45 protein-coding genes (2 of these 45 only partly in view) are annotated in these 57,487 nt (G+C 67.3%); 16 read left to right on the forward strand and 29 right to left on the reverse strand.

The window, feature by feature from the left end:
* From NOV74_RS11690 to NOV74_RS11710, 5 genes are all read right to left on the reverse strand, one after another.
* Positions 1–21, reverse strand: partial view of an NAD(P)-dependent alcohol dehydrogenase gene (locus NOV74_RS11690; RefSeq protein WP_257312599.1) — the beginning only. 1,041 nt of this gene lie to the left of the window's left edge; only the first 21 of its 1,062 coding nucleotides appear in the window; the start codon lies at positions 19–21; its stop codon lies beyond the left edge, outside the window.
* Between the two features lie 263 nt (positions 22–284).
* Entirely contained in the window at positions 285–1,592 is a 1,308-nt protein-coding gene (dctA, locus tag NOV74_RS11695) for a C4-dicarboxylate transporter DctA (RefSeq protein ID WP_257312602.1), read from the reverse strand.
* Between the two features lie 382 nt (positions 1,593–1,974).
* A complete protein-coding gene (locus NOV74_RS11700) occupies positions 1,975–2,691 on the reverse strand; it encodes a response regulator (RefSeq protein WP_257312604.1) in 717 nt (238 codons plus the stop codon).
* A complete protein-coding gene (gene dcuS / locus NOV74_RS11705; protein ID WP_257312607.1) occupies positions 2,688–4,289 on the reverse strand; it encodes a DcuS/MalK family sensor histidine kinase in 1,602 nt (533 codons plus the stop codon). Before dcuS ends, NOV74_RS11700 begins: the two co-directional genes overlap by 4 nt.
* A 79-nt stretch (positions 4,290–4,368) precedes the next feature.
* Positions 4,369–5,652 (reverse strand): 4Fe-4S binding protein, encoded by a 1,284-nt coding sequence (locus NOV74_RS11710; RefSeq protein WP_257312609.1) that lies wholly within the window; start codon positions 5,650–5,652, stop codon positions 4,369–4,371.
* A gap of 165 nt (positions 5,653–5,817) precedes the next feature.
* Between NOV74_RS11710 and NOV74_RS11715 the strand changes: the two genes are divergently transcribed.
* The 3 genes from NOV74_RS11715 to NOV74_RS11725 all read left to right on the forward strand — a co-directional run bounded on the left by NOV74_RS11715 (position 5,818) and on the right by NOV74_RS11725 (position 12,843).
* A complete protein-coding gene (locus tag NOV74_RS11715) occupies positions 5,818–7,866 on the forward strand; it encodes a molybdopterin oxidoreductase family protein (RefSeq protein ID WP_257312611.1) in 2,049 nt (682 codons plus the stop codon).
* 242 nt (positions 7,867–8,108) lie between these two features.
* Complete coding sequence (gdhA, locus tag NOV74_RS11720; protein WP_257312614.1) at positions 8,109–9,458, forward strand: NADP-specific glutamate dehydrogenase; 1,350 nt, start codon at positions 8,109–8,111, stop codon at positions 9,456–9,458.
* 370 nt (positions 9,459–9,828) lie between these two features.
* Positions 9,829–12,843 (forward strand): PEP/pyruvate-binding domain-containing protein, encoded by a 3,015-nt coding sequence (locus NOV74_RS11725; protein WP_257312618.1) that lies wholly within the window; start codon positions 9,829–9,831, stop codon positions 12,841–12,843.
* Here the strand turns inward: NOV74_RS11725 and NOV74_RS15495 are convergent.
* Positions 12,794–13,072 carry a DUF1579 family protein gene (locus tag NOV74_RS15495; RefSeq protein ID WP_371748450.1) on the reverse strand — a complete coding sequence of 93 codons (279 nt, stop codon included), beginning with the start codon at positions 13,070–13,072 and terminating at the stop codon, positions 12,794–12,796. The two genes, NOV74_RS11725 and NOV74_RS15495, sit on opposite strands and share 50 nt — an antisense overlap.
* Positions 13,069–13,227, reverse strand: coding sequence for a hypothetical protein (locus NOV74_RS11730; protein ID WP_257312621.1), 159 nt, complete (start codon positions 13,225–13,227; stop codon positions 13,069–13,071). The genes NOV74_RS15495 and NOV74_RS11730 overlap by 4 nt, the downstream gene beginning before the upstream one ends.
* Positions 13,228–13,261: 34 nt before the next feature.
* On the opposite strand from NOV74_RS11730, the gene gmk reads away from it, so the two are divergent.
* The 4 genes from gmk (at position 13,262) to NOV74_RS11750 (ending at position 18,710) form a co-directional block, all read left to right on the forward strand.
* Complete coding sequence (gene gmk / locus NOV74_RS11735; protein ID WP_257312624.1) at positions 13,262–13,876, forward strand: guanylate kinase; 615 nt, start codon at positions 13,262–13,264, stop codon at positions 13,874–13,876.
* A gap of 65 nt (positions 13,877–13,941) precedes the next feature.
* Complete coding sequence (locus tag NOV74_RS11740; RefSeq protein WP_257312627.1) at positions 13,942–15,522, forward strand: S41 family peptidase; 1,581 nt, start codon at positions 13,942–13,944, stop codon at positions 15,520–15,522.
* 12 nt (positions 15,523–15,534) lie between these two features.
* The gene (locus tag NOV74_RS11745; RefSeq protein ID WP_257312629.1) at positions 15,535–16,692 is read left to right on the forward strand and encodes an acyl-CoA dehydrogenase family protein; all 1,158 of its coding nucleotides are present in this window, start codon (positions 15,535–15,537) and stop codon (positions 16,690–16,692) included.
* A gap of 14 nt (positions 16,693–16,706) precedes the next feature.
* A complete protein-coding gene (locus tag NOV74_RS11750) occupies positions 16,707–18,710 on the forward strand; it encodes a dipeptidyl-peptidase 5 (protein ID WP_257312631.1) in 2,004 nt (667 codons plus the stop codon).
* 87 nt (positions 18,711–18,797) lie between these two features.
* Here the strand turns inward: NOV74_RS11750 and folK are convergent, their stop codons facing one another.
* From folK to NOV74_RS11765, 3 genes are all read right to left on the reverse strand, one after another.
* Positions 18,798–19,277: a 2-amino-4-hydroxy-6-hydroxymethyldihydropteridine diphosphokinase gene (gene folK, locus NOV74_RS11755; protein WP_257312634.1), complete on the reverse strand. Its 480-nt coding sequence runs from the start codon at positions 19,275–19,277 to the stop codon at positions 18,798–18,800.
* Between the two features lie 4 nt (positions 19,278–19,281).
* On the reverse strand, positions 19,282–19,641 hold the full coding sequence (gene queF, locus NOV74_RS11760; RefSeq protein ID WP_371748451.1) for a preQ(1) synthase: 360 nt from the start codon (positions 19,639–19,641) through the stop codon (positions 19,282–19,284).
* Positions 19,642–19,748: 107 nt separating this feature from the next.
* Positions 19,749–21,254, reverse strand: coding sequence for a B12-binding domain-containing radical SAM protein (locus NOV74_RS11765; protein WP_257312639.1), 1,506 nt, complete (start codon positions 21,252–21,254; stop codon positions 19,749–19,751).
* A gap of 103 nt (positions 21,255–21,357) precedes the next feature.
* Here NOV74_RS11765 and NOV74_RS11770 point away from each other — a divergent pair, with 103 nt between their 5' ends.
* Positions 21,358–23,109, forward strand: a complete 1,752-nt coding sequence (locus tag NOV74_RS11770) for a carbamoyltransferase family protein (protein WP_257312641.1) — start codon at positions 21,358–21,360, stop codon at positions 23,107–23,109.
* A 7-nt stretch (positions 23,110–23,116) separates the two neighbouring features.
* On the opposite strand, the gene queC is transcribed toward NOV74_RS11770, so the two are convergent.
* Genes queC through NOV74_RS11800 form a run of 6 tightly spaced genes read right to left on the reverse strand, consistent with a single transcriptional unit; the run spans position 23,117 to position 30,937 of the window.
* Positions 23,117–23,815, reverse strand: coding sequence for a 7-cyano-7-deazaguanine synthase QueC (gene queC / locus NOV74_RS11775; protein ID WP_257312644.1), 699 nt, complete (start codon positions 23,813–23,815; stop codon positions 23,117–23,119).
* A complete protein-coding gene (locus tag NOV74_RS11780) occupies positions 23,808–24,527 on the reverse strand; it encodes a lysophospholipid acyltransferase family protein (protein WP_257312647.1) in 720 nt (239 codons plus the stop codon). Before NOV74_RS11780 ends, queC begins: the two co-directional genes overlap by 8 nt.
* Positions 24,527–25,363: an Hsp33 family molecular chaperone HslO gene (locus NOV74_RS11785; RefSeq protein WP_257312650.1), complete on the reverse strand. Its 837-nt coding sequence runs from the start codon at positions 25,361–25,363 to the stop codon at positions 24,527–24,529. The genes NOV74_RS11780 and NOV74_RS11785 overlap by 1 nt, the downstream gene beginning before the upstream one ends.
* A gap of 4 nt (positions 25,364–25,367) precedes the next feature.
* Positions 25,368–27,143 (reverse strand): M2 family metallopeptidase, encoded by a 1,776-nt coding sequence (locus tag NOV74_RS11790; RefSeq protein WP_257312651.1) that lies wholly within the window; start codon positions 27,141–27,143, stop codon positions 25,368–25,370.
* 48 nt (positions 27,144–27,191) lie between these two features.
* Positions 27,192–28,325, reverse strand: a complete 1,134-nt coding sequence (locus NOV74_RS11795) for a hybrid sensor histidine kinase/response regulator (protein WP_257312655.1) — start codon at positions 28,323–28,325, stop codon at positions 27,192–27,194.
* Positions 28,326–28,339: 14 nt separating this feature from the next.
* On the reverse strand, positions 28,340–30,937 hold the full coding sequence (locus NOV74_RS11800; protein ID WP_257312658.1) for an ATP-binding protein: 2,598 nt from the start codon (positions 30,935–30,937) through the stop codon (positions 28,340–28,342).
* Between the two features lie 187 nt (positions 30,938–31,124).
* On the opposite strand from NOV74_RS11800, the gene modA reads away from it, so the two are divergent.
* From modA to NOV74_RS11815, 3 genes are read left to right on the forward strand one after another with little or no spacing between them, the layout of a single operon-like run.
* The gene (gene modA, locus NOV74_RS11805; protein ID WP_257312661.1) at positions 31,125–31,922 is read left to right on the forward strand and encodes a molybdate ABC transporter substrate-binding protein; all 798 of its coding nucleotides are present in this window, start codon (positions 31,125–31,127) and stop codon (positions 31,920–31,922) included.
* 11 nt (positions 31,923–31,933) lie between these two features.
* Complete coding sequence (gene modB / locus NOV74_RS11810) at positions 31,934–32,608, forward strand: molybdate ABC transporter permease subunit (protein ID WP_371748452.1); 675 nt, start codon at positions 31,934–31,936, stop codon at positions 32,606–32,608.
* Positions 32,593–33,705, forward strand: coding sequence for an ABC transporter ATP-binding protein (locus NOV74_RS11815; RefSeq protein ID WP_257312667.1), 1,113 nt, complete (start codon positions 32,593–32,595; stop codon positions 33,703–33,705). The genes modB and NOV74_RS11815 overlap by 16 nt, the downstream gene beginning before the upstream one ends.
* Positions 33,706–33,779: 74 nt before the next feature.
* Here the strand turns inward: NOV74_RS11815 and gcvPB are convergent, their stop codons facing one another.
* From gcvPB to NOV74_RS11840, 5 genes are all read right to left on the reverse strand, one after another.
* Positions 33,780–35,309, reverse strand: a complete 1,530-nt coding sequence (gene gcvPB, locus NOV74_RS11820) for an aminomethyl-transferring glycine dehydrogenase subunit GcvPB (protein ID WP_257312669.1) — start codon at positions 35,307–35,309, stop codon at positions 33,780–33,782.
* Between the two features lie 11 nt (positions 35,310–35,320).
* Complete coding sequence (gene gcvPA / locus NOV74_RS11825) at positions 35,321–36,673, reverse strand: aminomethyl-transferring glycine dehydrogenase subunit GcvPA (protein WP_257312672.1); 1,353 nt, start codon at positions 36,671–36,673, stop codon at positions 35,321–35,323.
* Between the two features lie 185 nt (positions 36,674–36,858).
* Positions 36,859–39,621 (reverse strand): patatin-like phospholipase family protein, encoded by a 2,763-nt coding sequence (locus NOV74_RS11830; protein ID WP_257312675.1) that lies wholly within the window; start codon positions 39,619–39,621, stop codon positions 36,859–36,861.
* Positions 39,618–40,346 (reverse strand): ribonuclease PH, encoded by a 729-nt coding sequence (gene rph / locus NOV74_RS11835; protein WP_257312680.1) that lies wholly within the window; start codon positions 40,344–40,346, stop codon positions 39,618–39,620. The genes NOV74_RS11830 and rph overlap by 4 nt, the downstream gene beginning before the upstream one ends.
* The gene (locus tag NOV74_RS11840; RefSeq protein ID WP_257312683.1) at positions 40,346–40,777 is read right to left on the reverse strand and encodes an RpiB/LacA/LacB family sugar-phosphate isomerase; all 432 of its coding nucleotides are present in this window, start codon (positions 40,775–40,777) and stop codon (positions 40,346–40,348) included. Before NOV74_RS11840 ends, rph begins: the two co-directional genes overlap by 1 nt.
* 122 nt (positions 40,778–40,899) lie before the next feature.
* On the opposite strand from NOV74_RS11840, the gene NOV74_RS11845 reads away from it, so the two are divergent.
* The 3 genes from NOV74_RS11845 to NOV74_RS11855 are packed head-to-tail and all read left to right on the forward strand — an operon-like array spanning position 40,900 to position 45,391.
* Positions 40,900–44,025 carry a DEAD/DEAH box helicase gene (locus NOV74_RS11845; protein ID WP_257312686.1) on the forward strand — a complete coding sequence of 1,042 codons (3,126 nt, stop codon included), beginning with the start codon at positions 40,900–40,902 and terminating at the stop codon, positions 44,023–44,025.
* Entirely contained in the window at positions 44,022–44,996 is a 975-nt protein-coding gene (locus tag NOV74_RS11850; protein WP_257312689.1) for an SWIM zinc finger family protein, read from the forward strand. The genes NOV74_RS11845 and NOV74_RS11850 overlap by 4 nt, the downstream gene beginning before the upstream one ends.
* A 20-nt stretch (positions 44,997–45,016) precedes the next feature.
* Positions 45,017–45,391 (forward strand): RidA family protein, encoded by a 375-nt coding sequence (locus NOV74_RS11855; protein ID WP_257312692.1) that lies wholly within the window; start codon positions 45,017–45,019, stop codon positions 45,389–45,391.
* Between the two features lie 257 nt (positions 45,392–45,648).
* Here the strand turns inward: NOV74_RS11855 and NOV74_RS11860 are convergent, their stop codons facing one another.
* The 5 genes from NOV74_RS11860 to NOV74_RS11880 all read right to left on the reverse strand — a co-directional run bounded on the left by NOV74_RS11860 (position 45,649) and on the right by NOV74_RS11880 (position 49,771).
* The gene (locus tag NOV74_RS11860; protein ID WP_257312694.1) at positions 45,649–46,629 is read right to left on the reverse strand and encodes a PstS family phosphate ABC transporter substrate-binding protein; all 981 of its coding nucleotides are present in this window, start codon (positions 46,627–46,629) and stop codon (positions 45,649–45,651) included.
* A gap of 152 nt (positions 46,630–46,781) precedes the next feature.
* Positions 46,782–47,513 carry a LytR/AlgR family response regulator transcription factor gene (locus NOV74_RS11865; RefSeq protein ID WP_257312697.1) on the reverse strand — a complete coding sequence of 244 codons (732 nt, stop codon included), beginning with the start codon at positions 47,511–47,513 and terminating at the stop codon, positions 46,782–46,784.
* A complete protein-coding gene (locus NOV74_RS11870) occupies positions 47,510–48,640 on the reverse strand; it encodes a sensor histidine kinase (RefSeq protein WP_257312699.1) in 1,131 nt (376 codons plus the stop codon). Before NOV74_RS11870 ends, NOV74_RS11865 begins: the two co-directional genes overlap by 4 nt.
* Before the next feature lie 22 nt (positions 48,641–48,662).
* Complete coding sequence (locus tag NOV74_RS11875) at positions 48,663–49,163, reverse strand: Spy/CpxP family protein refolding chaperone (RefSeq protein WP_257312702.1); 501 nt, start codon at positions 49,161–49,163, stop codon at positions 48,663–48,665.
* Between the two features lie 134 nt (positions 49,164–49,297).
* On the reverse strand, positions 49,298–49,771 hold the full coding sequence (locus NOV74_RS11880) for a hypothetical protein (RefSeq protein WP_257312703.1): 474 nt from the start codon (positions 49,769–49,771) through the stop codon (positions 49,298–49,300).
* An 85-nt stretch (positions 49,772–49,856) separates the two neighbouring features.
* Here NOV74_RS11880 and NOV74_RS11885 point away from each other — a divergent pair, with 85 nt between their 5' ends.
* Positions 49,857–50,231, forward strand: coding sequence for an Hpt domain-containing protein (locus NOV74_RS11885; protein WP_257312706.1), 375 nt, complete (start codon positions 49,857–49,859; stop codon positions 50,229–50,231).
* A gap of 7 nt (positions 50,232–50,238) precedes the next feature.
* On the opposite strand, the gene NOV74_RS15365 is transcribed toward NOV74_RS11885, so the two are convergent.
* From NOV74_RS15365 to NOV74_RS11905, 3 genes are all read right to left on the reverse strand, one after another.
* Complete coding sequence (locus tag NOV74_RS15365; protein ID WP_306672467.1) at positions 50,239–51,099, reverse strand: transglycosylase SLT domain-containing protein; 861 nt, start codon at positions 51,097–51,099, stop codon at positions 50,239–50,241.
* Positions 51,100–51,166: 67 nt separating this feature from the next.
* On the reverse strand, positions 51,167–54,592 hold the full coding sequence (locus tag NOV74_RS11900) for a methylmalonyl-CoA mutase family protein (RefSeq protein ID WP_257312709.1): 3,426 nt from the start codon (positions 54,590–54,592) through the stop codon (positions 51,167–51,169).
* Positions 54,593–54,665: 73 nt separating this feature from the next.
* Entirely contained in the window at positions 54,666–56,183 is a 1,518-nt protein-coding gene (locus NOV74_RS11905) for a hypothetical protein (RefSeq protein ID WP_257312712.1), read from the reverse strand.
* A gap of 129 nt (positions 56,184–56,312) precedes the next feature.
* Between NOV74_RS11905 and NOV74_RS11910 the strand changes: the two genes are divergently transcribed.
* Positions 56,313–57,487 carry the 5' portion of a S1C family serine protease gene (locus NOV74_RS11910; protein WP_257312715.1) on the forward strand. It continues 28 nt past the right edge of the window, so 1,175 of the gene's 1,203 nt are visible here — the first part of the coding sequence; the start codon lies at positions 56,313–56,315; the stop codon falls past the right edge of the window.

Raw genomic sequence — 57,487 nt, forward strand, 5'->3', positions numbered from 1 at the left:
GCCAAGAACGTTCAGGGTCATTGTTTTCTCCAGAATCGGTGAAATTTGATTTCGGCCATATCTGCGAGTTCTTCCCACCCACAGGGTTCGAGACCAACGTGCCAACAGGAAGAAGTCTAGGGATCCGCGAGTCTTCGGGCTTGCCTAATGCTCCGAACTTCTAGCTCAAAGCTCCAGGTGGGCCCTGAGCACCCCGTCTCCACCACCCCTGATCACAGAAAAGCCCCCGCGTCGCGGGGGCTTTTCTGTGATGAAGAACGAATGCTTCTGTTCGTGCCCGGGCTTCACTCCATCTCGTTCGCCAGCACCGGCACCTCGACCACGGGAGTGACGTCTTTCGCCTTTCCCAGAACGGCGTGGAACGTATCCCAGTCCAGTTCCTTCTCCCAGCTGGCCATCACCACGGCGGCAATGCAATTGCCGATGTGGTTGGTGATGGCGCGGGCTTCGGACATGAACTTGTCGATGCCGAGGATGAGGGCCATGCCCGCCACGGGGATCGTGGGCACCACCGCCAGCGTGGCGGCCAGGGTGATGAAGCCGGACCCGGTGACGCCGGCGGCGCCCTTGCTGGTGATCATCGCCACCACCAGGATGCCGAGCTGCTGACCCAGGGTGAGCTCGATGCCCAGGGCCTGGGCGATGAAGAGCGAGGCCAGGGTCATGTAGATGTTGGTCCCATCCAGGTTGAAGGAGTAGCCGGTGGGGATCACCAGGCCGACCACGGACTTGGATAGGCCCAGCTTCTCCATCTTCTCCATGAGGGGAATCAGCGCGGATTCGGAGGAACTGGTGGCCATGACCAGCAGAAGCTCATCCTTGATGTAGCCCACCACCTTGAAGATGTTGAAGCCCGCCAACCGAGCGATGGTCCCCAACACGACGAAGACGAACACGGCGCAGGTCGCGTAAAAGAGGAAGATCAGTTGCGCCATGGGGATCAGTGACTTCAGGCCGAACTTGCCGATGGTGTAGGCAATGGCCGCACCGGCGCCCAGAGGGGCGAGGTAGAGGATCTGGCGCATGACGCCGAAGAACATCTTGCTGAGGTTCTCCAGGAAGCCGATGAGGGGCGCCTTGTGCTTCTCATTCAGGGCCGCCACGGCGAAGCCGAGCAGCACGGAAATGAGCAGCACCTGGAGGATGTCGCCATCCGTGAAGGCGCTGAACATGGTCTTGGGGATCATCTTCAGCAGGTGATCCGTGATGGTCAGATGCTGGGCCTGGGTGACGTAGTTGGCCACGAGCTTGGGGTCGAGCTTCGCGGGATCCGCGTGGAAGCTGCGCCCGGGCCCGAACACGTTGGCCATGACGAGGCCGACCACCAGGGCCAGGGTGCTGACGATCTCAAAGTAGAGGATGGCCTTCCCGCCCACGCGACCGGCCTTCTTGATGCTGCCGGAGCCCGCGATGCCCAGCACCACACTGCAAAGGATCACCGGTGGGATGAGCATCTTGATCAAGTTGATGAACCCGTCGGCCAGGGGTTGCATCTTCACCGCCACGCCGGGATAGAAGTGGCCCAGCAGCGCGCCGAGGACGATCATGAACGCGACCCAGTTGTACAGCTTTGATGCAGCTCGCTTGATCATGCGGTTGGTCCTTTCAGAAACTCCAGCCAGGAGAGGCTGGCGGCCCTGGAAGGGCCGGAGGTGAACGCGGTGGAAAAGATGCCGGTGTGGGAGGTGCGCGGCGGGGAAGGTCCCCGTTGCCGAGCGGGCGTCGTACTCACGCGACCTACCGGTGGTTTTCCTTATGCTGCGTCACCCGGCCAGAGGATGGTCGTTCTGGAAGTTGATTCCAGGATTTGAAACTTTTGTAAGCAGACCTGTCTCGCGGGCGCGACGCGGAGCCCCCGGGAGAATCGAAGCGAGCCCCAGCTCAGCTGGGTTGAGCGCGGGGGTCCGGGGGTGTGCGCGCAGCGTGCCCTTAGATCCCGGCCACGCATGCGTGGCAGGGAGAACCCCCGGAGAATCATAAATACCGCTTGGCCTCACGCAGATAGGCTTTCTGCAGCAGGAAGCGGTGGACTGGCCGTCCGCCCGTGCCGTACCCGGGCTCCATGCGAAGGACCTTGAGGGTGCTGAGGAACTCGAAGTATTTCCGGACCGAGACCCGCGAGATGCCCACCAACTGGCCGATCTCCTCGCTGGTGAACCACGGCGTCGTCTCCGGCCACGCCGAGATGGCCTGCAACACCTTGTCCAGCGTGTTCCGATCGAGGCCTTTGGGCAGCCCCTCCGCCCTCCGGCCTTCGGGGGTCCGGCGGGCCAGGCGCTTGTCGAGCTCAGCCTGGTCGAGCGTCTGGCCATCCCGGATCAGGCGGCGGGTCTCGCCGTAGCGATCCAAGGCCTGCTTGAGCCGCTCGAACTCGAAGGGCTTGATGAGGTAGTCCACCGCGCCCAGCTTCAGGGCCCGGTCGATGGTCGCCGCATCCCGGGCGGCGGTCACGAAGATGACGTCCACATCCAGGCCCTGTCGCCGGATCGATTCCATGAGCTCGATGCCGCTCTGGCCGGGCATGAAGATGTCCAGCAGCAGGAGGTCCACGGTGTGGCTTCGCAGCAGCTCCAAGGCCTCGGCGGTGCTGCGTGCGGAAGCCACCGTCTCGAAGCCTGGCACACGACTCAGATACATCCGGTTGAGCTCGGCCACCATGGGATCGTCTTCGACCAGCAGCACGCGGATCATGGCTCCTCCGCCGGAAACAGCGTGAACGCAGTCGTGAAGACGGCGCCCCCACCCTCCCGGTTCCTCGCGACCAGCCGCCCCCCCCGGGCCTCGATGGCCCGGGCGGCCTGCCAGAGCCCGAAACCGCGGTTCTCACCCTTCGTGGAGAAGCCCAGGGTGAAGGTCTGGGCCAGGACCTCCTCGGGCAGCCCTGGACCGCTGTCCGCGACCGACACATGCAGGAGCGCTCCCTCGGGCCGGAGGGACACGTGGATCTCGCGGCGGACGCCTTCACCGATGGCTTCGACGGCATTTTCCAGCAGGTTGCCGAGCACCGTGACGAGGTCGTGGGAGGCCGCGTCATCGGGACACGGGGGCAGCGAGGCGTCCTGGTCCAGTTCCATGAGGATGTTCTGTTCCCGCGCCGACGCGAACCGGGCAAGCAGGAACCCCGCGATGACCGGGTCCTTGATGCGCTGGACCACGAAGCCCACTTCGTCGTCCAGCCTGCCGACCACGCCGGTGATGTAGGTCTTGAGGCGCTCGTACTCCTCCAGCCGGACCAGCCCGAGGATCACGTGGAGCTTGTTCATGAACTCGTGGGCCTGGGCCCGGAGGGCGTTGGCATACAAGCGCACGCCCGTGAGCTGTTCGGCCAGCCGGTTCATCTCGGTGATGTCGCGGAAGGTGGCCAGCGCCCCGGTGATGCGGCCATCGACCAGCACGGGCACCCGGTTCGTGAGGATCTTCAGGCCCAGGATGTCGCCCTCCTGGTCATACTCCGCCTGGCCCGTCTCCATCACCGTCCCAAGCCTGGAGCTGGGCAGCACCTCCTCCACCGGATGACCCACCAGCTCGCCGTGGCTTCCCGCCAGCGCGAACAGGCGCAGGGCCTCCTCGTTGACGATGGTGACCACCAGCTCCCGATTCACCCCGATGATGCCCTCACGCACCGAATGCAGCATCGCGTTGCGCTGCTGGAGCACGGTGGAGATCTCCTGGGGCTCCATGCCCATCAGGATCCGCTTGATGCGGCCGGCCAGGTAGGCGGCCCCGAGAATCCCGGCCGCGAAGCCGATGACGCCCCCGAACACGATGCGTCTCTGCACACTCACGATGGCCCGGTCCACGCCCGATTGGAGCAGACCCACGGCCACAGCCCCCACCTGCCGATCCCCCTGCCACACGGGGGTGAAAGCGCGCAGGGACACGCCGAGTGTGCCCTTGGCCACCGAGAGGTAGGACTGGCCGCGGTAGACGTTCGCATCATCCCCACCCACGAATCGGGCCCCGATCAGGGCCGGATTGGGATGCGAAAGCCGGAGGCCGTTCATGTTCATCACCACGACATAATCCACGCCCGCCTCGACCCGGATCCGTTCGGCGAGGTCCTGGATCTGTTCAGGCGGCCGCTGACCCATCAGGCCCTCGCGCACCGTCTCAGCCTCGGCCACGAGCCGGGACAGCAGCATCACCTTATTGCTCAGGGCCTCGCGGGCCTGCTGTTCCATCTTCCAGTCGACCAGGACACCTGTCACCAGCAGGGCCAGACCCAGGATCAGGCTGACCAGGAGGGTGATCCTGGCCCTTAGGCGGAGAAGGGGGCGCATCCGGGACATGGTAAGGACCATCCTAGGGTGGAAGCCCCTGGGCCGGCGCCGGAACGTTCGCGGCGCAAGTGTCCCGGACCGGGCTCGCTCAGAATCCCGCCATCAGGCGGTCCAAGTAGCGTGACTTCACCTGCCTGGAGGCGAGGGCTTGCTTGAGGGGCGGGAGCTTGAGCACGGCACCGAGGATGGCGGCGGTGGCCCGGTGCCCGTAGCCCGACTGACCGTCCACCAGCAGCTCCGCCAGCTGGCCCCGCTCGATGGCCATCATCACCGTGCGATGAGCGGTGTTGGCAGGGGTGAGCACGCGCGCCCGGCGCGACTTCAACCGGAGCGCATTCTTCGTGCAGGCCCGGACACACACGCCGCAGCCCAGGCAGCGCTCTTCGTCCAACTGCGCACGCTTCGCCGCCGCATGGTGGGGGTCATGGGCCGAGACGAGACTGAGGGCCTCCACGGGACAGGCGTTGACGCACTTGCCGCACCCGTTGCAGCGGTCGAGGTCCAACTCCGGTAGGTAGTTGGTGGTGTGGACGGGCTTCATGAAGGAGAACCGCCGCGCGGCGATCATGGCCTCGCAGCAGCAGCCGCAGCAGTTGCAGATGAAGCTCACCTTCTCCCGGACGTTCTCCCCGAACTGCACGAGGCCCCGCTCCCGCGCCAGCTGCAGGAGGTCGAGGCATTCCGCGGCCTCCACTCGCCGCGCCACGTGGTGCCGCGTCAGGGAATCCGCGCAGGTGCCGAAGGTCATGCAGATGTCCATGGGCGCGTCGCAAGCTTTCCCCATATGGGCCATCTTGTGGCGGCAGTAGCAGGTGCCGATGCCGATGGCCTTGGCCGACCGCACCACCTCGCTGGCCCGTTCATGGTCCAGGACCACCAGGCTGTCCTCCCGGGGCAACGCCGTCTCGTCCACGAACACGCGGCCCAGCTGCGTTTGGCCGTTGGCGAACAGGGCCCGGACGAAGTCCTCCTCCACGTTGAGGTACTGGTGAAACAGCTCGGCCAGGGCCTTCTGGTCCACGTCCCCCCGCACCCGCATCATGGAGAACTCGAAGAAGCCCGCCATGGGTGGGGGCAGCACGTACCGCGTCTCCCCGTCGTGGACGAGGTCCAGCAGCATGGCCCGCTCGGCCAAGGCATCAAGCACGGCGCGGGCCTTGGCCTCCGGGAGCCTCCAGAGGGCGGCCGCGCGGCGGGCCGTGAAGGGGCGGATGGGCACCTGGGCCAGCAGGCCGGCCTCCTCCTCGCTCACCAGCAGGCGGAGGATCTGGAACAGGCGCTCCGAGGGCGGGGCACCCTGGGGGAAGCGGTTCAGACGGGCCACCAGGCGCTCGTAGGCGCCGTGTCCGGGGCGGAGGGTGGCATAGGCCATGGGGGCTTCCTGCCGCCAGGATAGTCCCGGGAGTCGGCCGGCCCAGAGAATAACATCCGAGGCGCCGCGGCGACCCGAGGGTGGAGGAGGCCCCCGGGACCTCCGGCCCCGGGACTGGGATTCTTCCCAAAAATGGTGACAATGGAGCCTTCCGACGGAGGGCCCATGCCGACCAGCCTCCACCGCTCTGTCTGCCCCTACGACTGCCCCGACACCTGCGGCCTCCTGGTGACGGTGGAGGACGGCCGCGCCGTGGCCGTGGCGGGCGATCCCGAGCACCCGCTCACCCGGGGTGCCCTCTGCCCCAAGATGAACCGCTACCAGGACACGGTGCACCATCCCGAGCGGCTGACGATGCCCCTGCGCCGCACTGGCGCCAAGGGCGAGGGCGTGTTCGCACCCATCTCCTGGGACGAGGCCATCGGGGAAATTGCCGAGCGCTGGCGGCGGATCATCGCCATCCACGGCGCCGAGGCCATCCTGCCCTACTCCTACGCGGGCACCATGGGCCTGGTCCAGCGCAACGCCGGGCACGCCTTCTTCCATCGCCTGGGGGCCTCGAAGCTGGACCGCACCATCTGCTCGCCCGCCAAGAACGAGGGCTGGGCCCTGGTGCTGGGCGGCACGCCCGCGCCGCATCCGGACGCCTGCGCCGCCAGCGACCTCATCCTGCTCTGGGGCATCAACGCCGCCGCCACCCAGGTCCACGGCCTCCACGCCGTGCGCGAGGCCAAGCGGAAGGGCGCGCAGGTCTGGCTCATCGACACCTACGCCCACGCCACCGCGCCCCTCTGCGACCGCGTGGTGCTCGTGCGCCCGGGCACGGACGGCGCCCTGGCCCTGGGCATCCTCCACCTGCTGGACCGGATGACCCTCTGCGACGAGGCCTTCCTCGCGGCCCACGTCCAGGGCGCGGCGGAGCTGCGGGCGCGCATCCTGCCGGACTACCCGCCCGAGCGGGTGGAGGCGATCACCGGCGTGCCCGCGGCCACGGTCCGGGAGCTGGCGGAGGCCTATGGTCGCGCCCGCGACCCGTTCCTGCGCCCGGGGAACGGGATCTCGCGCTACGGCAACGGGGCCATGACCCTGCGCACCCTGGCCTGCCTGCCCGCCTTCGTGGGGGCCTACGCCAAGCCCGGCGGCGGCGCCTTCGCGTCCACCAGCACCGGGGGCGCCTTCCCCATGCGCCTCATCGAGCGGGAGGACCTGCTGCCCGGCCCCGTGCGCACCCTCAACATGAACCGCCTGGGCTGGGCCCTGAACGAGCTTCAGGATCCGCCGGTGGCCTCGCTCTACGTCTACCACTCGAACCCCGCCGTGGTGGCGCCGGACCAGAACGCCGTGCTGCGGGGGCTCGGCCGGGAGGACCTCTTCACGGTGGTGCACGAGCGGTTCATGACGGACACGGCCCGCTTCGCCGACCTGGTGCTGCCCGCCACCTCCTCCCTGGAGCACAGCGACCTCTACCGGGCCTTCGGCTCCTACTGCGTGCAGCGGGCGCGGCCCGTCGTGGCGCCCGTGGGGGAGAGCCGCTCGAACCTCGAGGTGTTCCAGGTCCTTGCCCGGGCCATGGGCTTCACGGAAGCGGTGTTCTCGCAGTCCGCGGACAACCTCATCGACGCGCTCCTGGCCGAGCCCCACCCGTGGCGGGCGGGCCTGGACCAAGGCCGCCTGGCGGCGGGCTTCGCCGTGGAGTTGGACCCGGGCCGCGGCGCGGGCCTCCGCTTCCACACGCCCAGCGGCAAGGTGGAGGTCCTCAACCCCCGCGACCCGGAGCCCCTGCCCCGCTTCCTGCCGCCCCACAGCGACGGGGACCCGCACTCGCTCCAGCTCGTCACGGCGCCCGCCGTGCAGGGGCTCAACTCCACCTTCCACGAGCGAGAGGACCTGCGCCGGCGCATGGGAGCCATGGCCCTCCAGCTGAACCCCGCGGAAGCCGCGGCCCGGGGCCTGACGGACGGCGACCCGGTGACGGCCTTCAACGGCCTGGGCGAGGTCGCCTTCACGCTGAAGGTGACGGACAAGGTGCCCGCCGGGGTCGCGGTGGCCGAGGGCGTGTGGTGGCGCCGCTACGCGCCGGGCGACCGCACCGTGAACGCGCTGACCTCCCAGCGGCTCACGGACCGGGGCGGCGGCAGCACGTTCTACGACAACCGGGTGGAGGTGCGGGCCGGGTGGCCGGACGCCACCCCCGCGCCCAGGGACCATTCTTGACGCATCGTCAAGATAATGACTTGCGCGCCCATCAAATGGCCCCCTTTTAGTGCTTCCCATCACCTCTTGATACCTGCCCCTCGCCCGGCCCGGTTCCTGAGGCTAGAGTCATGTCGTCCTGTTTTCGGCCCTTGAACCACGCCGCGGCAGCCTCGGGACGGGCGCAGCGGCCACCACCTCCAAGACCCCATTCGACCGGAGCTCCGGCTTCGCCTTCACACCCCCTTCCTCCCGGAGGAACCATGAGCCAGTACGTCAATGAAGTCCTAGAGGGCCTCAAGAAGAAGGCCCCCTGGGAAAGCCTGTTCATCCAGGCCGCGACTGAGATCCTCCACTCCCTGGCACCCGTCCTCGAGAAGGAGCCCAAGTACAAGAAGAACGCCATCCTCGAGCGCATCGTGGAGCCCGAGCGCGCCATCGGTTTCCGCGTGCCCTGGGTGGACGACAAGGGCCAGATCCGCGTCAATCCGGGCTGGCGCGTGCAGTTCAGCAGCGCCATCGGGCCCTACAAGGGCGGCATCCGCTTCCATCCCAACGTCACCCTCGACACCCTGAAGTTCCTGGGCTTCGAGCAGATCTTCAAGAACAGCCTCACCGGCCTGCCCATGGGCGGCGGCAAGGGCGGCTCCAACTTCGATCCCAACGGCAAGTCCGACGCCGAAGTGATGCGCTTCTGCCAGTCCTTCATGATGGAGCTGTTCCGCCACATCGGCCCCGACACGGACGTGCCGGCCGGTGACATCGGCGTGGGCGGCCGCGAGGTCGGCTACATGTTCGGCATGTACAAGAAGCTCGCCAACGAGTTCACGGGCGTGCTCACGGGCAAGGGCCAGTACTGGGGCGGCAGCCTCGTGCGCCCCGAAGCCACGGGCTACGGCGTGGTCTACTTCGCCGAAGAGGCGCTGAAGACCAAGGGCGAGTCCATGCAAGGCAAGAAGGTGGCGGTCTCCGGCTTCGGCAACGTGGCCTGGGGCGCCGTTGCCAAGGCCACCCAGCTGGGCGCCAAGGTCGTCACCATCTCCGGCCCCGACGGCTACATCTACGACGCGGACGGCATCAGCGGCGAGAAGATCGAGTACATGACCGAGATGCTCCGCATCGACCGCATGTCCGTGGCCCCCTACGCCCAGAAGTTCAAGACCGCCCAGTTCCACGCGGGCAAGCGCCCCTGGGAACAGAAGGTGGACGTGGCCCTGCCCTGCGCCATCCAGAACGAGCTGAACCTCGACGAGGCCAAGAACCTGATGGCCAACGGCTGCATGGCCGTGATTGAGGGCGCCAACATGCCCAGCACCCTGGATGCCGTGGAGTTCTTCCAGGCCAACACCGGCAAGATCATCTTCTCCCCCGGCAAGGCCTCCAACGCCGGCGGCGTGGCCACCTCGGGCCTGGAGATGAGCCAGAACTCCATGCGCCTGGGCTGGACCGCCGAGGAAGTGGACGCCCGCCTGCACCAGATCATGATCAACATCCACAAGTCCTGCGCCGATGCCGCGGCCCGCTTCGGCACCCCAGGCAACTACGTGAACGGCGCGAACATCGCCGGCTTCCTCAAGGTGGCCGACTCCATGATCGATCAGGGTCTGGTGTAACTGCTTTCTGCTTTCCACCAAGGCACGAAAAGGGGGGCCGCCAGCGGCCCCCCTTTTTATGTCCAGGCCAGTAAACTGCGGGGGAGACGAGGCCCCTAAGAGCTCCTAATAAAATCCGACGATGCCGCGATGAAGCCAGGCGGGATGCACCGAAAGGAAGGACCCGCAGGGCGATGCGGGACATCGTTCAAGGGGCCTGACGCCGCGGGGCGCCCGCCTGGCTTCATCCCTCCGGGCGAGGGGTGGTGGGCTTCTCGATGCTTCGTCACGCTCGTCGCGCGTAGTGCCTGCTACGCTTCGACTCGCGTTCCTCGCCTCGCTCGCCCAGCACCCCTCGCGCGGCGGCGTGGGATTTTGTTAGGAGCCCTAGATGATCAGTCGCGACTTCAATGAAATCTTCCACAAGTACGCGACGGACAAGGAGATCTTCCACGAGCTCATGCCCCTGCGCACCCGGGAGATCCTCCTGGTGGCCCCAGCCTTCGACGCCTTCACGCTGGAGCAGGACGGCCTGCTGACCGAGATCCTCTTCGACGGCTACTACCAGCTCAACATGAGCAACCCGCCGCGGGTGACCAATGTGTCCACCACGGAAGAGGCCCTGGAGCGCTGCAGCAGCCGGCACTTCGACATCATCATCGTCATGAGCCGCCTGGGCCAGGGTGGGCACGTGGAGCTGTCGCGGGCCCTGCGGCAGGCCGCGCCGCGGATCCCCATCTACCTGCTGCTCAACGACAACGTGGAAGTGGGCGTCATGGACCGGCGGCGGCAGGAACTGCTGCGCCACTTCGACCAGATCTTCGTGTGGAATGGGAATCCCGAGATCTTCATGGCCATGGTGAAGTTCATGGAGGACCGCGCCAACGTCCTCAACGACACCAAGGTGGGCCTCACCCGCGTGATCCTCCTGGTGGAGGACAGCATCCGCTACTACTCGCGGTACCTGCCCATCCTCTACAGCGAGATCCTCAAGCAGACCACGCGCCTGGCCAAGGAACAGAACATGGACCGCATGACGCGCACCCTGGCCATGCGCGTCCGCCCCAAGGTGATCCTGGCCACCTCGTACGAGGAGGCCATGGCCTTCTGCGACCAGTTCCAGGACTACCTGCTCTGCGTCATCTCGGACCGCAAGTTCCCCAAGGACGGCGCCCTGGACCGGGAGGCCGGCATCAAGCTGATCCGGGCCCTGAAGGAGCGCATCCCCGACCTGCCGACCCTGCTCCAGTCCTCGGATCCCCTCAAGGAATCCTGGGCCACGGCCCTGGGGAGCGGCTTCCTCAACAAGAACTCGTACACGCTGGGGGCCGAACTATCCGCCTTCTTCTACGAGCGCCTGGGCTTCGGCGACTTCATCTTCCGCGACCCCCAGGGCGAAGAGATCGCGCGGGCCACCGATATGGAGGACCTGCGGGAGAAGCTGCGGACCGTGCCCGCCGAGTCCCTGGTCTACCACGCCATGCGCAACCACTTCTCCTCCTGGATCATGGCGCGCGGCGAGGTCCAGGTCGCCAAGGTCCTGGCGCGCTTCCGCATCTCGGACTACCGCGATCCAGAAGAGATGCGCACCTTCCTCATCAATGTGGGCGACTACGTGCAACGCATGAAGACGCTGGGCAAGGTGATCCCCCTCACGGAATTCACGCCCCGGGACGAGCCCAACATCCTCCGCCTGGCCCCGGGCTCCATGGGGGGCAAGGCGCGCGGCGTGGCCTTCACCCACTCACTGCTCTCCCGCCTGGACCTGGAGCACCTGGTCCCCGGCGCCAATATCCGCATCCCGCGCTCGGCCATCATCGGCACCGAGGAGTTCTCCGGCTTCATCCACCGGAACGGGCTGAGACAGATGGTCCAGAGCGACGCCGACGACGATGCCATCAAGCGGCGGTTCCTCATGGGCTCGCTGTCGCCGGAGCTGATGGCCAAGCTGCGGCTCTTCCTGACGAAGCACGCGAAGGTGCCCTTGGCGGTGCGCTCCTCGGGCCTGTTGGAGGACAGCCTTTCGCATCCCTTCGCGGGTCTCTACAGCACCTTCTTCCTGCCCAACAACGATCCTGATCCGGCCGTGCGCGAGGTCCAGCTCATGGAGGCCATCAAGCTGGTCTACGCCTCCGTGTATTCCAAGGCCTCCCGCGCCTACTTCCAGGCCATCGACTACAAGATCGAAGAGGAGCAGATGGCCATCCTCATCCAGGAAGTCTCCGGTCGCCGTTTCGGGAACCGCTTCTACCCGCACATCTCCGGCGTGGCGCAGTCCTTCAACTACTACCCCGTGGCCTATACGCTGCCGCAGGATGGCATCGCCAACATCGCCGTGGGGCTGGGCAAGTACGTGGTGGAGGGGGAAAAGGCCTACCGCTTCTCGCCCCCCTACCCCGAGATGGACATGCTCCCCCCCAAGGAGCAGCTGCGCACCACGCAAAAGCGCTTCTATGCCCTGGACATGAGCCGCACCTCGGTGGACCTCTACAGCGGCGAGGACGCCACGCTGCTCAACCTGGATATCCAGGATGCGGAAAAGGATGGCGCCCTGCAGCATTGCGCCTCCGTCTGGGACTGGAACGACGACCGCATCCAGGACGGCCTTGACCATGTGGGCCCGCGCATCGTGAACTTCCGCGACATCCTCAAGTACGACCAGTTCCCCCTGCCAAATATCCTCCAGCGCCTGCTGGAGCTGATCCGCGAGGCCATGGAGACGCCGGTGGAGCTGGAGTTCGCCGTGAACCTCGATCCCGACCCCGAGAACGGTAAGCCCACCTTCACCCTCCTCCAGATCAAGCACCAGCTCATGGAGGCCGGCGACGTCAACCTCTCGATCGAGGACCTGAACCCAGCCGAAGTCTTCCTCTTTTCCGAGCGGTGCGTGGGCAACGGGATTGTCGAAGGCCTGCGGGACATCGTCTGGGTGGATCCGGAAGGCTTCGACAAGTTCGAGACGCCCGCCCTGGCGGCCGAGCTCGAGAAGCTCAACGACCGCTTCCGCACCGAAGGGGGGAAGTATGCCCTGCTCGGGCCCGGCCGCTGGGGCAGCAACGACCGCCACCTGGGCATCCCCATCGTGTGGTCCATGATCTCCTGCGCCCAGGTGATCGTGGAGTACGCCATGGAGAACTTCCAGGCGGATGCCTCGCTGGGCTCCCACTTCTTCCACAACGTGACGTCCCTGAACATCGGCTACTTCACCGTGCCCTACCCACGCGGTTCCAGCATTCTCGACTGGGACTGGCTGCGCCGGCAGCCCGAGACCTGGCGTTCGGGCTGCCTGGTGCATACCCGCCTGGACGAACCCGTACACATCGTCATGGACGGGCGGCGAAGTGCCTCCGCCATCTTCAAGCGCGCGCCGGAGCCGGTGCCCGAAGAGCTCGAAGAATTCCAGTAACGGGTGCCGGTAAGTGCGCCTGCTTCGCTCGGGTGTATTCCATCTCCATCATCTTCACGAAGGCGCCGTCCTTGCCCTTCACACACATGATCGCGGTGCGGTGGTCGCCGTCGACTTGGGTGTGGACTTCTTTTAACGTGAGGGGTTTCTCCGCCTCGTCGTAGCCCTCGAAGAAGAGCGTCTGCTCACGGCAGTTCTTGGCGCAGGCCCCTTGGACACAGCCATTCAGGTGCCCGCCTGGTCCTGCATGGCCAGGTGACGGGCCGTGGGCTTGGGCAGCGGGTTGTCCTGGGCGGCCAGGGTCAGGACACAGCCGAGGGCGAGGTCAGGGCACGCATAGAACCTCCAGCGGCCCATGCTACGGCCCTGAAGAACCAGCATCATGGCGGTTCCGCTAAAGTGGGAAGAGGAGGGGCCCTTGATCCAGCATCCCGGCAACGTGTTCGTGGTCTCCGCGCCGTCGGGAGCGGGCAAGTCCACGCTAACCCAGCGGCTGGTGCGGACCGTGCCGGACCTGATCTTCTCCATCTCCTTCACCACCCGGAGCCCCCGCCCAGGCGAGGTGGACGGCCGCGACTACTTCTTCATCGACGACGCCCGGTTCGACGCGATGGTGCGCGGGGGCGGCTTCGTGGAGTGGGTGCAAATCTACGGCCATCGCTATGGCACCGGCCGGGACTGGCTGAGCGGTGTGCTGGCCACGGGTCAGGACGTGCTGCTCGACATCGAGACCACCGGCGCCCTCAACATGCGCCGGGCCATCCCCGATGCCCGCATGATCTTCATCCTGCCGCCCTCGGCCGCTTCCCTGGAGCAGCGCCTGCGCAGCCGGGGCAAGGACTCGGACGAGCAGATCCGCATCCGCATGCAGCACGCCCGCCACGAGATGGAGCTGTACCATGCGTACGACTACCTGGTGCTGAATGACGACCTCGAACTCGCCTACCGGCAATTCGAAAGCGTGATCTACGCCACCCGGGCCAGCCGGGAGCGCATGGCGCCCGAGGCCCGGAGAATCCTCGAGGGTTTCTAGAAGAACCACCATTCGCCCCCGGAACGGTGCGGGCGTATCCTGGAGACATTCTCCCCGGGAGCCTCATGGCCCGTTTCCTCAAGCGCAATTGGATGTGGATGGTGATGGCCGCCACGGTGGCCGTGGCAGGGCCCCTGCTGGCCCGATCCGGCGCGGAAGGCGCGCGCCAGCGGAGCCTGGAGACCCTGACCGAGGTCATGGATCTGGTGCAGAAGCAGAGCCCGGAGCCCCCCACCCCCCGCCAGATCACCCACGCCACCATCCAGGGCATGCTCCACACCCTGGATCCCCACTCGAACTACATGGACGAGAGCGAGTTCCGCCTGCTTCGCGAGGAACAGAAGGGCTCCTTCTATGGCATCGGGGCCATCATCCAGCAGCACGACCAGGGCATCGCCATCATCAGCCCCATGAAGGGCGGGCCCGCCGAGCGCATGGGCATCCGCTCCGGCGACATCATCAAGGAAATCGACGGCACGAGCACCGAAGGAATGACCTCCAACGCCGCCCTCCAGAAGCTCCGTGGCGAGAAGGGCGCCCTGGTGGAGCTCGCCATCCAGCGGTCCGGCATCGCGGGGTTGCTGCGTTTCTCCATTCCCAGGGCCGAAGTCCCCACCAACAGCGTCTATTACAGCTTCATGCTGGCCCCCACCACGGGCCTCATCCTCATCAAGGATTTCGGCGAGACCACCTCCGACGAGTTCGAGAAGGCCGTGGCCGCCCTCAAGAAGCAGGGCATGAAGCAGCTCATCCTCGACCTCCGCGGCAACGGCGGCGGGGTGCTCGACGCGGCCATTGGCATCTGCCGCCAGCTCCTGGGCCCTGACCAGCTCATCGTCAGCCAGAAGGGCCGGGACGGCCGGGACGAGAACCAGACGCGCACCAGCAAGGGCGCCCAGCTTGACCCCTTCCCCCTGGTGGTCCTCATCAACCGCGGGTCCGCCAGCGCCAGCGAGATCGTCACCGGCGCCGTGCAGGACCACGACCGCGGCCTCGTGGTAGGCCAGACCAGCTGGGGCAAGGGCCTTGTCCAGAGCGTGCTGCCCATCAACCGCTCCCGGGGCCTGGCGCTGACCACGGCCCGCTATTACACCCCCTCGGGCCGCAGCATCCAGCGCGACTACACCCACGGCCTGGACGACTACTACAACCCCGACGAGGAAAAGGATCCCAAGACTGAGGGTCCGGCCTTCAAGACCGACCTGGGGCGCACGGTCTACGGCGGAGGCGGCATCAACCCGGACTATCGGCTTCCCCTGATCCGGCTCAACGAGTTCATGATCAACCTCCGTTTCCGCCAGTCCGCCTTCTTCCGCTACGCCGTGCAGGAGAAAGAGCACTTCGGCATCCGCCCCGGCGAGTCCGCCGATGACGTGGTGATGGCGCGGTTCCGCGCCTGGGCCCTGGAGCAGAAGCTCCCCATCAGCGACAAGGAGTGGGCCGACAACCTGGAGGCCATGCGCGAGCAGCTCTCCATCGAAATGCAGAACGTCGCGTTCGGTGTGGAAGCCGGTTTCAAGCTCCAGTGCGTGAAGGATCCGGTGATTCTCAAGGCCCTGGAGGTGATGCCCGAGGCCGAGGCTCTGCTCCGCAAAAAGCAGCTCCTTACCCGTGCCACCCCCACCCCTGTCGCCACCCTTCGCTGAACTGAGGTCTCCATGGATGTCACGCTCCCCGAGCACGTCGAGGCCCTGCGCCAGGAAGTCCGCAAATTCGCGGAAAAGGAGATCCGGCCCCACGTCATGGCCTGGGATGAGGCCAAGACCTTCCCCATGAATGTGGTCAAGCAGCTGGGTGAGATGGGCATGATGGGCGTCATCTTCCCCGAGGAGTACGGCGGCGCCGGCATGGGCTACCAGGAATACGCCGTGGTGGTGGAGGAACTGTCCCGGGTGGACGGCTCCGTGGGCATCACCGTGGCCGCCCACAACAGCCTGTGCAGCAACCACATCTACACCATGGGTAGCGAGGCCCAGAAGCAGGCCTACCTGAAGCCGCTTGCCAGCGGCCAGGCCATCGGCGCCTGGGGGCTCACAGAACCGGGCTCGGGCAGCGATGCGGGTTCCCTGCGCACCTCCGCGAAGAAGGAGGGCTCCCACTACATCCTGAACGGCACCAAGACCTTCATCACGCACGGCACCGTGGGCGACATCTTCGTGGTGATGGCCCGCACCCGGCCCGCCGAGCCTGGCCGCAGCAGCGCCGACGGCATCAGTGCCTTCGTGCTGGAAAAAGGCATGAACGGCTTCCGGGCCGGCAAGCAGGAGAACAAGCTGGGCCTGCGGGCCAGCGACACCTCCGAGCTGATCATGGAGGACGTCAAGGTGCCCGAGGCCAACCTCCTGGGTGAGGACGGCGTGGGCTTCAAGCAGGCCATGAAGACCCTGGACGGCGGCCGCATCAGCATCGGGGCTCTGGGCCTCGGCATGGCCCAGGGCGCCTTCGAGGAAGCCCTCCGCTACAGCAAGATCCGCCACACCTTCGGGCACCCCCTGGCCGATCACCAGGGCATCCAGTTCAAGCTGGCGGACATGGGCACGGAGATCGAGGCCGCCCGCCTGCTCATCTACCGGGCCGCGGGCCTGAAGGACCAGGGTCTGCCTTACGCCAAGGCCGCCAGCATGGCCAAGCTCTACAGCTCCGAAGTGGCCTGCCGCGTGGCGGACCAGGCCGTGCAGATCCTCGGCGGCTACGGCTACATCAAGGACTATCCGGTGGAGAAGTACTACCGGGACGTGAAGCTCTGCACCATCGGTGAAGGCACCAGCGAGATCCAGCGCACCGTGATCGCCCGGTACCTGCTGTCCGAATACTGATTCCTGGAGTACCCATGCGCACCGCACTCCTCTTCACGGTTTCCGTGGCCCTGCTCGCTTCGCGCCCCATGCAGGTGGATGACCTGTTCAAGGTCAAGCGCGTCACGGACCCCCAGTTGTCTGCCGTCGGTGCCCTGGCCTACCAGGTGAGCGCCGTCGACTTCCAGGCCAACAAGTCCACCACCCACATCTGGTACGAGCCCACCGGCGGCGCGCCGAAGGCCCTGGATCTGGGCACAGGCAGCCAGAGCCGGCCCCGCTTCAGCCCCGATGGCAAGAAGCTGGCCTACCAGTTCGGCGGCCAGGTCTGGATCGTGGACCTGGGCACCAAGGAAAAGCATCAGCTCACCAGGCTGAGCGGCGGCGCCGAAGGCCAGGTGTGGAGCCCGGACGGCAAGTGGCTGGCCTTCCTCTCCACCACGGTGCCTTCAGGCAACGACGCGGAGAACGCGGCCTACCTGAAGCAGCAGGAGGAGAACAAGGTCAAGGCCCGGGTCATCACCCACCTGATGTACCGCCACTGGAATGAGTGGAAGGACGACCGGCAGGTGAGCCACCTCTTCGTGGTGCCCGCCGACGGCAGCGCCGCACCCCGGGATCTCACGGCGGGCCTCACGACGGACGTGCCCAACTTCGCGGATGTGGCGGCCGGCGACGGCTTCGCCTGGGCTCCCGACAGCAAGGCCTTGGCCTTCGAGACCCATCCCGAGCAGACCAAGGCCACCAGCACCAACGGCGAGGTCTACGAGGTGGCCCTCGCAGGTGGCCCCGCGAAGAAGCTCTCCGACAACCCGGCCATGGACACCACGCCCCGCTACTCGCCGGACGGCAAGTTCGTGGCCTGGCGCGCCCAGCGCCGCCCCGGCTTCGAGTCCGACAAGTTCGAGCTGTGGGTCATGGACCGCGCCACCGGCCAGATTGTGCGCACCACCCAGGCCTTTGACCAGAGCTTCGGCGACTTCCAGTGGCAGGGCCAGGACCTGGTGGGCGTCAGTGACCAGCAGGGCCACGCGGACCTCTTCCGCTGGGACGGCAAGGCCCTCCAGCGCCTCAGCACGGGCCTGCACGTTGAGGGATTCACGCTGGCCAAGGACCACGCCGTGCTGGTCTCCACCAGCCTCACCACGCCCCAGGATCTCTACACCCTGGATCTGAAGACCGGCAAGGTGGCCCGCGCCACGCACCACAACGAGGCCTTGGCCAAGGAGCTGGGTCTGAACCCCGGCGAGGATCTCTGGGTGGACACCCTGCCCGTGAACGGAAAGGCCACCAAGACCCACGCCTTCGTGGTGAAGCCCGTGGGCTTCGATCCCAAGAAGTCCTACCCCGTGGCTTTCGTCATCCACGGCGGGCCTCAGGGCGCCTGGGCCGACAGCTGGCACCCCCGGTGGAACGCGCAGGCCTGGGCCGGCCGCGGCTTCATCACCGTGCTGCCCAATCCCCGCGGGTCGACGGGTTTCGGCCAGGCCTACTGCGACGCCATCAGCGGCGACTGGAACGGCGCCGTCATGACCGACCTCATGAATACCCTGGACGCCGTCCTCAAGCAGTTCCCCAACGCCGACCCCAAGCGGGTGGTGGCGGCTGGCGGCAGCTACGGGGGCTACGCCACCAACTGGCTGGCCGGGCACGAGGCGGATCGCTTCGCCGCCTTCGTGACCCATGCCGGCATCTACAACACGGAGAGCATGCAACTGGGCAGCGAGGAGCTGTGGTTCCCCCGCTGGGAGTTCAAGGGCTGGCCCTGGGAGAACCCGGAGACCAAGGCCCGCTGGCAGGCCCAGAGCCCCAGCAGCGGCGCCGCCAACTTCAAGAAGCCCATGCTCGTCGTCCACGGCGAACAGGATTACCGCGTGCCCGTGGGCGAAGCCTTCCAGCTCTTCAACACCCTCCAGCTCCGCGGTGTCCCCAGCGAGCTGCTCTACTTCCCCGACGAGTTCCACTTCGTCCTCAAGCCCCAGAACAGCAAGCTCTGGTACGACACCGTGCTGGGCTGGTGCGAGAAGTGGACGAAGTAAAATCAGGACTGATGTTTAACCGCAGATGTCGCAGATTCACGCAGATGAAAAGCATTCTTTATCTGCGGCCATCTGCGACATCTGCGGTTAATGCTCTTTCTCTTTTGGAATGACCCCGCTGCAGGTTCCGGGGTCGGACAGGGCGCGCCAGGGCTCCAGCACGAAAGGCCGATTGAAGGCGCGGGGGTGGGGCAGTTCCAGGCTCAGTTCGGGGCTGAGCACACGCAGGTCTTCCGGTGCCTCCCAGGTCCAGCTTCCCGGCGGACCATCCGTGGTGATGAGATCCAAATCGAGCGTGCGGGGCGCGTTCCGGCCCGCGCTACGGTCGCGGCCGTTCGCCAGTTCCAGGCGCAGCAGGGCCTCCAGGAGGCGGCACGGATCCGCCTCCTCCGTCACCAGGATGGCCACCGTGTTGAGGTAGGCGGGCCCGCGGCCCGATTCGTCCGGTGTCTCCATCACCAGCGGCGAGGGCACCACCGCCCCCAGCGTCCGCAGCGCCGCCAGCCCCGCCGCCAGGTGCGCCCGGCGGTCACCGAGGTTCGAGCCGAGGGCGATGACGGCCTTCATGAAGTCACTGCTTCTTCCCGTGCTCCGCCACGACCAGCGTCCGGATGCCACCGCGGATGAGGAAGTCGCCCTCGATGCGCATCCACTGGGGCTTCGTCGCTTTCACCAGGTCGTCGAGGATCTGGTTGGTGACGGCTTCGTGGAAGGCGCCCTGGTCGCGGAAGCTCCAGAGGTAGAGCTTGAGGGACTTGGACTCCACGCACAGCTGGTCGGGCTGGTAGAGGATGCGCAGCTTGGCGAAGTCCGGCTGGCCCGTGAGCGGGCAGAGGCAGGTGAATTCTTCGGTCTCGAAGGTGATGGTGAAGGGCCGTCCCGGCCGGGGGCTGGTGAAGGTGTCGAGCTTCCCTGTGGGGCGGGTCACCACGTAGGTCGGCAGCTGGTCGGGGAGCGTGGGCTTCGTGGGCTTGGTGTGTTTCTTGGTGGCCATGGGTCATCCGGAGGAATAAGGACGTGCGGCCCTCCAGATTACCCTCACCGGCCCAGGGGCATGGGCTTCAGGCCCACGGGCTGTCGGGGGTGGCACGTGTAGGTGCCGGCTCCGGCGTCTCCCTTGGAGCCGAAGTAGCGCTTGGCGGCGAGGGTCTGGGGCAGGTGGCGGAGCAGGTGCCACAGGCTCCATCGGTGCTCCCACAGGCGTCGCCCGAAGCGGTGGCGATAGCCCTCGCTGCTGTAGAAGCGTTTGATGTGCCCGTTGTAGAGCTCTTCCATCTGGGCCCTCGAGGCAAACCCTGCGGGTCGGAAGACCGGGTTGACGCAGTTGAGCAGCCGCCAGTCCTCGATGAAATCGCCATCCGTGCCGGCGACACACTCGGCCCAGAGCGGCGCGCCGTGCAGGGGACTGAACTTGGTGAGGTTCATGTCATCCAGGTCCAGCGAGAGGATGAAATCGCTGGTGCGCTGGAAGGTCTCCGGCGTTTCCCCGGGCAGGCCGAAGATGAACAGCCCCTTGGCCCGCAGGCCGGCGGCGTGGACCTTCTCCACGGTGTCGCGCACCGATTCCAAGGTCACCCCCGCCTTGTGGCGCGCCATCATGCCCGGATCGGCGCTTTCCACGCCGAGGCTCACCATGATGCAGCCGGCCCGTTTCAGCAGCTGCAGCAGCTCCACCGAGGTGTGGCCCGTGCGGATGATGCAGTTGAAGTCCATGCCCAGGGGTTCGTCGAGGAGGCGCTGGCACAGCTCGGTGATGCGGCCCTGGTGGGCCGTGAAGAGGTCGTCGTAGAAGTTGATGTGGCGGACACCGAAACGGTCCCGCAGGTGCTTCATGTGGGCGTGGATGTAGGCCGGGCTGTGGAAGCGGTACTGGTGCTCAAACACCGTGCGGTCGCAGAAGGAGCAGGTGTAGGGGCAACCCCGCGAGGTGATCATCGTGGCCCCGTACCGCTTCACGTAGCTGAAGAGGGGCAGGTGATAGCCCCTGGGGAAGCCCGCCAGCTTCTCGTAGGCCGGGAAGGGCAGCTCGTCCAGATCGAGGATGCGGGGGCGTCGCGGGTTCGTGACGATGCGGTCCCTGTCGCGCCAGACCAGGTTCGGGATCTCGGCCGGGGGCTTCCCCTCCGCCAGGTCCAGCAGCGGCCCCTCGCCTTCCCCCAGGCAGAGGTAGTCGAGTTCGGGGAAGCTCTCCAGCAACGGCGCGCCCAGGCTTGATGCGTGGGCATTCCCCACCACGATGGGCAGATCGGGCCGCGCGGCCTTCAGCAGGGCCGCCAGGTCCACGGCATCCATGAACCCCGAAGTGGTGGCCGAGAAGCCCACCAGGTCCGGCCACGTGGCCAGGATCCGGACCACCTGGTCCTCCAGGCGGGTCGGGGCTTGAGGCCCGAGGCAGTCGTGCACCGCCGTGGGATGGCCGTGCTGCTCCAGCCAGGCCGCCAGCGACAGGATGCCCACGGGCGCGAGGCGGTTCGCCAGCACCGAGAAATCCGGCTGACCGGGGACAAAGTTGAATCCTGAGGGGTGGACGAGGGTGACGCGCATGGACGGCCTTATTCTGAGCGCCTTTCCGTGTCCAGGATCACGGTTGGGTAGCCTCGTCAAACGATACCATTGGCGTGGCGACAGTCCTTTCTCCTTGGTATCCATGCCTTTCCAACTCGGCCTCAGCGGCCTCCCAGGCTATGACCTCCACGCCTTCCGGCACATCCGGGAGAACGCCCGGCGGCACCCGGACGTGCCTTTGCCAGTCGGCGACATCGGCCACGACGCGGCGGCGGTGCTGGTCCATGAGGGCCAGGCGGTCTTCGCGGTGGAGGAGGAGCGCCTGAGCCGCTTCAAGCACACCATGGGTCTGCCTGCGCGCGCGGCCCAGGCCTGCGCCGAGGCCGCCGGCATCTCTGTCGCGCAGCTCCCCACAGCCCATTACCTCGATCTGAACGACGACCACCTTCGCCGGCATCTCCAGGCCACGGGCGGTGCCGATCCCCGGGTGGAACAGGCTATCCGGGCGGAGTACCAGCGGACCCGCGAGGCCGCCGGCGCGTTCCGGGAAACCTTCCCGAACCTAGTGACCGTGGATCACCATCTGGGCCACGCGGCCAGCGCCTACTACCTTTCCGGCTTCGAACGGAGCCTGGTGCTCGTCATGGACGGCAACGGCGAATCCGCCTCCTTCAGCCTCTATCTGGGCGAGGGTCCCAACCTCCGACTTCTTCTGTCCTTGCCCACCACCAGCTCGCTGGGCCTGCTCTACGCCTTCGGCACGCATTTCCTTGGGTTCGAGCCCATCGAGGACGAGTACAAGGTCATGGGCCTCGCCGCCTACGGCGAAGGCGACGACACCTACCTGCCCTTCTTCGAGGGCCAGCTCCAATGGGAGGGGAACGCGCGCTTCACCATCCCGGCCCTGCTCAAGGAGCCGGCCAGCCGCACCGTGCGCTGGAGCCGGCAGCTGGGCCCGGCGCGTCAGCCGGAAGATCCCATCGAGGCTCGGCACATGGCCCTGGCGGCAGGCCTGCAGAAGGCCCTGGAGCGAGCCGTGCTCCGGCTCATCGAGCCCGTCGAGGCCGCCCACCACACGCGCCACCTCTGCCTCGCCGGCGGTGTGGCCCTGAACTGCAGCCTGAACGGCGTGCTGGATCGCTGCGGGCTGTTCGACCGCATGTTCGTGCAGCCCGCCGCGGGCGACCCCGGCGCGGCCCTGGGCGCCGCCCTGGTGGCCGAGCGCCGACGCCGTGGTGCCGTGCCGCAGGGTCGGATGGCGACCCCCTACCTGGGGCCGGCCTTCACGGCGGACGAGATCGAGAGGGCCCTCCAAGCCCACGCCTCAGCCCTCGCCTGGGAGCGCCCGGAAGACCTTCTGGACCGCACCCTCGACCTGATCGGCACGGGGCAGGTGGTGGGCTGGTTCCAGGGCCGCATGGAATTCGGACCGCGGGCCCTGGGCAACCGCTCGATCCTCGCCGATCCCCGGCGCCCGGACATGAAGGACCGCGTCAACCGGGCCGTGAAGAAGCGCGAGGAGTTCCGCCCCTTCGCCCCCTCCGTCACCGCGGAAGGCGCGGATGCCTTCTTCCACCTGCGGAACCTGGATCAGTACGAGCACATGACCCTGGCCGTGAAGACCCGCCCCGGGCGTGCCCCGGAGATCCCCGCCGTGGTCCACGTGAACGGCACGTCCCGGGTGCAGGTGGTGCGGCGGGAGGCCAACCCCCGCTACTGGGACCTCCTCTCGCGCCAGGGTCGGCGCACCGGTGTGCCGATCCTGCTGAACACCTCGTTCAACGTGCGAGGCGAGCCCATCGTCTGCTCTCCGGAGGACGCCATCCGGTGCTTCCTGGGGACTGGGCTCGATGCCCTGGTTCTGGAAGACACGCTGGTGGTCAAGCGAGCCTAGCGGGCTCTCAGGGCCGCAGCCCCTCGGGGATGAACGCGTAGGGGATCGGATCGACGAGGCCCGCCTCCTGGAAGCCGCGGAGGCGCAGGTGGCAGGAGTCGCAGTGGCCGCAGGCTTCGGTTTCGCCCTGGTAGCAGGACCAGCTCAGGTGCAGGGGGGCGCCCAGGTCGCGGCCCTTCCGCACGATCTCGGCTTTGCGGAGGTGGATGAGGGGCGCGTGGAAGGCGAGGCGCGTCTCGGGCTTGGTGCCGAGGTTGGCGGTCTGCTCGAAGCTGCGCAGGAAGACCTCGCGGCAGTCGGGGTAGCCGCTGCTGTCCTCCTCCACGAAGCCGACGAAGATGGCGGTCGCGCCCAGCACCTCAGCCCAGCTCACGCAGGTGGCCAGCAGGTGCGCGTTGCGGAAGGGCACGTAGCTCACGGGTACGCCCGGGCGGTCCAGCTCACCCTCAGGCAGGGCGATGGAAGTGTCCGTGAGCGCCGAGCCGCCGATGGTCTTGAGGGTGTCGAAACCAATCACCAAGCGCCTGGAAGCGTGGACTTCGTAGAAGTCCGCGATATCGTGAAAGGCTTGCCTTTCGCGATCTTGAGTACGCTGGCCGTAGTCCGCATGCAACAGGGCCAGCTCGAAGCCTTGGGCCTTGGCGATGGCGGCGGTGACGCAGCTGTCCATGCCGCCGGAGAGGGAGACGACGGCGAGTTCAGACATGCTTGATCCCCTCCGCCCACGCTTCCAGTTCGTCCATCTCGCGCTGAAGCCTAGCGGCTTCAGCGCCATCCTCCGCCTTCGGTGGAACCTGGTACGGCTCACCGTAGCGAATGATGCAGGTGGCGAAGGGATAGGGGATCACCATGCGGTCCCAGGTCTTCAGTTCAAAGCTGTGGTCGTAGGCGAGGCTCACGGGAACGATCCAGGCGCCGGTCTTGCGGGCCAGGGCCACGGTGCCGGGCTTGAGCGCCATGAGGGGGCCGCGGGGGCCGTCGGGCGTGATGCCGAAGTCCCAACCGTGCTTCACGGCCTGGATCATGCGCACCAGGGCCCTGGCACCATCCTCACTGGCGGTGCCGCGCACGGCGTGGATGCCGAACCAGCGCCAGGTGGCGGCGCTGCGTTCGCCGTCCTTGCTGTCGCTGGAAAGGATGGCCACGCCGCGGGTCTCCCCTTCGGCGTTCCGGCGACGGAACGGATAGGCCAGGGGCATCATGAAGAGGCGGCGGTGCCAGAAGGCGAGGATGAAGCGCTGGTCACTTTCCACCAGGCTCTCCACGGCCTCGAAGCCTTCGCGGCGGACCCGCAAGGTGTAGGACCAGAGCTTGGTGAGGCCCGCCACCAGGAAAGGCACCACCCGGAAGTTCAGCCAGACGGACACAGGCGAGCCGAGCGGTCGCCCCCGCTCGGCGATGGCGATGCGAGCGCCCATCAGGCGCCGCCCGGCAGCAGGTCGTCGCGCGTGATGGGGTACATTGTTCCGCAGTAGTCGCAGCGGACCTCCACCGGACCGGGCTCGTGGAACAGATCCTCCTTCTGAGCTTCCGGAAACCGGCGCAGGGTTTCCAGCAGTGCTTCGCGCGTGCAGCGGCAGCGGTAGAAGATCTCCGTGGCCACCAGGTCATCGGCACCCTGACCCTGGGACACCCAGGTGGCCAGGAAGTCCGGTGTGCGTTCCCAGAAAGGCACCACCTCCAGGCCTTCGATGGCCTGGACAAGCCGAGCCAGGCGTTCCGGAGGGCAGTCCGGCAGGGGTTCCACCAGCAGGCCCCCGGCCTCGCCAGTGCCTGAATCGCACCACAGGGTGAGGCTGGCCTGGATCTGCTCCGACTGCTGGAGGTAATGCTCCACTTGGACCTGGATGCCACCTTCCACCAGGGGGAGATGACCCACATAGGGCTGGCCCGAGGCATTGGAACGCATCACCTGGAAGACCCCCGGGCCCAGGATCCAAGCCTCAGCCTGCTCGGGTCCCGGGTCCAGGACGCCCCGGATGGTGCCATCCGGCCAGCTGTCGGTCACCACGGCCTTGGCCCGGCCCGAGCCCTTCACCAGCAGCTGCAGGCGCTCGGCAAAGAGCGTGCGGCCTTGGAGCAGGGCCGTGGACGTGAGCAGCTCTGTGAGGCAGGCGCAGGCGGCCGGATCCAGATGCGGATGGGCCCGCCGCACGCCGTCCCACAGGGGGCTGGCGTCCACCGAGGACAGCCGGATGTGGCGGTCCTTGGTGAGGGACTTGACCACCCGGGCCTGGGGCACAGTCTCCGTCATCGATTCAATCCCAGCCGATCTGGCGGCCCTTGTTCTGCTCCTGCAGCCAGGCCATCAGAGGCTTGAAGTAGTCCATCATGGCGCGGGTGGAGAGGTCCTCGCCCGTGGCCTCCTTCAGCACCTTCCGCCAGTCCTCGGTGGCGCCCTTCTCGAGGATCTTCTTCAGGAAGGCACCCACCTCCTTGTTACCGGCGTAGTTGCAGCTGCGGGGATCCTGGTGGAGGATCTTCCGCGCGATGTGGTCGTGCATCTGGAACTTGAAGACCGTGGCCCAGCCGTAGCTGTAGTAGTAGGCAGGGTTGTCGTTGATGTGGGTCTTGGTGGCGGCGTCGCAGAACTGCTCGCCGCGCGGGCTGGGCGGCTCCACACCCTGCTCGTCGCGCACGAGCTTCCACCAGCGGGCGTTCATCTGGTCGGCGGGCATGTTCTTGCCGTAGAACTCCGCCTCCCACTCGGGCATGGTGCCGCAGGACCAGTACATGAAGGGGATGGCCACCTCCAGCGCGTCGTTGAGCAGCACCTGCATCTGGTCGACCTTGTAGTCCGCCGGCAGCACGCCCGCGGTCTTCAGGTACGGGATCTGCCGGGTGGCCATGGCGATGAGCTCGCCCACGCCCTCGTGGAAGCTGGGGTTGGCGCCGTCCCGCAGGAGGGGCGGCACGTCGGGCCGGGTGTAGCTCAGGAAGTAGTAGCCGTGGCCCAGCTCGTGGTGCACCGTCTCGAACCACTCGGCGTTGGGCTCCACGCTCATCAGGGAGCGGATGTCGTGGTCCAGGTCCAGATGCCAGCAGGAGGCGTGGGCGTTCTTCTTGCGGGGATCGCCGGCCTTCACGGGGTAGAGGTCGGACTTGGCCCAGAAGCTGGCGGGCAGCGGCTCGAAACCCAGGCCCACGTAGAACGCCTCGGCGGTCTTCACGATGCGCTCGGGCTGCCAGCCCTTGAAGTAGGGATCGAGGTCCACGGCGCTGACGAACCCGGTCCAGTTCTGGCTCCAGCGGTTGTTGATCCAGTGGGCGGGGATGGCCTTGGGCACGGGCTGGCCGTACTTCTTCGCCATCTCGTACTTCACCCAGGTGTGGAGCTGCAAGTAGAGGGGCTTCAGCTCGGCCAGGAACTTCCGGTTGAAGGCCATCATCTCGTCGGTGGTGAGGCCGTAGCGGGCCACCTGGAGGGCGAAGTAGTCGGGGTAGCCCAGCTCCTGGGCCACGCCGTTGCGGAGGTCGCGCAGACGCACCAGACCGTCCTTCAGGGGGATGCCAATCTCCTTGCTGGCCTCCCACCACATGCGGCGCTCGGCCAGGTCGCGGCTGGAGGCGAGCTTGTTGTCGATGTCGTTGGCGCTGACGGGCCGGCCGCCCACCTTGAACTGGTAGCCGTTCATGAGCGAGACCTGCTTCGTCTCCGCCTCGATGCGCTCGGCGACGAGCTTGGGCTTGGTCATGGGCCCCTCGGCGCCGTAGGGCATGAGCAGCACCCGCTCCAGCTGGCGCACGGTCTTCTCATCGAGCTCCGTCCGGTGCGTGAGCAGCTCCTTGGCCTCGGTGATCACCATGGGGTTGCCGTTGAAGGCGGCGAAGGCCTTGCCCGCCCACTCGGCGGCGGCGTCATGCTCCGGCTTCACATCCGTGGAGGCAGCCCAGGTGGCCTCCTGGTTCACGTAGTAGAGGGACTGGTAGCCGGCGTTCACCAGCTTGAGGAAGCGGTCGGCCCGGTCTTGAAGGGGGGAGATGGCCTGGGCCATGAGGGGGATACCAAGCATAAGGGCGGGGAGGAAGCGCATGGGGGGGCTCCAGGGAACCCCCTATTGTGCCTTCGTGGCGGGCGGCCGTCAGCAGGGGAGGAGGATGCTGAAGTTCGACCCAAAGCCCACCTGGCTCTGGGCGCGGATTTGCCCCCGGTGCGCGGCCACCAGGCGCTGGACGATGGCCAGCCCCAGTCCCACGCCCTGGCTGGCATCGCTGCGCTCGGTCTGCCGGAAGGGGTCGAAGATGAAGGGGAGGTCTCCCGCCGGAATGCCGCGCCCCGTGTCGATCACGGAGAGTCGGAGGAACCGCAGGCCCGCCTCCACGCCAGAGCCGAATTCGATCCCGGCCTCCACCCGCACGGCCCCGCCCCGGGAGGTGAACTTGAAGGCGTTGTCCACCAGGTTCACCAGAGCCCGGTCCAGTTTCAGCTGGTCGCCTCGCAACACGGGCAGACTCTCGGGGATCGCCACCTGGAATTCCACGCCAGCCGAGGCCGCGCGCAGGTGGTACTGACCCAGCAGGGCCGCCAGCCAAGGTGCCGGGTGGATCTCACTGAACTCCATGGGAATCTGCCCGGTGTCGCTGCGGTAGATCTCCAGCATCTCGTCGAGCAGGTTCTTGATCCGCGTGCAGGAGTCTTCGGCCTTGCCCAGCGTGTCGTCGCGAACCACGCCCCCGCCCCGAAGTTTTTCGAGGACGAGCCCGAGGACGGTGAGCGGCGAGCGGAGATCGTGCACCAGCATGGTGGTGAAGTTGGTCTTGAGGGTGTTCACCTCCTTCAGCTTGAGATTGGCATCCAGCAGGTTCTGGTTCTGGATCTCCAACTCCCGCTGGAGCCGGCCCAGGTTCACCTGATGCTCCACCCGCACCAGCACCTCCTCGGCACTGAAGGGCTTGGTCACGTAGTCGCGGCCGCCCACTCGGAAGGCCTTCACCTTGTCCAGCGGATCGTCCAGGGCACTGATGAAGATGATGGGGATGCGGGCCAGCACCGGCTCCTTCTTGAAGGCCTCGCAGGTCTCGTAGCCGTCCATGCCCGGCATGTTCACATCGAGCATGACCAGTTCGGGCGGGTGGCGGCGGGCCGCTTCCAGGGCCATGGCGCCGGACGGCACAGCTCTCACCCGGTACTCCCGCTCCCGCAGCACCGCCCCCAGCAGGTCGAGGTTGGCCGCATTGTCGTCCACGATGAGGATGTCGCCCTGGGGCACCAGCATGTCGATCTCCGAATTCATCCGTTCAAAGCATCAAGCAGTTCCTGGAGTTTGTAGTTCCGAAGCAGGTGCCGGAGCCCCTCGGCGATGGGGTGGGCCTCCAACTGGTTGACCAAGGCCAGGGCCGCCTCGGTATCGCCGATCAGAACTGCATTCTTTAGATCGGCCTGCCAGTCCTCGGGCTGAAGCTTCAGACTGGCCAGGTCGCCGGAAGCTGGGGGCGCGCCTTCGGGTTCCCGGGTCAGGAAGCGCAGTCCCAGCAGGCGGCCCGCCACTTCGAAGAGCTGGGATTCACGAAACGGCTTGCCGAGGAAGTCGTCGAACCCTGACTTGCGAAGGGTCTCGCGGTCCAGGTCGATGACGCTCGCGGAAATCGCCACCACGGAGGTGTGGGACAGGTTCTGCTCCAGTTCCCTTCCCCGCAGGATCTGGAGCGCCTCGAAGCCACTCATGCGGGGCATGCGCAGGTCCATCCAGATCAGGTCCGGGCGCTGGCGTTCCCAGAGTTCCAGGGCCTCGACGCCATCAGCGGCGGTAATGGCTTGGAATCCTACAGAGACCAGCAGCTGGGCGAGGAGGTCCCGGTTCTCGGGCCGATCATCGACCACGAGCATCTTCGTGGGGCGCTGCCCTGGTTCAAGGCTGATGACCTGGCCGCCACCCTCCAGTTCCAGCGGGGCCTCCCCCTCGGTCATGGGCAGGCTGAAGCTGAACCGACTGCCCTCACCAAGGCGGCTTTCGAGATGCAATTCCCCACCCAGGAGGTGCACCAGGGAACGGCTGATGTGGAGCCCCAGACCCGTGCCTTCCGCGGCGAGCGGCTGGCTGGCGGCCTGGAAGAAGGCCTGGAAGAGTTGGCGCTGGTCCTCCTCGGAGATCCCGGGACCTGTGTCGGCCACGGCGAAGGTGGCCCGTCCCGAGGCGTACCCGGCCCGGAGGACCACCGACCCGCGCTGGGTGAACTTCACCGCGTTGCCCAGCAGGTTCACCAGGATCTGCCGGAGTTTGGCGGCGTCGCCCTCAAGGTAGGCCGGGAGGGCGTGGTCTACCTCTAATCGCAGCTCCAGGCCTTTGGCCCCGGCCCGGATCCGCTGCATGTCCAGCACGCCCTCCAGCAGGGCCACCGTACCTAAGGAGGCTGTGCGCACCTCGAGACTGCCCGATTCGATCTTGCTTAGTGACAGCACGTCGTTGATGAGGGTCAGCAGGTGCTCGCCGGCCCCCAGGATCCGCCCCAGCTGGTCGTGGTCTTCCGCGCTGCGTCCTGGACGGCGCGCCATGAGCTGGGTATAGCCGAGGATGGCGTTCAGCGGCGTCCGCAGCTCATGGCTCATGTTGGAGAGGAACGCGCTCTTCGCCCGATTGGCCAGCTGGGCCCGCGCCTCGCTGGCCCGCAGGTCGGCCTCCAGGGCCTTCCGTTCCGACAGGTCTGACGCGACGCTCAGGTAGCCGACCTGTTCTCCCGCTGCCCCCACCACACGGGAAAGGGCCACCAGCATGGGGATGCGCCGCCCATCCCGGGCCACGAAGGTCCATTCCCGCTGATCTGGACCGGCACCCGTTAACAACCGGATGACCTCAATGTCTGAAACCAGCGGCCGCCCGTCGTGCGGAGTCAATGCCTGGGTGCGAGCCGCCACCTCCTGGGGATCAAGCCAGATCGCCGAACTTTGCCCGATCACCTCCTCGGCGCGGTAGCCCAGGAGATCTTCGGCATAGGGGTTGAAGCGGCGCACCACCCCCTCGTTGTCCCGGACGACGATGGCCACCCGCGCGTTTTCCAGCACCGCCCGCTCGCTGGCCTCCCGTTCGGCCAGGGCATGGATGGTATCCCGCAGCCGCGCGATCATGCGGTTCAGCTCACGCCCCATGTCCGCGAGTTCGTCCCGCCCTTTGGTCTCCACTCGGGCCATCAGGTCGCCCCCGGCGGCGCGGCGCACCTGATCCACCACCCCCCGGATGCTTCCGGAGAGATCCCGGGTGATCAGGTAGCCCAGGGCCAGGGCCGTGGCCAGGCCCGCCAGGATCATGGCGTAGGACCAGGCCCGGGTCCGCTGGGCCCGGGCCGCCATCTCCTCCATGGTCTGCTGGGCGGCATCCTCCTGCGCCTGCACCAGACCCGCCAGAAGGTTCGTGAGCGGCAGGATCTCCGGCAGCAGGTCGTCGTCCACGAACCGTCCGAGCTCCGGCAGCCGCCCTTCGGCCAGGAGCTGCTCCAAGCGGTCGAGATCCTTCGCCACATAGCCCGTGAGGCCGTCCATGCGGGCGAGCACCTCGGCATCCGTCTGGGCCGGGGCCGAGGCCTTGAACGCCGCCCACTGGCGGCCCGCCTCCTGCCGGGCGGCGCGCACCCTCGCGAGCCCCTCGGCAGGTTCCAGGGTGCCGCCTCGCACCTGCCGGGCGGCGAAGAGGATGCGGATGCCGTAGGCGTCCGATACGATCTTCAATTGGCGCACGGGCACTAGGCGGTTTTCGAAGATCCGGAGGGCCTGAGCTTCTTCCTGATGGAGGATGCCGAGCAGGATCAGGGCCAACCCCGCCAGGATCGCCGCCACGGCGCTGTAGCCCAGCCAGAGCTTGGCGGCGATGCGGAACCGGCTGAGGAACGCGGGCATGCGACATCCCTTCGGGGCCAGGCAACTGGAGCCATGCAGGCGGGAAACCTGGTCGGTCCAGTCAGTGGAGTGGCGGCATTCCCGTGGAATGATGACGGGCCTACCCACCTGCCGCAATCTTTCACGACTGAACGGCATAGAATCGGATAGGCGCGCTGCCGCCCGATGCACCCCGCCCGGAGCCGCCATGCCCGATCTCCGACACCACCTTCGAGCCACGCTGACCTTCCTCGGGATCTTCGTACTCGGGGTTACGGGTCGCTCGGCCCCTCCCTCGGCCACCCTGAGCATTGCGGCCGCCGCGGACCTGCAGTTCGCCCTGACCGAGGTGAAGGCCGCCTTCGCAAAGACCCAACCCGGCCTGGAGGTGGCCATCACCTACGGGTCCTCGGGCAACTTCTACACCCAGCTCACCAACAAAGCCCCCTTCGACCTCTTCCTTTCCGCCGACCTCGTCTATCCGGAGAAGCTGGTGGCGGCCGGGCTGGCGGATGGGGCCACGGAGTTCCGCTACAGTCGGGGCCGCCTGGTGCTCTGGGTGCCGAAGCATTCCTCCATCCCCCTGGAGCAGCTGGGCATGCAGGCCCTCCTCCATCCCGCCGCCCGCAAGGTGGCCATCGCCAATCCCCGCCATGCCCCCTATGGGAAGGCCGCCGAGGCGGCGCTGAAGAGCCTCGGCCTGCTGGAAGCTGTGACGCCCCGCCTCGTGTTCGGTGAGAACATCGGCCAGACCGCCCAGTTCGTGCAGACCGGCGCCGCCGATATCGGCATCCTCGCCCTCTCCCTGGCCAAAGCCCCGGTCATGGTCGCCTCGGGCCGGATGTGGGAGGTCTCACAGGACGCCTACCCGCCCTTGGATCAAGGCGGCGTGATTCTGAACCATGCCCGCAACCGGCCCGCCGCGCTGGCCTTCCGGGACTTCCTGCGGTCACCGGAAGGGTTGGCGATCCTCCGCCGGTACGGCTTCACCACGGGAGGCCGCTGATGGCCACGTTGATGGACTGGGAAGCCATCCGCCTGAGCCTTTGGCTCGCCTCCCTCACCACCGCGCTCCTGCTGATCCTCGGCCTGCCTCTGGCCTACTGGCTGGCCTTCTCCCGCCGGCGGTGGAAGTTCCTCGTGGAGGCCGTGGTGGCCATGCCCCTGGTGCTGCCGCCCACGGTGCTGGGCTTCTACCTGCTCATGGCCATGGGACCGCGCAGCCCCCTGGGCCGCGCTTGGGAAGGCCTCTTCGGCAGCACGCTGCCCTTCTCCTTCGAGGGCCTGCTCATCGCCTCGGTGCTCTACAGCCTGCCCTTCATGATCCAGCCCCTGGCGGCGGCCTTCGCCTCGGTGGACCGGGGCCTCATCGAAGCCTCCTGGTGCCTGGGCGTATCGCGACCCCGCACGTTCCTCCGCGTGATCGCGCCCCTCTCCTGGGCAGGCATCCTCACGGGGCTGGTGCTCAGCTTCGCGCACACCCTGGGCGAATTTGGCGTGGTGCTCATGGTGGGCGGCAACCTGCCGGGCCGCACCCGCACCGTGAGCATCGCCATCTACGACCAGGTGCAGGCCATGGACTACGCCCCGGCGGCCCGCACGGCTGCCCTGCTGCTGGGCGTGTCATTCCTCGTCCTGGCCTTCACCTACGCGCTGCGGCGCCGACAGAGGAAGCCGTGGACGCTCATCTGATCCCCGGCCCCTACCTGCAGGCTGTGGCCGAGCGTTGTTTCCCCGGTGGCACCACCATCGAGGCCCATTTCGAGATTCCGCGGCCAGGCTTTTCCGTCACCGTGCTCTTCGGCCCCTCGGGTTCCGGCAAGACCACGACCCTGCGACTGCTGGCCGGGCTGGAACGGGTGGATCGCGGCAGCATCCGGGTCGGAGGAGCCGTCTGGTCGAACGCCGAGCGTCACATCCACCTGCCCCCTCAGGCCCGGGACCTCGGCTTCCTGCCTCAGGCCTACCACCTGTTCCCGCACCTCAGCGTGGCGGCGAACCTGAGCTACGGTCTGACGTCGCAAGGCCCACAGGCGCGCCAGGCCCGCGTGGATGAGCTACTGGCCCTGCTGGATCTGACGGGCCTCGGTGAACGGCATCCCGGCCAGCTTTCGGGCGGCCAGCAGCAGCGCGTGGCCCTGGGCCGGGCCCTGGCGCGGAAGCCCAGACTGCTGCTGCTGGACGAGCCGCTGTCCGCCCTGGATCGGCCCTCGCAGCTGCGCCTGCGCAAAGAGCTGCGAGACCTACTCCGGTCCTTGGACATCCCCACGATCCTGGTCACGCACGACCGTGCCGAAGCCCTCCAGTTGGGCGACCGCCTGGTGGTGATGGACCAAGGCCGCGTCTGCCAGAGCGGCGATATTCAGCAGGTCTTCGACCGGCCCACCGACCCGGCTGTGGCGACGATCCTGGGCGTGGAGACCGTGGTGCTGGGCCGCGTGGAAGCCGTCACCGAGGGTATGGCCACCCTGGCCGTGGGAACCGCCCGCATCTTCGCCGCGGATCCCGGCAGCCTTGGCCAGCATGCCTTCGTCTGCATCCGGGGCGAGGATGTGGCCGTGGAGCGCGGCTGCGGACCCGGACCGGGGTCCACCGTGCGCAACCGCCTTCCGGCGAGGATCACCGCCCTGCACCCCGAGGGCTCTCTCGTGCGCATCGCCCTCGACGCCGGCTTCCCGCTGGAGAGCCTCGTCACCCGCCAGGCCTGCGCGGATCTGCACCTGACCGAAGGCGATCGGGTCTGCGCCATCCTCAAGGCCGCCGCCGTCCACCTGATTCCACACGATTGATTTCGGCTCCGCCGCAGGCGGAGGCCAATGAAAATCGCGGGCCGGATGGCCCGCGATTTTCGCATGAGAAAGGATTACGCCTTCGTCCACCTCAGCACGGGCTTCCGGGCGGCGGTGGTCTCGTCCATACGGCGCAAGGGGGCGAGGGTGGGGGCCTGGTGCAGGGCCTCGGGGTCCGTCTCCACTTCCTTCGCGATGGCCAGCATGGTGTCGCAGAAGGCGTCCAGCTCGCCCTTGTCCTCGCTTTCCGTGGGCTCGATCATGAGTGCGCCAGGCACGATCAGAGGGAAGTAGATCGTGGGCGGATGGTAGCCGTGGTCGATGAGGCGCTTGGCGATGTCCAGGGTGTGGACGTCGTGCTTCGCCTGGAGCGTGTCGCTGAACACCACCTCGTGGAGGCTTGGGGAATCGATGTGCAGGGCATAGGCGCCCTTGAGCCGGGCACGGACGTAGTTGGCATTCACGATGGCGCGCAGGGTGGCCTCGCGCAGGCCGTCGGAGCCGTGGCTCAGGCAGTAGGTCAGCGCCCGCACCAGGATTCCGAAGTTGCCGTAGAAGGTGTGCACCTTGCCGATGCTCTGGGGCCGGTTCCACTCCATGCGATAGGTGTGCCGGGGCACTTCGCCTTCGCCCACCTTCACCGTATCGCGCACGACGACGGGCACGGGCAGGAAGGGCAGGAGCTTCTCGACACAGCAGACGGGGCCGGCGCCAGGGCCGCCTCCGCCGTGGGGCGTGGAGAAGGTCTTGTGCAGGTTCAGGTGCATGACGTCCACGCCGAAGTCGCCGGGCCGCGCCACGCCCACGAGGGCGTTCATGTTGGCGCCGTCCATGTAGACCAGGGCGCCCACGCTGTGCAGCAGGTCGCTGATCTCCTTGAAGCGGTACTCGAAGACGCCCACGGTGTTGGGGTTGGTGATCATGGCGCCGGCGATCTCGGTGCCCAGTTCGCTTACCAGGGTCTTCAGCCCCTTGCGGACCTTGCCGTTCACGGGGTCGGTCACGTCGTCGAAGCTGATGGTGCCGTCGGGTCGCGAGGGCAGCTCCACCACCTCGTAACCCGCCATGGCGGCGGTGGCGGGGTTGGTGCCATGGCCGCTGTCGGGGATGAGGATCACGCGGCGCTTGGCGCCCTGGGCCACGTGGTAGGCCCGGATGAGCATGACGCCCGTGAGCTCGCCGGCTGCCCCGGCGCTGGGCTGGAGGGTGACGCCGGGCAGACCCGTGATCTCCTTCAGCCACGCCTGGAGGGTGTAAAGGAGTTCGAGATTGCCCTGCACCAAGGCGTCCGGTGCCATGGGGTGGCTGTCCGTGAAGCCGGGCAGCCCGGCGACCTTCTCATTGAGCCGGGGGTTGTGCTTCATGGTGCAGGAACCCAGCGGGTAGATGCCGTCGTCTACGCCGTAGTTCCACTTGGAAAGCCGGGTGAAGTGGCGGATGACCTCCACCTCGCTCAGCTCGGGCAGGGCCTCGAAGCCGGTGCGCTTGAGATGGGCGGGGCGGGTGTCTCGGGCGGCGGGCACGTCGAGCTTGGGCAGATCCATGCCCCGCTTGCCGGGGACGGAGCGGTCGAAGGCGAGGGATTCGCGCTGACGAAGGAACATGTCGACTCTCCCTAAACCGTGGCGGGGACGCGGGCCAGGATCTCGACGAGGCTCTCGATCATCCGGCGGGTGTGGAGTTCCGTGGCGCACCAGAGGAGGCAGCCCTGGTATTCGGGATAGAAGCGGCCCAGGTCCAGGCCCGGCAATAGGCTCTCCGCGAGGCAGGCCTCCTGGAGCGCGGCCATGTCGCCCTTGTAGCGCAGCACGAACTCGTTGAAGAAGGGTGGGTCGAAGACCGGCTCCATGTCCGGCAACTCCAGCAGGCGCTGGCGCAGATACTGGGCCTTGGCCACGTTCTGCTCCGCCAGGCCCTTCAGCCCTTCGGGGCCCGCCAGCTGCAGGTAGATGTTGGCCCGCAGGGCCACGAGGCCCTGGTTCGAGCAGATGTTGCTGGTGGCCTTGTCGCGGCGAATGTGCTGCTCGCGGGCGGTGAGCGTCAGCACGTAGCCCGTCTTGCCATCCAGGTCTTTCGTCTGGCCCACCACGCGGCCGGGGATCTCGCGCTTGTGGGCGTCCTTGACCGCCAGGAAGCCCAGGAAGGGGCCGCCGAAGGTGGGCTTGTTGCCGAAGGACATGGCCTCGCCGCAGGCCATGTCGGCGCCGGCCTTGCCGGGCGCCTCCAGCCACCCGAAGGCCAGGGCCTCCTGGGTGACGCTCACCAGCAGCGCGCCGGCCGCGTGGACGGGACCCGCCAGGGCCGTGAGGTCCTCCACAGCGCCCAGGAAGTTGGGGTAGCCCACCATCACCGCGGCCACGTCACCGTTCAGCTTGGCCTGGAGATCGGCCAGGTCCGTGACGCCATCCTTCAGATCCACTTCCACGAGGTTCAGGCCGTCGTGCGGGGCGAAGTTGGTCTTCAGCACCTCGCGGTAGAGGGGGTGGAGACCCCGGCTCACCAGCACCGTGTGGCGCTTCTTCTGGACGCGCACGGCCATGAGGGCCGTCTCCACGCAGGCGGTGCCACCGTCATAGAGGCTGGCGTTGGTCACGTCCAGGCCCGTCAGGTCGCAGATGAGCGTCTGGTATTCGAAGATGTGCTGGAGCGTGCCTTGGCTGATCTCGGGCTGGTAGGGCGTGTAAGCCGTGAACCACTCCTGGCGGCTCACCATGGCATCGATGGCCGAGGGAACGAAATGGTCGTAGGCGCCGGCCCCGAGGAACTGGGCGCAGAACCGCGTGTTCTTGTTGGCCAGGTCCAGCATCTGCCAGGTCACTTCCTGTTCGGAGCCCTGCTCGGGCAGGTCGAGGCCTCGCTTCAGGCGCAACGACTCCGGGATGCCCGTAAGCAGGTCTTCGGCGCGGGTGACGCCGATCGTGTCCAGAAGGGCCCGATCTTCGGCAGGAGAGGAAGGCAGGTAGCGCATGGCGGCCTCGGCAAGGAAGCGGATAAATTCGCAGCTCTTCAGCGTATCAGGCCGGGGTGTCAGAGCCTCCTGTGCAGGTGATCACAGACCACCTCCGCACAGACCACCGCCCTCTCTGCCCCGCCAAGGAGGTATTCAAGCGAGGCCCGGGGGTGTGCGCGAAGCGCGGAACCCCCGGACAGCATCTACCGACGCTTCCAGAGGTCGAAGGGCTGGGTTCCGATGACGACGTCAAAGCTGCCAGTGGCCGGGCTGGTTCCCTGGGGGGACCTCATCTTGAGAAACCCGTAGGACAACTCCACATAGAAATTGGAAAAGGTGGTGCGCACCAGGAGGCCCGTGCCCTGGGCCCGGTAGCCGGTCTCTGGATGGAAGAGCAGATCCCTCTGATGGGACATCCAGGCGAGATCGAAGCGGGGTACCAACTCGAGGGTGAGACCCAGGCCCGCGTAGAACCGGAGGGGCATCCCGAAGCGCACGACGCCGAAATCGGGCACCAGGTAGCCAGAGGCCCTGGAGCCAATGACGAAGGAGGAGCCCCCGAGGACCCACCACCGGTCTGGGGGCAAGCGGCGACCCTGACCCCACTCCAGATCGAGGTCGGCCCCGAGGACCTCGCTGAAGGAATGCAGACCGCGGGCGCGGAAGTAGGCCTCCTGGAAGCCGCCGCCAGGAAGGGCGCCGGCCTTCACCTCGCCCGCGCCACCCCGGGCCCGCAAGAGCAGACCCTCCCGGGGCAGCGTATGGCGGTCGAGGTTGTCCCACTCGGCGGACAGGAAGATGGCGTCCTGGGTCTGGGTCATCCGCAGACCGGCCTCCCGGAAGGCCACGTTCCGGTGGCCCAGGTCGAGACTCACCTTGCCCGTGCCCAGGTTGCTGAACCGGAAGTAGGTCCGCAGCACCAGGTCCGAGGCACTGATGCGGGCCTCCGGCCCGCTGATCGGCAGCTGGGGGGTGGGCCAGTTGATGGGCAATTCCAAGCGCTGCTGCCAGTAGTTCCCGCTGAGTTCCACGCCGGCGCCCGGTGAAAAGCTGAAGGGGGCCCGCAGGGCCAGACCTGCCTGCTGCTGCAACCGGTTGCGAGCCGCGCTCAGTTCTATTTCAGAGCCATGGAAGCCCAGGTTCAGGGCGTGGTAGGTCAAGCCCAGCTGGCCACCGAGCGTGCTCTCGTAGCCCAGGGACAGGTCCAACCGATCCTGCTGCTGAGGCACGGGGATGAGGGTGAGGATGGTCCCGCCCAAGCCGTCCGGGCGGATGAGGTAATGCAACTCCCGAAGGTGGAGGCGATGTTCCGCCAGGGCGATGCGTTGCTGGAGATTCACGGGCCGGAAGGGACGCCCCTCCAGGTCGCCCAGGATCCGCCGAAGGTGGGCCTCGTCCACCGCCGGGCCAGGCACGGGCCACACCTCGACCTGGGTGAGCAGGGGTTCCCGCAGGACCACCTTGAGGCGCCCGGATTCGATGTCGAAGGCGGACCCCCGGGCATCGACGAGGGGGTTGCCCGTCATGAGCAGGCGATAGACCAGCTGGGACATCAGGCTGCCGAAGACCTGCGGATTGAAGGGCACGCCGAGCTTGATCTGGTCGGCCAGAGCCTGCTGGGCCAAGGGGAGCCAGGCTTCCGGAGCCTCCACGGCCAGCTCGGTCACCGCTGGATAGGGCTTCATGTGGATGGTCAGGGTCCGATTCGCCTCCACGGTGGCCCAGGCTTCCTGGGCGAGGCCGTGGACGAGGATCTGCTGGAGCAGGATCTGGACGTCCAGCAGGTGGAATCCTCCTTGCACGCGCTGGAGGGTCGTGGCCAGCGTCCCCTCCAGGGATTCATCAATGGGCGTGGGGCTTTCGAAGACCAACCGGTCCGCCGCAAGGACCTCCTGCCCACCCGATTTCCCCCGCAGGAACGCCCCGAGGTCATCCAGGCGCGCGTCGAAGGCTTCGCGGCCATCAAGCACCAGCCTGGGCGCCAGGCTTCCGTACTCCAGGAAGGGGGCCTCGCGGATGTCGGGCCGGATGAGGAAGTCCGCCGCGGCGCGGCTCTCCCACTGGCGGCGTTCCACCACCAGGTCCAAGCTGCGGGAGGCCACGGAGAAAATGCTCGTGGCCGGGCGGCGCTCCAAGGGGCTGCTGATGTCCACGGCGATGATCACGTCGGGATGGAACGCCTCCTTCGCCGTGGAGACGGGCAGGTTCTCCACCAGGGCGCCGTCCACGTACTGCTGCCCTTCGATCACCACGGGTCGGAAGCCGCCGGGAACGGCCATGGAGGCGCGCACGGCCTCCACCAGGTCGCCCTTCCCGAACACCCGTCCCTGCCCGGTTTCCAGGTTCGTGGCCAGGACCCGGAGGGGACGCTGCAGCAGGTCGAAATCGCCCCCTGAGAAATAGGCGCCCCGGGCCAGGAGACTCTGCAGCGTGCGCTGCACCTCCAGGCCGCTCCGCAGGCCCTGGGCGAAGGTGGTCTGCCCGTTCTTCCGCTCGATGGACATGAAGGTGGACTCGCGGTCCTCCTGCTCGCCCAGGGTCTCGCCAGGGTTGCGGAGCAGGGGTTCCAGGAAGGCCCGGGTGAGGTCCAGGCGGCGGAAGAGGTCCTCGATCTCGCGGCCCGAGAACCCGCTGGCATAGAGGGCTCCCACCAGGGCCCCGGCACTGGTGCCGGTGATGCTGTCCAGGGGGAAGCCCACCTCCTCGAAGCGCTGCAGTACGCCAATGTGAGCCAGGCCCCGGGCACCGCCCCCGCTGAGGGCCAGACCGACCCGCGGCATGCCCGGAATCACCACCCTCGGCGCGAAGCGGAACACCATGTCTGGCGGCTGGACCTTGACCTCGATACGCCGCGGACCCGCAGATGAGTCCGGCGGCGTCACCAAGGGAACGACCTGACCCGCCAGCAGGACCGGCAGCCCCAACATCAGCAGGCTTCGGGCCGTGGCGAGCGGACTGGGGCTCATGCGAGGGCCGCCCGCTGTGCCTCCATGAGGGCGGCGCAGCCGGTCAGGCCCAGATCCACCAGGCCATCCGCCTCGCCCCGGCTGAAGGGCCTGCCTTCGCCCGTACCCTGCAGCTCCACCAGCATCAAGTCGCCACCGGCCCCCTCGCCCAGGGCGGGCCGGGCCGCCACCAGATTGCAGTCCACGGCGGCCCGGTGGTCCTCCTCGTATTCCAGGTCCAACACCAAGCCGCGGCGGCCTTCGCCGGACTCCACGATGCCCGCGCTCACCGCGGCCACCTGGCGGACCAGGGCCGCCTCCAGGCTCCTCGACTTCAGCGCGAGCGCCACGGCCACCCAAGCCCCGGTGATGGCGGCGCAACGGGTGCCCCCATCGGCGTTCAGCACATCGCAGTCCACCGTGAGGGTGCGCTCACCCAGGCCAGCCAGGTCGATGGCCTGGCGGAGGCTGCGGCCGATGAGCCGCTGGATCTCCACCGTGCGACCCTGCTGCTTGCCCCGGGAGGCTTCCCGGTCTGACCGCGTATTCGTGGCCGCAGGCAGCATGCCGTACTCGGCGGTGAGCCAGCCAGTGGTCCGACCTTTCATCCACGCGGGCACCTTGTCCTCCAGCGTGGCCGAGCACAGCACGTGGGTCCGGCCCAGCTTCACCAGGCAGGATCCGGCGGCATGGAGTTGGATGCCGGTTTCAAATTCCAGGCGTCGGAACTCGTCGCTACGGCGCATCAGCAACCCTTCCATTCAATCTTGTCGACGCGCCTTTGGTGACGCCCACCTTCAAAAGGTGTTTCCAGGAACAATTTCAGGTAATATTCCGCCTTGAGCGGATCCGTCAGCCGCTGGCCGAAAGCGATGGCGTTTGCGTCATTGTGCTGCCGTGCCAGTGCCGCGTGCTCAGGGGAGGTTACCAGCGCGCAGCGGATGCCAGCATGGCGGTTGGCCGCGATGCTGATGCCGATGCCGGATCCGCAGACCAGCACCAGACGCTCCCACCGGTCCAGGCCCTCCGCCGCCCGATGTGCGAAATCTGGATAGTCCACCGAGGCCGCCCCGTCCGTGCCGAAGTCCACCACCTCATGTCCCTGACCCAGCGCCCAGGCCTTGAGCCGTTCTTTCAGGTCGAACCCCGCATGATCGCTTGCAAACCCGAGTCTCATCACCCAGCCCCCTGGCTCTCAGCCTACATCGGCCGGCGCAGGCGCCGCTCGATGTCTATGACCCGCCTCCATCCGTCAGCGCAGGTGCTGGCAGATGTCCCTTGCCAGCCTAGCGCCACTCCATGCTGAACCCCTTCCTCCAGTACCGACCCCAGGATCGGGGCTTCCTGCTCTGCATGCCCGAAGCGGTGGAACCCGCCGAGTGGGCCCGGGCCCTCCGCACCCTGCCGGGCGAGCTGCAAGGACGGGAACGCCTGACCCCCGCCAAGGCTCAGATCTTCCTGCCGGACGCCTCCCTGGTGGAGATGCACGCCTTGCCCCTTCGCTGGCAGCGAGCCTACCCCTGGTTGTCCACCCTGGCCCTGCGGCCCGGCAACGCCGGCCCCACCCTCCGCTACTGGGCCACCGCCTTGCGCCTGCTCCAGTCGCTCGTGGTCCGCGGCGCCCTGCTGCCCCAGCTGGATACCAATGGCAACCCCTGGAAGGCCCGCTGGGGCGTGAGCCTCACCAGCCCCTCCGACCGCACGGCCCTGCGCCAGCTGGCGGAAGCCATGCCGCCCGCGGCCCTCGCCTTCCCCGAAAACGACACCTGGGCCTTCACCAAGACCGTGGCGCTGGGCGAGCTGGACGCCTTCGACATCGAGGATGATCTGGCCATGCCGCCCTCCGTGGACGCCGTGCTGGCCGCTTTCCTGGAAGATGGCGCCGACTTCGTCATGCGGTTCGTGGCCGGGGGCCTGCGGGCGGGGGACGATCCCCGCCTGGGCCTCGTCCACCGGCTGCGGGGCCACAAGCGCGACCGCCTGCCCTGGGACGAACGCCTCATGGTGGCCCTGTCCCACCAGCTGCCCGAGTTCCCCACCATCGGCATCACCGAGCGCACCCTGGGCGAGCAACTGGCCCAGTGGAGCGAGGGAGCCCATCCCCAGTGGGTGAGGCCCAGTCTGCGCCTCGAGGCGCCGCTCGTACCGACCCACAGCCAGGAGGTCCAGGAGGCCGACCGGCTGGCGGAGGAAGGCTGGATCCTCAAGGTGGGCCTGGAGACCGAGGCGGGGGTGGATATCAGCGTGGCCAAGCTTTGGGAGCCCAGCACGGAACCCGAGGTCCTCCAGGCCCGTCAGGTGCTCTTGCGGGGCCTGGCCCGCGCCATGCCCTTCTTCCCCGCGCTTGAACGGACCCTCTCGGGGCAGCGTCCTGAGGATCTGCTGCTCCGCCCCACCGAGGCCTGGGGCTTCCTGACCCGGGGCGCGGCCCAGTTGAAAGAGGCCGGCTTCCTCGTCCACATTCCCGAAGCCCTGGCGGACTTCGGCGGGGCCAAGCGCCTGCGTGCCAAGGTGCGCCTGGGCGCCCGCAGCGTGGAGGCGGCCGACATCCAGGTCCAGGCGGGTCTGGAGGGCAACGTCAGCGCCGACTGGTCCCTCATGCTGGGGGATGACGCCCTCAGCGTGGAAGACTTCGCCCAGATGGCGAGCCTGAAGCATCCCCTCGTGGCCTGGAAGGGCAAGTGGGTGGCCCTGGATCCGGAGACCCTCAAGCAGATCTCCACGGTCCTGCAGGCCAGCCGCGGCGCCGGTTTTGAAAGCATGACCAAGGGGGAGGCCCTGGCCGCCGCCCTCACCGGCACGGCGCGCATTCCCGGCGTGAGTGAGGCCATCGAAGTCGAGGTGGCCGGGGACTTCGGCGCCGCGCTCGAGGATCTGAAGATCCTCCCCGACAAGCCCATCACCCAGCCCGCCAGCTTCCACGGCCAGCTGCGCCCCTACCAGCTGCGGGGCCTGGCGTGGCTGGAGGGCCTGGCCCGCCTGGGCCTGGGCGGCATCCTGGCCGATGACATGGGTCTCGGCAAGACCATCCAGGTGCTGGCCTTGCTGCTGCATCGCCAGGAACAGAACCCCAAGCATGGCCCCGCCACGCTGCTGGTCTGCCCCACCTCCCTGCTGGGCAACTGGGAGCGCGAGCTGGCCAAGTTCGCGCCCAGCCTGCCGGTCTTCGTGCACCACGGCAACAACCGGGACCGTCTGCCCGCCACCTTCAAACCGCACACGCTGGTACTCACCACCTACGGCGTGGTCCGCCGAGAAGAGGACACCTTCTCGACCCACGCCTGGGGCATGGTGGTGGTGGACGAGGCCCAGGCCATCAAGAACGCCGGCTCCGCCCAGGCCAAGGCCGTGCGGAAGCTGCGGGGGAGCTTCCGCCTGGCCCTCACGGGCACCCCCATCGAGAACCGCCTCACCGAGCTGTGGGCCATCATGAGCGCCGGCCTGCCCGGCTACCTCGGCAGCGAGTCCCAGTTCAAGGAACACTTCGCCACACCCATCGAGAAGTACCGCGATCCCGACGTCGCCGGCGAGCTGCGCCAGCGCATCGGGCCCTTCATCCTGCGCCGCCTGAAGAGTGATAAATCCATCATCCAGGATCTGCCCGAGAAGCAGGAGATGAAGGTCTTCACCACGCTGAGCCGAGAACAGGCGGAGCTCTACCAGTACCGCGTGGCCAAGATGGACGAGGAGCTGGACACCGCCACGGGCATCGAGCGTCGGGGCCGCATCCTGGCCCTGCTCACGCACCTCAAGCAGATCTGCAACCACCCGAGCCAGTTCCTGAAGGCCCAGGGGCCTTACCGCGGCCGCAGCGGCAAGCTGGATCGCCTCACCGAAATGCTCGAGGAAGTGGTCGAGGCGGGTGAGCGCGCCCTGGTCTTCACCCAGTTCAAGGAGATGGGCGACCGGCTCCAGATCCATCTCCAGGATGCGCTGGGCTTTGAGCCGCCCTTCCTGCACGGCGGCACCACACGGGAAGGCCGCGACGAACTGGTGCGCAGCTTCCAGGAGGATCCGGACTCGTCGCCGGTGTTGCTGCTGAGTTTGAAGGCGGGCGGCGTGGGTCTCAACCTCACGGCCGCCACCCATGTCTTCCACTTCGACCGCTGGTGGAATCCGGCCGTGGAAGACCAGGCCACGGACCGCACCTACCGCATCGGCCAGACGAAGAACGTGCAGGTCCACAAGCTCGTCACCATCGGCACCTTGGAGGAGAAGATCGACGCCCTGCTGGAATCCAAGCGTGACCTCGCGGACCGCGTGGTGGGCAGCGGCGAAGGGTGGCTCACCGAACTCGATGACGATGCGCTCCGGCGCCTGGTGGCGCTGGATCCGGATGCTGAGCTGATGGATCCCGATGAAGGCAACGGAGAGGAACCCACGCCGAAACCCATCCGCCGGAAGGCCAAGGAGGTGGCGCCATGATGAGCCACACCGACCGCTTCGGCGCCACCTGGTGGGGCCGCCTCTGGATCAACGGCCTTGAAAAACTGGGCGACGACTACGAGAACCGCCTGCCCCGGGGCAAGAAGTACGCGGAGGATGGCCACGTCTCCCACTTCGGCGTGGTGCCTGGCGAGATCCAGGCCCGCGTCCACGGCCGCAAGACCTACAACGTGACTCTGGGCCTGCCGGCCCTCACGGCCGCCCAGTGGGAGAAGGCCCTGACCCGCATTGCCCAGGAGAGCCGCTTCGTGGCCTCGCTGCTGGCCGGCGAGATGCCTCAGGGCCTGGACGAGACCTTCCGTGAAGCCGGTGCCAGCCTCTATCCGCGCGTGCCCAAGGAGCTGCAGACCCACTGCGACTGTCCCGATTGGGCCAACCCCTGCAAGCACGTGGCCGCGGTCTGCTACGTCATGGCCGAGGCTCTGGACCGCGATCCCTGGCTGCTCTTCGATCTGCGGGGCAAGAGCCGCGACGAGGTGATGCAGGCCCTGCAGTCCGCCCTCGAAGCCGCCGCGGTTGCGGCCCCCAAGAAGCGCGGACGGCCCCCCAAGAAACAGCAAACGGTTGCGGACCTTCTCAAGCGTGAGCAACCCCAGCCTGAGCCCTGGCGCCACCTGCCGGAGGAGGCCTACGATGCGCTGCCCATGCCCCTCCCCGAGATCGCCATCCCCCGCGTGATCCCGCCGGATCCGTCCGTGTTCACCCAGCTGGGGCCCCTGCCCCACGCCCGCATCGAGACCAGCCTCTGCCTGGCGGCGCTCATGCACCGGACCGCCCAGTGGGTGCTGCAGCAGATCGAAGAAGGGCCGCGCCGCCTGGATGACGGTGAATCCGAAACCGAGTTCGAGCAGCCCGCCTCTCCCTTTGATACCCCGCTCCCACCCCCCGCCCGGCCCGGTCGCAACTGGCGCCACAAGAAGCGGCGCTGGGGAAAAAAGGGCGGACAATAACTCGTTCGAGGAGTTTCCTTATGCGCACCATCACCACCCCGAATGCCCCCGCCGCCATCGGCCCCTACAGCCAGGCCCAGATCTCTGGTGGCCACCTCTTCACGGCGGGCCAGATCCCCCTGGTCCCCGAGACCATGGAGATGGTCACGGGTCCCATCGAGGGACAGACCGAACAGGTCATGAAGAACCTCCATGCGGTTCTCCTGGCCGCCAATACCGGTTGGGACCGCGTGGTGAAGACCACGGTCTTCCTGACGGACATGGCCGACTTCGCGGCCTTCAACGCCGTCTACGAAAAGGCCCTCGGCGACGCCAAACCCGCCCGCAGCACGGTGCAGGTGGCGGCACTGCCCCGCGGCGCGAAAGTCGAGATCGAGCTCATCGCCGAAGTTTGATGTCCAGACCAGTTGCCACCTGAGCCGCTGAGCGCTCGGCTTCGCCTCGACGCACGCTGCTCTGGCCGCCCGCGATCGCACAGGGCCTCGCCCTGTGCTCCCACTCGCCTCCGGCTCGAGGAGCGGGGCCCCCGGTGGCGGCCCTGCCCCGCGGCGAGAAAGTCGAAATCGAGCTCATCGCCGAAGTCTTGGCTGATCCGGTTTCCACCACGGGAAAGGCGCGGGGATCCCGCGCCTTTCCCGTGGTTCACTCGACTTCAGTTGCTGCGCAAGCGCTTCCGGTACAGCTGGGCGATGTCGGCGGGCAGCGGGTAGAGGGAGGCCTGGGCGACGGCCGCCTGGCCCTGGCGGGAGAGAAGGTACTGCAGGAACTCCGTGATCGCCGGAGACAGGGGCTTGCCGGGGGCACGGTTCACGTAGAAGTAGTAGGTCCGGGCCAGAGGGTACTTGCCCGAGACCACGTTCTCCTGGGTTGGAGGCACCGGATCCTTGGCCTGCAGCGGCGTCACCGCCAGGGTCTTGTTGCGGGCCAGCCAGTTGGACAGGGTGGCGATGCCGATGCCGTTGGCATCCGTCATCACGGCTTCGGCGATGCTCGGCCAATCCACCTCGTCATGGACGGTGGTCTTGTACGTGCCCTTCAGGAGCACCAGATCGCGGATCCCGGACCGCGCGGCGGTACCCTCCGCGCGCATGTAGGGATGGATGGGGCGCTTGGTGTAATCTCCCCGGACGCCCAGGTCCCCCCAGGTGTCCACGGGCGCATTCTTCTTGTAGCCGGCGTTGTAGGTGGTGGAGAAGGCCGCATCCAGCTGATCCATCCCGATGTCCTTGATGGGGTTGCCGGCGTTCACGAAGACGATGAAGGCGTCGTAGCAGACCACCAGCTTGGTGGGGGTGTAGCCGAACTTCTTCTCGAAAGCCTGGTGCTCCTCCAAGGTGAGCTCCCGGGCCATGTGGATCATGGGGGCCGTGTTGTCGAGCAGGGCCTTCACGGCGGTGGTGGACAGACCTTGGGTGACCTTGAACTGGGCCTGGGGCTGGAAGGTCTTGAACCCGGCCTTCCACTCCTCCCAGACATCCGTCAGGGAGTCGGCGCCGACGCTTTCGATCACCGCATTGACATTCTGAGTCGGCGCGTAGGAGGGCAGATTGGGATCCAGCTTGGGTGTGTGCTGGGCAACCCCTTGGCTGAGCAGCAGGGTGCTGGCCGAAAGGGCAAGGAAGAGCGAACGCATGGAGACTCCTGGAGACAAGGAGGACGAGCCCCCGGCAAGGTTGGCCGGGTACTCGTCCCAAAGCAGAACTCCTCCAAGTCTAGTATCTCTTGATCAAATTACTATAAATTTTACCAATCAATTCGGCCGTCGTCGAACCCGACTGGGCTCGCTCAGCTGAGCCCCAGTCGGGCCTTCAGGGCCGGGGCGGCGCCTCGGCTGACCTCCAGCTCCGTCCCCCCGGCGAGGCGCACGAGCAGACGGCCCGAATCCCCTGCCCGTACCCCGAGCACGGCCTCTGGCCGGAGTAGCAGGTGGCGATGACCGCGAACCACCCGGGGGCCCAGGGCCAGTTCCGCCTCTGCCAGGGTCTTCCAGGTCGTGCGCAGCCGGTCGCCGGCAAAGGCCCACACGGCGCCATCCTCGAACAGGAAGTGCGTGGTCTTGGCGAGATCCACCAACACCAGGCCCTCGCCGGCCTTCACGGGGAACCGGAAAGGGCCTGTCAGGCGCGTGGCCGGGTCGTGACTGACCCCATTCCCCATAAGGGTGCGCAGGCGGAGGAGGGTGGCCGCCAGCCGCTCGGCCGTCACGGGTTTAAGCAGGTAGTCCGTGGCGGCCTGCTCAAAAGCCCGCACGGCATGCTCCGCATAGGCTGTCACGAAGACCACCGGAATCGGTCTCGGCAGGTCCGCGTTCACATCCAGCCCGGTGAGACCGGGCATCTGGATGTCCAGGAACAGCGCATCCACGCCTTCGCCGTGGGCCAGCCATGCCAGCACGGAGGGCCCGTCCTCCAATTCCGCCACCACCTCGCAGCCCGCCTCCCGGAGCAGCCGCGACAGCCGGCGCAGGTTGAACGGTTCGTCCTCGGCCACCAGCACGCGCAGTGGGTGCCCACTCATGCCTTCACCTCCAGGCTCAGCTCGGCCACAGTCCATTCGCCTTCCCGCTGGAGCCGCAGAGCGTCCGCCGGGGCCCCCAGCAGGCGCAGCCGTTCCCGAAGGTTCCGCAGGCCCAACCCCGGCCCTTCCTCCGCCGCGGGTGCCGGTCCCGTGTTGGCGACCCGCACCCAGAGGTGGTCGTCCCGGCGGGCCACCTTCACGTCCAGGGCCCCGCCGCCCAGGGCCATGGACACGCCGTGTTTCAGCGCATTCTCCACCAGGGGCTGGATCATGAGGGGCGGGACCTCCAGGGCATCCAGGGCCTCGGGCCAGTCCCAGGTTTCGCGCAGGCGGTGCCCCAGGCGGAGGCGTTCCAGAGCCAGGTGCCGCTCCACCAGGCGGCGCTCATCTCCCAGCGGAGCCCGGAGGCGCGAGCCGTGGCCCAGCAGGGTCCGCAGCAGTTCCGACAGGTTCACCAAGGCGGCCTCTGCCGCCGCCGGATCCTCGCGTACCAGTTCTGTCAGGCCGCTGATGGCGTTGAAGAGTACATGGGGGTTCATCTGGCCTTGGAGGGTGCGCGCCTGCGCCTCATCCGCCGCCCGTCGCGCCGCGGCCACCTGGAACTCGGCCCGCTCCCGGTCCGCCAGAACCCAGCCCAGCAGCAGCCCGAAGCAGAGGTGGGCCACGCCGAGGACCCAGAACCGGGGATGGACGGGCATGAGCCTTGGCTCCTCCCGGTGGGGCCCCATGCCACGCCGCGGCCCGCCCCGCTCCATCATGCCCATGCCCGCGCCGGGGCCAGCTCCGGGGCCCGGACCGCGGCCAAAGGGCTGCAGGCCACCGGCCGAACCCAGGAGCAGGAGGACGCCGAGGGTCAGGGCTGTCATCCAGGGAAGGGCCTGGACCGCCCCCCGCAACGACCCCGCCATGGGGCGGTCATCGCCAGTCCACTGCCAAGGCAGCGGCGCAAGGAGGAGGAAGAGGGCCACCCACAGCGACGGCGCGAGCAGTTCCAGAAGGCTGGGCTCCGGAAGCCCCATCAAGGCCCGGGTGCCATTCCACACCAACCCGAACAGCAGCGCGGCGCCCCAAGTCCGGGGGCGCCGCGTCCGCTGCCAGGTGGCCTGGAGGACCGCTGAAGCGCGCATGAGGCTCCAGAATAGCCCGGGACTACTTGGTCATCGGGCAATCGGGGTTCAGGCCGGGGCCACGGCCATGTCCCCTACGGGGCCCCATCATGCCGGCGCCGGGGCCGAAACCTGAACCCATGCCCCGCTTTTCGAACTGGGCCTTCTGCTCGACGGTGAGGAGGGGCAGGATCTCCTGCCGAACGGCCCGGTGCTCGAGCATCAGGTCGAACTGGGCGGCCGAGGCCTTCTCGTGGAGGGCCTGCAGGGTCTTGGCATCCGTGGCCGAGTTGGCCATGGCTTCGCGCAGGGCCTTGTGGGCTGCCGACGCAGTCTCGCCCTTGGCCTTGAGGGCGCCCTGGTGGCGTTCATGGATGGCCTTCACCTGGGCTTGCTGAGCCTCGGTGAGGTTCAGGGCCATGAGGCCGCGGCCCGCGCGGGAACCGGGGCCGAATCCGGGGCCGGGGCCCTGGGCCGAAAGGGAAGCGCCAAAGGCCAGCAGGGCCCCGGCGAGGACGGCAAAACGAAGAGGATGGGTGTTCATGGGAGCTCCTGGTGGCGGGGGCGGATCATCCGTCCACACCAGGAGATGCCCTCGGGCGGCCTTTGGTGGAGGCTTCCCTTCAGACTGCAGACCCAGGGGGTCGAATGGCAGATCCAGGGGGTCGAACGGAGCGGCTACTCCTCCTCCGTCTCCCCGATGTCCTCCTCGATGGCCGCCCAGCGGCGGTGGGCCTGGAAGGCGGGATCTTCGAGGCGGGTGAGGAAGTCCGTCATGCGGGGGCCCCAGGCCGATCCCGCCACGCAGCCCTCCGGCGCATGGGGCAGCAGTTCCGCCGGGGCCTCCTCCAGACAAAGTTGGGTGAGAATCAGGCTCTGCCGGTAGCTCTCCCCCACGGGGGTGAGATTGGCGGCCAGGGTCTCCAGGATCTCCACCACCGGCGCATCTTCAGGCAGGCCCTCCGCCTCCGCCTCGAGCAGCGCCACTGTTTTGAGGCGCGCTGCGAGGAGTTTGAGATGCAGGCGTTCCAGGTCCCGCCGGACGGCCCCCTTGGCCAGCGCGTGGGCCGCGTCCTCCAAATGGGGATGCAGCTTGCGGAACAACAGCGAGAGGGCGGTTTCCGCCGCGGACATGGGAACAGCTTCAGTCATGCTCCCAGCCTACTACTGCCTGGCCTTGGCGCCTCCCATTGGACGGACGGGCGCCCCTGGGTCAGCATGGAAGCCAGGAGTTCCCGTGGCCCCATCGGACCTGCTCGATCTGACGACCCTCCAGAATCTGGTGGAATTGGATGACGGCAGCTTTGGGCTGGTGCTCGAGATGATGGGCATCTTCCGGGAGGACACTCAGCGGCGCATCGAGGATATCCTCGCGGCCGCCACGCGCCAGGATGCCGAGGAATTCTCCCGGGCTTCGCACGCCCTCAAGGGTGGCGCCGGGGCCCTGGGTGCCAAGGCCCTGCGCGCCCTGGCCGCGGAGCTGGAGGCCCTGGGTCGCGGTGGCTCCGTGGAGGCTGGCGCGGACTTGCGGGACCGCCTCGAATCGCTCTTCCAGGCCAGCCTCGCGGCCCTGGAGGCCTTCGTGCGGGAAGGCGAGACCCAGCGGAGCTGATCCCCGATCAGGGCCCGCCGAAGGGCCTCACACCAACCGTGCCCTTGGGGGGCGGCTGATCACTGATCTGGACCCGGCCGGTGGCGTCGGTCCACTGATAGATGCGCGTGGAAGCCCGCTGCTCCCTGGTGGGCTCGGCCACCGTCTTCTCCTCGTCGACCTTGAAGCCGCCACGCCCCTTCTTCAGCAGGGCCATGCTGCCAGCCAGTTTCGGATCGGGCTGCACGGCCTTGCGGTGGTAGAGGTCCAGCACCTTCGGCACGTAGGCCCGCGTCTCGCGGAAGGGTGGAATCCCCTGGTAGCGGTTGACCGCGCCTTCCCCGGCGTTGTAGGCGGCCACCACCTTGTTCAAGTCGCCCTCGTAGTAGCCGTGGAGCCACTTCAGGTACTTCACGCCGCCGCTGATGTTCTGCCGCGGGTCGAAGGGATCCAGCACACCGAAGCGTTCCGCCGTGGAGGGCATGAGCTGCATGAGCCCCAGGGCTCCAGCCTTGGACCGGGCCCGGTAATTGAAGGCGCTTTCCGCCTGAATGATGGCCCGGGCCAGGTGGGTATCCACCCCCTCGGCCTGGGCGATCTCGTCCACCAGCGCGATGAGCTCAGGGCTCTTCAAGGCCCGGGCCATCTCCGCGGGGGTGACCGCGAGACGCACCTTGCCGACGCCCACGTGCTTGAGGATCAGCCCCTGCCCCTTCATGTAGCTGGGAGGCAGGTTGTTGATCACCAGGCGGCCCTGCCGGTCGTAGTAGGTGTAGAGGTAGGTGACCCCTGGTTTCCCCGGACCCCTGGAAGCCTTCGGCGCCCTGGCGGCCAACATCACGGTGGGTGCCAGGAAGACGAGGAAAAGGATCAGGGCGCGGCGAGCCATCGGGTCTCATGATACGCGCACGGAAATTTCCACGCTTCGCCTGGCCTGGGAGGACAAGCCTCTCGGGTTACATGTTTCTCCGGTACTGTCCGCCCACTTCGTAGAGCGCCTGGCTGATCTGACCGAGGCTGCAGACCTTGCCGGCATCCAGAAGGGCGCCGAAGAGGTTGCCACCCGAGCGGGCGATGTCCTTGAGCCGGGCCAAGGCCGCCGGGGCCTTGTCGGCGTTGCGGGCATGGAAGGCTTCGAGGTTCCGGATTTGCTGCTGCTTCTCCGCCTCGGTGCTGCGGATCAGCTCGGGCGTGCCGGGTTCGGCAGCCTGGGGGTTCAAGAAAGTGTTCACGCCCACGATGGGCAGCTCCCCGCTGTGCTTGAGGTGCTCGTAGTGCATGGACTCTTCCTGGATCTTGCCGCGCTGGTACATGGTCTCCATGGCGCCCAGCACGCCGCCGCGGTCGGTCAGGCGCCGGAACTCCGTCAGCACAGCCTCCTCCACCAGTTCCGTCATCTGCTCAATGAGGAAGGCGCCCTGGAGCGGGTTCTCGTTCTTTGCCTGGCCCAGCTCGCGGTTGATGATGAGCTGGATGGCGATGGCCCGGCGCACGCTCTCCTCGGTGGGCGTGGTGATGGCCTCATCGTAGGCGTTGGTGTGCAGGCTGTTGCAGTTGTCGTAGATGGCGTACAGCGCTTGCAGCGTGGTGCGGATGTCGTTGAAGTCGATCTCCTGCGCGTGCAGGGAGCGGCCCGAGGTCTGGATGTGGTACTTCAGCTTCTGGCTGCGGTCGTTGGCTCCGTACTTCTCCTTCATGGCCACGGACCAGATGCGGCGGGCCACGCGGCCGATGACGCTGTACTCGGGATCCAGGCCATTGCTGAAGAAGAAGGAGAGGTTCGGCGCGAAGTCGTCGATGTGCATGCCACGGGATAGGTAGTACTCGACGAAGGTGAACCCGTTGGCGAGCGTGAAGGCGAGCTGGGTGATGGGGTTCGCCCCCGCCTCGGCGATGTGATAGCCGCTGATGCTCACCGAGTAGAAATTGCGGACCTTCTCCTCGATGAAGGTCTGCTGGATGTCACCCATGACCTTGAGGCTGAACTCCGTGCTGAAGATGCAGGTGTTCTGGGCCTGATCCTCCTTCAGGATGTCGGCCTGCACCGTGCCTCGCACGGTCTGGAGCGCCTCGGTCCGCAGCTTGGCATAGACATCCGGCGGCAGCACCTCATCGGCGGTGGCACCCAGCAGCGCCAGACCCAGGCCGTCGTTGCCATCGGGCAGCGTTTCTCCATAACTCGGACGGGTCAGCCCCTTGGCCGCGTACGTCGCGTTGATCTTGGCCTGGGCAGCCTCCAATTGGCCGTGTTCCTTCAGCCAGAGTTCCGCCCGCTGATCGATGGCCGCGTTGAGAAAGAAAGCCAGCATGGTTGGCGCGGGACCGTTGATGGTCATGCTCACGCTGGTGGACGGGCAAAGCAAGTCGAAGCCCGAGTAGAGCTTCTTGGCGTCGTCCACGGTGCAGACGGAGACGCCGCTGTTGCCGATCTTCCCGTAAATGTCCGGGCGGACATGGGGATCCTCTCCGTACAGCGTCACACTGTCGAAGGCGGTGCTGAGCCGCACGGCGGGTTGGCCCTTGCTCACGTAGTGGAAGCGCTTGTTGGTGCGCTCCGGGGTGCCTTCGCCTGCGAACATGCGGGTGGGATCCTCGCCGACGCGCTTGTATTCGAAGACTCCGGCTGTGAAGGGGAAGCGGCCCGGCAGGTTTTCCAGCAGTTGCCAGCGGAGCAGCTCGCCCCAGCCTGCGTAGGGTGGCAGGGCCACCTTGGGGACCATGGAACCACTGAGGGACTGGGTGTAGTTGGCCGTGCGGATCTCCCTGCCTCGCACCACGTAGATGTTCTCGGGTTCCGTGTAGCTGCGCTTCAGCTCGGTCCAGTCGTGGATGAGCCGGCGGCTTTCGGCGTGCAATTCGCCCAGGTGCTCCTGGTAGCGCTGCCGGAGCAGGAGGATGGCGGCGCCCTGATCACCCTCAGCCGCCTCGGCGAGGTGGGCCGAGTCGTAGAAGGCCCCGGCCGAAGGCACCTTGTCGCCCAGGGTCAGGAGGCTCGTCCAGAGGGCGTGGGCCAGCTCGGCGGTCTCGGCCTGGCGGCGGGCCCAGGCTTTGTAGCCCTGCACGGTGTCGGCGATCTCGGCCAGGTAGCGCACCCGCTCGGGCGGGATGATGGCGGACCGGCGGGGGGTTCCGGCCTCGGCCTCCAGCTTCGGTGTCCAGTCCAGACCGGTCTTGGCGGCCAGGGCCTTCACCAGGTTCACGAACAGCCAGTTGGTGGCGGGATCATTGAACTGGCTGGCGCAGGTGGCGTAGACCGGCATGTCATCCGCGGCCTCATTGAAGCGCTTGTGGGCACGCTGGTACTGCTTGCGCACGTCCCGCAGGGCATCCTCCGCCCCGCGTTTGTCGGCCTTGTTGAGCACGACCATGTCCGCGAAATCCAGCATGTCGATCTTCTCGAGCTGGCTGGCGGCGCCGTATTCGGGCGTCATCACGTACATCGCCAAGTCGACCAGATCCGCGATCTCGCTGTCGCTCTGGCCGATGCCCGCGGTCTCCACGATCACCAGGTCGTAGCCTTCGGCCTTGGCGGCGGCGATGCTGGCCACCAGGGCCTCGCTCGTGGCGCGGTGGGCCGCGCCGCGGGTGGCGAGGCTGCGCATGAAGACGCGATCGCGCAGCTCGGGGTGGTAGAGCGAGTTCATGCGGATGCGGTCGCCCAGCAGGGCGCCGCCGGTCTTGCGCTTGGTGGGGTCCACGCTGAGCACGGCCACGCGCTTGTCCGCGAAGTCCACCAGGAAGCGCCGCAGCAGCTCGTCGATGAGGGACGACTTCCCTGCGCCGCCCGTGCCGGTGATGCCGAGAACGGGCACGGTGACAGGCTCCGGGGTGGTGGTGGGTTGTCCCGTCAGATCACCAAGCTCGATCTTCGTGATGCGACGGGCCAGGCGGTGGAACTCGGGGGTGGTGCGGGGATCCACGTCGCAACGACGGACCATGTCGTCAATCATGCCCTGGAGGCCCATGTGGCGGCCGTCCTCGGGGCTGTAGATGCGAGCCACGCCATAGGCTTCCAACTCGCGGATTTCTTCGGGCGAAATGACACCGCCACCGCCACCGAAGATCTGGATGTGCCCCGCGCCGCGTTCCTTGAGCAGGTCGACCATGTACTTGAAGAACTCGACGTGGCCGCCCTGATAGCTGGAGAGGGCGATGCCCTGGGCATCCTCCTGGATGGCGGTCTCCACGATGTCCTGCACCGAGCGGTTGTGGCCCAGGTGGATCACCTCGCAGCCGGTGGCCTGGATGATGCGGCGCATGATGTTGATGGCGGCGTCGTGGCCATCGAACAGGCTGGCGGCGGTGACGATGCGGACCTTGTGCTTCGGCACATAGCCCTCGGCCGCAGGGGCGGTTGGGTCGGGCGTGATGAGTGTGGCCATGGATCCCCCGGTCGGGCGAACCCTCAGTCTACCGGGGCCCCCGCTTCTTCCGAAATCACGGTTCACGCCAAGGTCAATTGTTCTCCAGCAGGCCGACGGGGAAGCGATCCTCCATCAGACCCTGCCGCTCCTTCAGGTGCTGCATGAGCGCCTTCCACTTGGGCAGGCCTCGCAGCGGCTCCAGCATGGGGCTGCGTTCGTACCAGGCGGTGCAGCCGAAGCCACGGGCAAAGGCCCGTCCTGCCATGTCCATGGCGCTGGCCCGATCGCCGATGAGGGCGTACGCCTCTGCCAGCCGGAGGGTGAATTCGCCATCGGGCTCGCGCATGCCGATGCGTTCCTGGTCGTACTCCCGCAATTTCTTCCAAGCTTCGTCCTTCCGGCCCTCCAGGATCAGGTCGTAGATCTGGCTCAGGCGGAGGATGTTCGGGTAGCCGTTGGCCATGGTCGCCGCGGCCTGGAACTCCCGCCGGGCGAGGGGCTGGTCTCCCCGTACCAGAGCCAGGTAGCCACGGTAGAAGGGCAGCACCCCGGACGTGCTACGCAGATGCCCAGGCTGTTCCTGGAGGCTGGCCTCGAAGCGCTGGATCTCGCCGGTATACAGGCAGGTGATATCCACCGCCTGAGGCTGGAGGCTGGCAAAGGCCAGTTCGTCCCGCAGGTCCATGGCCCGCCGCGCCAGGGGGAGCAGACCCGCACCCCGAGCCGCGTAAGCAATGCCTGTGAGCAGGGTCGGGTTGTGGGGCTGCCACCGCCGGGCCTCGATCAGGAGGTCCAGGGAATCGGCCTGATTGCCACCATCGGTCTTGAGCAGCGACAGGAGGAAGACACCCCTGGGGTGATGCGCCGCCAGGCCCAGCCCCCGCTGGATCATGGCCTCGGTATCCGCCTGTTCCTGCCGGAAGGCCGCCGGGCTGTTCAGCATGTGCCGGTAGCGCAGGTTGCCCAGGAGGATCCAGGAACTGGCGCAGGAGGGCTCCTGCGAGGTGCATCGTTCCGCCAGCGCCGTGGCCTCTTCCAGGTGCTCATTCCGAAGGCGCAAGGCGCTCGCCGCGATCAGATCCCAGAAACAGGCAGGTTGGCGGGGAACCAAGGGCGAGGCGTCGGGCATGCGGAGGTGCTTGGGGAACCCTTTCACAAAAGCCTCGAAGGCCTCCGCGGGCTTCAGCGCCTGCCCCTGGCACCGGATCCAGGCGGGAGGGGTTCCGTGGGTCAGGCGATCGCCCCAGACATAGCGGTAGGAGAGGACCAGCGCATCCCCTTGCCGGGAGGGTTCCAGCTGCAGCATCAGGCTCTGGTGGCGGGCACGGACCGCTTCCAGATTCTCCGGCACCTCGGTGACGCTGGTGACGGCCGCCTGACCGAAGAGCTCCAGATGGTCCTGCACCAGGGCCCCGATGGCCCGACAGGTGGCGGGGTCGAGCCCCATGGCCCCTTCCCTGGGCTGAGTGATCAGCAGCACGTGCAGCGGGCTGCGCAATCCCCGGACGGCCAGGAACCAGGCTAGGCCACCGCCGACTCCGAGAATGAGGAGAAACAACAGGCCCAGGAGCAGAGCCGGGCGGCGGGGGCGAGCGGTGGATTCGCGCATGGGTTCGTTTCAGATTACGGGCTTTCCATGGAGGGCCAAAGGGCGAAGGTTGCCGCCTGGCCGCTGGACCCCGGCACCTCCGCCGGCCCGGAACGCCCCGGGAAGCCGCATAATCGTCAAGGAGCCGCCATGATCCCCAGCCCCCGATGCTTCTCCCTGGGTCTCGCCATCCTCATGGCCCTGCCCCTTCTGGCCCAGGCACCAACCCAGACCCCACCGCCCCCCACTCATGCCCCCAGCGAGGAAGGCACCATCCAGCGGTTCCGGGCCCATGCGGCCCCCCGCGCCGTCGCGCAGCGCCCCCCCCTCAGCACCGAAGAGCGGAACACCATCCGGCGGTTCAAGGAGGCCAAACCCAGCGTGGTCTACGTCTCCGCGATCTTTCCCGTGCAGGACCTGCGGACCCTCGACATCACCAAGATCCCCACCGGCACCGGCACCGGCTTCGTGTGGGACGAGTGGGGTCATGTGGTCACCAACCACCACGTCATCACCGTGGAGGAACAGGGCAAGAGGATCGGCGACGTGAACGAAGTGGAAGTCACCCTCGCAGACGGCAAGACCTACAAGGGCCGGGTCATCGGCACCAGCTTCGCCTATGACATCTCCGTGTTGCAGGTCTTCGCGCCCCTCAACGCCATGCGCCCCATCCCCATCGGGCGCAGCTCCGACCTCCAGGTGGGCCAGGCGGTGACCGCCATCGGCAACCCCTTCGGTCTGGACCACACCCTCACGAAGGGCGTCATCTCCGCCCTGGGGCGGGAGATCGCCACGGGCTACAACACCCATATCCTGAACGTCATCCAAACGGACGCCGCGGTGAATCCGGGCAATTCCGGCGGCCCCCTGCTGGACAGCGGCGGGCGTCTGGTGGGCATGAATACCGCCATCGCCGCCGCCACAGGCGCCTCCGTGGGCATCGGCTTCGCCATCCCTGTGGATACCTTGAACCGCGTGGTGCCCCTGCTCATCGCCCGGGGCCGCCTGGAACCACCCAGCATGGGTTTTGTGACCATGGGCAGCTACGAAGCCCAGCAAGTCTTCGGCATCACCCGGGGCCTCGTCATACGGGAGGTGGATGCGGATTCTCCTGCCGGCCGGGCCGGGCTCAAACCCCTCGAGGTGGATGCCGAGGGCCGCGTCAAGGCCATGGGGGATATCCTTCTGGCCTACCAGGGGAGACAGATCGAGAGCGAAGGCCAGTTCATGGCGATGCTGGAGCTCGAGGCTCCGGCCGATGAGGTGGTCTTCGATGTCCTCCGCGAGGGCAGGGTCATCAAGGTGACATTGAACCTCAAGGCCGC

The organism is Geothrix fuzhouensis (assembly GCF_024609325.1).
GTDB classification, from domain to species: Bacteria; Acidobacteriota; Holophagae; order Holophagales; family Holophagaceae; genus Geothrix; species Geothrix fuzhouensis.

Coding starts and splice junctions, on each gene's coding strand:
- dctA (WP_257312602.1), bottom strand. CDS start 1,592: ATGATCAAGCGAGCTGCATCAAAGCTGTACAACTGGGTCGCGTTCATG.
- NOV74_RS11880 (WP_257312703.1), bottom strand. CDS start 49,771: ATGACTGAAGCTGTTCCCATGTCCGCGGCGGAAACCGCCCTCTCGCTG.
- NOV74_RS11790 (WP_257312651.1), bottom strand. CDS start 27,143: ATGCGCTTCCTCCCCGCCCTTATGCTTGGTATCCCCCTCATGGCCCAG.
- NOV74_RS11875 (WP_257312702.1), bottom strand. CDS start 49,163: ATGAACACCCATCCTCTTCGTTTTGCCGTCCTCGCCGGGGCCCTGCTG.
- queC (WP_257312644.1), bottom strand. CDS start 23,815: ATGTCTGAACTCGCCGTCGTCTCCCTCTCCGGCGGCATGGACAGCTGC.
- NOV74_RS11900 (WP_257312709.1), bottom strand. CDS start 54,592: ATGGCCACACTCATCACGCCCGACCCAACCGCCCCTGCGGCCGAGGGC.
- NOV74_RS11750 (WP_257312631.1), top strand. CDS start 16,707: ATGCGCACCGCACTCCTCTTCACGGTTTCCGTGGCCCTGCTCGCTTCG.
- NOV74_RS11840 (WP_257312683.1), bottom strand. CDS start 40,777: ATGAGACTCGGGTTTGCAAGCGATCATGCGGGGTTCGACCTGAAAGAA.
- NOV74_RS11785 (WP_257312650.1), bottom strand. CDS start 25,363: ATGACGGAGACTGTGCCCCAGGCCCGGGTGGTCAAGTCCCTCACCAAG.
- NOV74_RS11800 (WP_257312658.1), bottom strand. CDS start 30,937: ATGCCCGCGTTCCTCAGCCGGTTCCGCATCGCCGCCAAGCTCTGGCTG.
- dcuS (WP_257312607.1), bottom strand. CDS start 4,289: ATGTCCCGGATGCGCCCCCTTCTCCGCCTAAGGGCCAGGATCACCCTC.
- NOV74_RS11730 (WP_257312621.1), bottom strand. CDS start 13,227: ATGATGCTGGTTCTTCAGGGCCGTAGCATGGGCCGCTGGAGGTTCTAT.
- modB (WP_371748452.1), top strand. CDS start 31,934: ATGGACTGGGAAGCCATCCGCCTGAGCCTTTGGCTCGCCTCCCTCACC.
- NOV74_RS11765 (WP_257312639.1), bottom strand. CDS start 21,254: ATGCGCGTCACCCTCGTCCACCCCTCAGGATTCAACTTTGTCCCCGGT.
- NOV74_RS11795 (WP_257312655.1), bottom strand. CDS start 28,325: ATGCTGGTGCCCCAGGGCGACATCCTCATCGTGGACGACAATGCGGCC.
- NOV74_RS11745 (WP_257312629.1), top strand. CDS start 15,535: ATGGATGTCACGCTCCCCGAGCACGTCGAGGCCCTGCGCCAGGAAGTC.
- NOV74_RS11855 (WP_257312692.1), top strand. CDS start 45,017: ATGCGCACCATCACCACCCCGAATGCCCCCGCCGCCATCGGCCCCTAC.
- modA (WP_257312661.1), top strand. CDS start 31,125: ATGCCCGATCTCCGACACCACCTTCGAGCCACGCTGACCTTCCTCGGG.
- NOV74_RS11845 (WP_257312686.1), top strand. CDS start 40,900: ATGCTGAACCCCTTCCTCCAGTACCGACCCCAGGATCGGGGCTTCCTG.
- NOV74_RS11725 (WP_257312618.1), top strand. CDS start 9,829: ATGATCAGTCGCGACTTCAATGAAATCTTCCACAAGTACGCGACGGAC.
- NOV74_RS11870 (WP_257312699.1), bottom strand. CDS start 48,640: ATGCGCGCTTCAGCGGTCCTCCAGGCCACCTGGCAGCGGACGCGGCGC.
- NOV74_RS11715 (WP_257312611.1), top strand. CDS start 5,818: ATGCCGACCAGCCTCCACCGCTCTGTCTGCCCCTACGACTGCCCCGAC.
- folK (WP_257312634.1), bottom strand. CDS start 19,277: ATGAAGGCCGTCATCGCCCTCGGCTCGAACCTCGGTGACCGCCGGGCG.
- gcvPA (WP_257312672.1), bottom strand. CDS start 36,673: ATGCGCTACCTGCCTTCCTCTCCTGCCGAAGATCGGGCCCTTCTGGAC.
- NOV74_RS11850 (WP_257312689.1), top strand. CDS start 44,022: ATGATGAGCCACACCGACCGCTTCGGCGCCACCTGGTGGGGCCGCCTC.
- NOV74_RS11905 (WP_257312712.1), bottom strand. CDS start 56,183: ATGCGCGAATCCACCGCTCGCCCCCGCCGCCCGGCTCTGCTCCTGGGC.
- NOV74_RS11700 (WP_257312604.1), bottom strand. CDS start 2,691: ATGATCCGCGTGCTGCTGGTCGAAGACGATCCCATGGTGGCCGAGCTC.
- gdhA (WP_257312614.1), top strand. CDS start 8,109: ATGAGCCAGTACGTCAATGAAGTCCTAGAGGGCCTCAAGAAGAAGGCC.
- NOV74_RS11830 (WP_257312675.1), bottom strand. CDS start 39,621: ATGAGCCCCAGTCCGCTCGCCACGGCCCGAAGCCTGCTGATGTTGGGG.
- NOV74_RS11780 (WP_257312647.1), bottom strand. CDS start 24,527: ATGGGCGCTCGCATCGCCATCGCCGAGCGGGGGCGACCGCTCGGCTCG.
- NOV74_RS11860 (WP_257312694.1), bottom strand. CDS start 46,629: ATGCGTTCGCTCTTCCTTGCCCTTTCGGCCAGCACCCTGCTGCTCAGC.
- NOV74_RS11740 (WP_257312627.1), top strand. CDS start 13,942: ATGGCCCGTTTCCTCAAGCGCAATTGGATGTGGATGGTGATGGCCGCC.
- NOV74_RS11710 (WP_257312609.1), bottom strand. CDS start 5,652: ATGGCCTATGCCACCCTCCGCCCCGGACACGGCGCCTACGAGCGCCTG.
- NOV74_RS15365 (WP_306672467.1), bottom strand. CDS start 51,099: ATGGCTCGCCGCGCCCTGATCCTTTTCCTCGTCTTCCTGGCACCCACC.
- NOV74_RS11865 (WP_257312697.1), bottom strand. CDS start 47,513: ATGAGTGGGCACCCACTGCGCGTGCTGGTGGCCGAGGACGAACCGTTC.
- NOV74_RS11770 (WP_257312641.1), top strand. CDS start 21,358: ATGCCTTTCCAACTCGGCCTCAGCGGCCTCCCAGGCTATGACCTCCAC.
- rph (WP_257312680.1), bottom strand. CDS start 40,346: ATGCGCCGTAGCGACGAGTTCCGACGCCTGGAATTTGAAACCGGCATC.
- gcvPB (WP_257312669.1), bottom strand. CDS start 35,309: ATGTTCCTTCGTCAGCGCGAATCCCTCGCCTTCGACCGCTCCGTCCCC.